Source organism: Pseudomonas lalucatii, assembly GCF_018398425.1.
GTDB classification, from domain to species: Bacteria; Pseudomonadota; Gammaproteobacteria; order Pseudomonadales; family Pseudomonadaceae; genus Aquipseudomonas; species Aquipseudomonas lalucatii.
The window spans coordinates 628173-683655 of record NZ_JADPMV010000001.1; the positions used below are offsets into that span (position 1 = coordinate 628173).

General features: G+C 69.3%; 51 protein-coding genes and 1 pseudogene (2 of these 52 only partly in view). 23 read left to right on the forward strand and 29 right to left on the reverse strand.

The genetic code is table 11. From position 1 onward, the window contains the following. From I0D00_RS02770 to I0D00_RS02795, 6 genes are all read right to left on the reverse strand, one after another. Window positions 1-30: the 5' end (the start) of an ABC transporter ATP-binding protein gene (locus tag I0D00_RS02770; protein ID WP_213638235.1), read on the reverse strand. 1128 nt of this gene lie to the left of the window's left edge; 30 of the gene's 1158 nt are visible here — the first part of the coding sequence; it begins with the start codon at window positions 28-30; its stop codon lies beyond the left edge, outside the window. A 10-nt stretch (window positions 31-40) separates the two neighbouring features. Next, window positions 41-874, reverse strand: coding sequence for a carbohydrate ABC transporter permease (locus I0D00_RS02775; RefSeq protein WP_213638236.1), 834 nt, complete (start codon window positions 872-874; stop codon window positions 41-43). Next, entirely contained in the window at window positions 867-1775 is a 909-nt protein-coding gene (locus I0D00_RS02780; protein WP_213638237.1) for a carbohydrate ABC transporter permease, read from the reverse strand. Before I0D00_RS02780 ends, I0D00_RS02775 begins: the two co-directional genes overlap by 8 nt. A gap of 127 nt (window positions 1776-1902) precedes the next feature. Next, complete coding sequence (locus tag I0D00_RS02785; protein ID WP_213638238.1) at window positions 1903-3156, reverse strand: ABC transporter substrate-binding protein; 1254 nt, start codon at window positions 3154-3156, stop codon at window positions 1903-1905. Between the two features lie 288 nt (window positions 3157-3444). Then, window positions 3445-4062, reverse strand: a complete 618-nt coding sequence (locus I0D00_RS02790; RefSeq protein ID WP_213638239.1) for a nitroreductase family protein — start codon at window positions 4060-4062, stop codon at window positions 3445-3447. A gap of 65 nt (window positions 4063-4127) precedes the next feature. After that, window positions 4128-5039 carry an EamA family transporter gene (locus I0D00_RS02795; RefSeq protein ID WP_213638240.1) on the reverse strand — a complete coding sequence of 304 codons (912 nt, stop codon included), beginning with the start codon at window positions 5037-5039 and terminating at the stop codon, window positions 4128-4130. A 78-nt stretch (window positions 5040-5117) separates the two neighbouring features. On the opposite strand from I0D00_RS02795, the gene I0D00_RS02800 reads away from it, so the two are divergent. After that, a complete protein-coding gene (locus I0D00_RS02800) occupies window positions 5118-5630 on the forward strand; it encodes a MarR family winged helix-turn-helix transcriptional regulator (protein ID WP_213638241.1) in 513 nt (170 codons plus the stop codon). Window positions 5631-5639: 9 nt separating this feature from the next. On the opposite strand, the gene I0D00_RS02805 is transcribed toward I0D00_RS02800, so the two are convergent. The 4 genes from I0D00_RS02805 to edd all read right to left on the reverse strand — a co-directional run bounded on the left by I0D00_RS02805 (window position 5640) and on the right by edd (window position 10674). Next, entirely contained in the window at window positions 5640-7067 is a 1428-nt protein-coding gene (locus I0D00_RS02805; protein ID WP_213640201.1) for an ATP-binding protein, read from the reverse strand. Window positions 7068-7086: 19 nt separating this feature from the next. Continuing rightward, window positions 7087-7821 carry a response regulator gene (locus I0D00_RS02810; RefSeq protein ID WP_213638242.1) on the reverse strand — a complete coding sequence of 245 codons (735 nt, stop codon included), beginning with the start codon at window positions 7819-7821 and terminating at the stop codon, window positions 7087-7089. Window positions 7822-7882: 61 nt separating this feature from the next. After that, window positions 7883-8851, reverse strand: a complete 969-nt coding sequence (locus I0D00_RS02815) for a glucokinase (RefSeq protein ID WP_213638243.1) — start codon at window positions 8849-8851, stop codon at window positions 7883-7885. Next, window positions 8848-10674, reverse strand: a complete 1827-nt coding sequence (edd, locus tag I0D00_RS02820; RefSeq protein ID WP_213638244.1) for a phosphogluconate dehydratase — start codon at window positions 10672-10674, stop codon at window positions 8848-8850. The genes I0D00_RS02815 and edd overlap by 4 nt, the downstream gene beginning before the upstream one ends. Window positions 10675-10806: 132 nt before the next feature. Here edd and gap point away from each other — a divergent pair, with 132 nt between their 5' ends. The 9 genes from gap to I0D00_RS02865 all read left to right on the forward strand — a co-directional run bounded on the left by gap (window position 10807) and on the right by I0D00_RS02865 (window position 20926). After that, window positions 10807-11811 carry a type I glyceraldehyde-3-phosphate dehydrogenase gene (gap, locus tag I0D00_RS02825; RefSeq protein WP_213638245.1) on the forward strand — a complete coding sequence of 335 codons (1005 nt, stop codon included), beginning with the start codon at window positions 10807-10809 and terminating at the stop codon, window positions 11809-11811. Window positions 11812-12048: 237 nt separating this feature from the next. Beyond that, window positions 12049-12357, forward strand: a complete 309-nt coding sequence (locus I0D00_RS02830; protein ID WP_213638246.1) for a BufA1 family periplasmic bufferin-type metallophore — start codon at window positions 12049-12051, stop codon at window positions 12355-12357. 22 nt (window positions 12358-12379) lie between these two features. Continuing rightward, on the forward strand, window positions 12380-13282 hold the full coding sequence (gene bufB, locus I0D00_RS02835) for an MNIO family bufferin maturase (protein WP_213638247.1): 903 nt from the start codon (window positions 12380-12382) through the stop codon (window positions 13280-13282). Beyond that, entirely contained in the window at window positions 13279-14058 is a 780-nt protein-coding gene (locus I0D00_RS02840; protein WP_213638248.1) for an HvfC/BufC N-terminal domain-containing protein, read from the forward strand. The genes bufB and I0D00_RS02840 overlap by 4 nt, the downstream gene beginning before the upstream one ends. Continuing rightward, entirely contained in the window at window positions 14055-14573 is a 519-nt protein-coding gene (locus I0D00_RS02845) for a DoxX family protein (RefSeq protein ID WP_213638249.1), read from the forward strand. Before I0D00_RS02840 ends, I0D00_RS02845 begins: the two co-directional genes overlap by 4 nt. Before the next feature lie 28 nt (window positions 14574-14601). Beyond that, window positions 14602-14937: a hypothetical protein gene (locus tag I0D00_RS02850; RefSeq protein WP_213638250.1), complete on the forward strand. Its 336-nt coding sequence runs from the start codon at window positions 14602-14604 to the stop codon at window positions 14935-14937. Window positions 14938-15036: 99 nt separating this feature from the next. After that, a complete protein-coding gene (locus I0D00_RS02855) occupies window positions 15037-16287 on the forward strand; it encodes a TolC family protein (protein WP_213638251.1) in 1251 nt (416 codons plus the stop codon). Beyond that, window positions 16287-17762, forward strand: coding sequence for an efflux RND transporter periplasmic adaptor subunit (locus I0D00_RS02860; RefSeq protein ID WP_213638252.1), 1476 nt, complete (start codon window positions 16287-16289; stop codon window positions 17760-17762). Before I0D00_RS02855 ends, I0D00_RS02860 begins: the two co-directional genes overlap by 1 nt. Further along, on the forward strand, window positions 17759-20926 hold the full coding sequence (locus I0D00_RS02865; RefSeq protein WP_213638253.1) for an efflux RND transporter permease subunit: 3168 nt from the start codon (window positions 17759-17761) through the stop codon (window positions 20924-20926). The genes I0D00_RS02860 and I0D00_RS02865 overlap by 4 nt, the downstream gene beginning before the upstream one ends. Here the strand turns inward: I0D00_RS02865 and I0D00_RS02870 are convergent. Then, window positions 20923-21816 (reverse strand): LysR substrate-binding domain-containing protein, encoded by an 894-nt coding sequence (locus I0D00_RS02870; protein WP_213638254.1) that lies wholly within the window; start codon window positions 21814-21816, stop codon window positions 20923-20925. The genes I0D00_RS02865 and I0D00_RS02870 overlap by 4 nt on opposite strands. Window positions 21817-21917: 101 nt before the next feature. Between I0D00_RS02870 and I0D00_RS02875 the strand changes: the two genes are divergently transcribed. After that, on the forward strand, window positions 21918-23120 hold the full coding sequence (locus I0D00_RS02875; protein WP_213638255.1) for an MFS transporter: 1203 nt from the start codon (window positions 21918-21920) through the stop codon (window positions 23118-23120). A 21-nt stretch (window positions 23121-23141) separates the two neighbouring features. Here the strand turns inward: I0D00_RS02875 and arfB are convergent, their stop codons facing one another. Further along, window positions 23142-23555: an alternative ribosome rescue aminoacyl-tRNA hydrolase ArfB gene (gene arfB, locus I0D00_RS02880; RefSeq protein WP_213638256.1), complete on the reverse strand. Its 414-nt coding sequence runs from the start codon at window positions 23553-23555 to the stop codon at window positions 23142-23144. Window positions 23556-23595: 40 nt separating this feature from the next. Beyond that, entirely contained in the window at window positions 23596-24150 is a 555-nt protein-coding gene (locus I0D00_RS02885) for a VOC family protein (RefSeq protein ID WP_213638257.1), read from the reverse strand. A 435-nt stretch (window positions 24151-24585) separates the two neighbouring features. Here I0D00_RS02885 and ccoG point away from each other — a divergent pair, with 435 nt between their 5' ends. The 3 genes from ccoG (at window position 24586) to I0D00_RS02900 (ending at window position 28658) form a co-directional block, all read left to right on the forward strand. Beyond that, complete coding sequence (gene ccoG, locus I0D00_RS02890; RefSeq protein ID WP_213638258.1) at window positions 24586-26001, forward strand: cytochrome c oxidase accessory protein CcoG; 1416 nt, start codon at window positions 24586-24588, stop codon at window positions 25999-26001. 73 nt (window positions 26002-26074) lie between these two features. Next, window positions 26075-27484, forward strand: a complete 1410-nt coding sequence (gene mapR / locus I0D00_RS02895) for a GntR family transcriptional regulator MpaR (RefSeq protein ID WP_213638259.1) — start codon at window positions 26075-26077, stop codon at window positions 27482-27484. A 106-nt stretch (window positions 27485-27590) separates the two neighbouring features. Further along, window positions 27591-28658: a metal-dependent hydrolase gene (locus tag I0D00_RS02900; RefSeq protein WP_213638260.1), complete on the forward strand. Its 1068-nt coding sequence runs from the start codon at window positions 27591-27593 to the stop codon at window positions 28656-28658. 19 nt (window positions 28659-28677) lie between these two features. Here the strand turns inward: I0D00_RS02900 and I0D00_RS21800 are convergent, their stop codons facing one another. The 11 genes and pseudogenes from I0D00_RS21800 to I0D00_RS02950 form a co-directional block, all read right to left on the reverse strand. Further along, entirely contained in the window at window positions 28678-29559 is an 882-nt protein-coding gene (locus tag I0D00_RS21800; protein WP_420850793.1) for a methyl-accepting chemotaxis protein, read from the reverse strand. Further along, window positions 29536-30873, reverse strand: a pseudogene (locus I0D00_RS21805) (HAMP domain-containing protein); the annotation flags it as partial. The pseudogene I0D00_RS21805 and the gene I0D00_RS21800, both read right to left, overlap by 24 nt. 136 nt (window positions 30874-31009) lie before the next feature. Then, a complete protein-coding gene (gene maiA / locus I0D00_RS02910) occupies window positions 31010-31660 on the reverse strand; it encodes a maleylacetoacetate isomerase (RefSeq protein ID WP_213638262.1) in 651 nt (216 codons plus the stop codon). A gap of 23 nt (window positions 31661-31683) precedes the next feature. Next, window positions 31684-32667, reverse strand: a complete 984-nt coding sequence (locus I0D00_RS02915) for a fumarylacetoacetate hydrolase family protein (RefSeq protein ID WP_213638263.1) — start codon at window positions 32665-32667, stop codon at window positions 31684-31686. A 74-nt stretch (window positions 32668-32741) separates the two neighbouring features. Beyond that, window positions 32742-33881 (reverse strand): homogentisate 1,2-dioxygenase, encoded by a 1140-nt coding sequence (locus tag I0D00_RS02920; protein ID WP_213638264.1) that lies wholly within the window; start codon window positions 33879-33881, stop codon window positions 32742-32744. 101 nt (window positions 33882-33982) lie between these two features. Then, window positions 33983-35065 (reverse strand): 4-hydroxyphenylpyruvate dioxygenase, encoded by a 1083-nt coding sequence (hppD, locus tag I0D00_RS02925; protein ID WP_213638265.1) that lies wholly within the window; start codon window positions 35063-35065, stop codon window positions 33983-33985. A 314-nt stretch (window positions 35066-35379) separates the two neighbouring features. Further along, window positions 35380-37158: an ABC transporter ATP-binding protein gene (locus tag I0D00_RS02930; protein WP_213638266.1), complete on the reverse strand. Its 1779-nt coding sequence runs from the start codon at window positions 37156-37158 to the stop codon at window positions 35380-35382. Next, window positions 37151-37783: a DsbA family protein gene (locus tag I0D00_RS02935; RefSeq protein ID WP_213638267.1), complete on the reverse strand. Its 633-nt coding sequence runs from the start codon at window positions 37781-37783 to the stop codon at window positions 37151-37153. The genes I0D00_RS02930 and I0D00_RS02935 overlap by 8 nt, the downstream gene beginning before the upstream one ends. A gap of 2 nt (window positions 37784-37785) precedes the next feature. Further along, on the reverse strand, window positions 37786-38724 hold the full coding sequence (gene trhO, locus I0D00_RS02940; protein WP_213638268.1) for an oxygen-dependent tRNA uridine(34) hydroxylase TrhO: 939 nt from the start codon (window positions 38722-38724) through the stop codon (window positions 37786-37788). Between the two features lie 157 nt (window positions 38725-38881). After that, the gene (locus I0D00_RS02945; RefSeq protein WP_213638269.1) at window positions 38882-39187 is read right to left on the reverse strand and encodes a BolA family protein; all 306 of its coding nucleotides are present in this window, start codon (window positions 39185-39187) and stop codon (window positions 38882-38884) included. A gap of 12 nt (window positions 39188-39199) precedes the next feature. Then, the gene (locus I0D00_RS02950; RefSeq protein ID WP_213638270.1) at window positions 39200-39700 is read right to left on the reverse strand and encodes a DUF2059 domain-containing protein; all 501 of its coding nucleotides are present in this window, start codon (window positions 39698-39700) and stop codon (window positions 39200-39202) included. A gap of 250 nt (window positions 39701-39950) precedes the next feature. On the opposite strand from I0D00_RS02950, the gene I0D00_RS02955 reads away from it, so the two are divergent. The 3 genes from I0D00_RS02955 to I0D00_RS02965 all read left to right on the forward strand — a co-directional run bounded on the left by I0D00_RS02955 (window position 39951) and on the right by I0D00_RS02965 (window position 43036). Then, on the forward strand, window positions 39951-40961 hold the full coding sequence (locus I0D00_RS02955; protein WP_213638271.1) for a DUF2804 domain-containing protein: 1011 nt from the start codon (window positions 39951-39953) through the stop codon (window positions 40959-40961). A gap of 70 nt (window positions 40962-41031) precedes the next feature. After that, window positions 41032-42426, forward strand: coding sequence for a class II fumarate hydratase (locus I0D00_RS02960; protein WP_213638272.1), 1395 nt, complete (start codon window positions 41032-41034; stop codon window positions 42424-42426). Next, complete coding sequence (locus tag I0D00_RS02965; protein WP_213638273.1) at window positions 42419-43036, forward strand: NAD(P)H-dependent oxidoreductase; 618 nt, start codon at window positions 42419-42421, stop codon at window positions 43034-43036. Before I0D00_RS02960 ends, I0D00_RS02965 begins: the two co-directional genes overlap by 8 nt. Before the next feature lie 28 nt (window positions 43037-43064). Here I0D00_RS02965 and I0D00_RS02970 read toward each other — a convergent pair whose 3' ends face one another. Then, window positions 43065-44030 (reverse strand): DMT family transporter, encoded by a 966-nt coding sequence (locus I0D00_RS02970; RefSeq protein ID WP_213638274.1) that lies wholly within the window; start codon window positions 44028-44030, stop codon window positions 43065-43067. 294 nt (window positions 44031-44324) lie between these two features. On the opposite strand from I0D00_RS02970, the gene I0D00_RS02975 reads away from it, so the two are divergent. Next, on the forward strand, window positions 44325-44534 hold the full coding sequence (locus tag I0D00_RS02975; protein ID WP_213638275.1) for a DUF6316 family protein: 210 nt from the start codon (window positions 44325-44327) through the stop codon (window positions 44532-44534). Between the two features lie 78 nt (window positions 44535-44612). Here I0D00_RS02975 and I0D00_RS02980 read toward each other — a convergent pair whose 3' ends face one another. Then, window positions 44613-45797 (reverse strand): thiolase family protein, encoded by a 1185-nt coding sequence (locus I0D00_RS02980; RefSeq protein ID WP_213638276.1) that lies wholly within the window; start codon window positions 45795-45797, stop codon window positions 44613-44615. A gap of 108 nt (window positions 45798-45905) precedes the next feature. After that, window positions 45906-47393 (reverse strand): polyphosphate:AMP phosphotransferase, encoded by a 1488-nt coding sequence (pap, locus tag I0D00_RS02985; protein WP_213638277.1) that lies wholly within the window; start codon window positions 47391-47393, stop codon window positions 45906-45908. Window positions 47394-47516: 123 nt separating this feature from the next. Here pap and mnmC point away from each other — a divergent pair, with 123 nt between their 5' ends. Continuing rightward, entirely contained in the window at window positions 47517-49529 is a 2013-nt protein-coding gene (gene mnmC, locus I0D00_RS02990; RefSeq protein ID WP_213638278.1) for a bifunctional tRNA (5-methylaminomethyl-2-thiouridine)(34)-methyltransferase MnmC2/FAD-dependent 5-carboxymethylaminomethyl-2-thiouridine(34) oxidoreductase MnmC1, read from the forward strand. Window positions 49530-49550: 21 nt separating this feature from the next. On the opposite strand, the gene I0D00_RS02995 is transcribed toward mnmC, so the two are convergent. Then, on the reverse strand, window positions 49551-50024 hold the full coding sequence (locus I0D00_RS02995) for a MarR family winged helix-turn-helix transcriptional regulator (protein ID WP_213638279.1): 474 nt from the start codon (window positions 50022-50024) through the stop codon (window positions 49551-49553). Between the two features lie 114 nt (window positions 50025-50138). On the opposite strand from I0D00_RS02995, the gene I0D00_RS03000 reads away from it, so the two are divergent. From I0D00_RS03000 to I0D00_RS03015, 4 genes are all read left to right on the forward strand, one after another. Next, window positions 50139-51908: an N-acetylglutaminylglutamine amidotransferase gene (locus I0D00_RS03000; protein WP_213638280.1), complete on the forward strand. Its 1770-nt coding sequence runs from the start codon at window positions 50139-50141 to the stop codon at window positions 51906-51908. Window positions 51909-52040: 132 nt separating this feature from the next. Next, window positions 52041-53780 carry an N-acetylglutaminylglutamine synthetase gene (gene ngg, locus I0D00_RS03005; RefSeq protein WP_213638281.1) on the forward strand — a complete coding sequence of 580 codons (1740 nt, stop codon included), beginning with the start codon at window positions 52041-52043 and terminating at the stop codon, window positions 53778-53780. Window positions 53781-53848: 68 nt separating this feature from the next. Then, entirely contained in the window at window positions 53849-55039 is a 1191-nt protein-coding gene (locus I0D00_RS03010) for an osmoprotectant NAGGN system M42 family peptidase (protein ID WP_213638282.1), read from the forward strand. 107 nt (window positions 55040-55146) lie between these two features. After that, window positions 55147-55386 (forward strand): YheU family protein, encoded by a 240-nt coding sequence (locus I0D00_RS03015; protein WP_213638283.1) that lies wholly within the window; start codon window positions 55147-55149, stop codon window positions 55384-55386. Window positions 55387-55410: 24 nt separating this feature from the next. Here I0D00_RS03015 and I0D00_RS03020 read toward each other — a convergent pair whose 3' ends face one another. Then, window positions 55411-55483: the final stretch of a hypothetical protein gene (locus I0D00_RS03020; RefSeq protein ID WP_213638284.1), read on the reverse strand. It continues 356 nt past the right edge of the window; only the last 73 of its 429 coding nucleotides appear in the window; the start codon falls outside the window, past its right edge; it ends in the stop codon at window positions 55411-55413.

Here is a 55483-nt window from a genome sequence, read left to right on the forward strand (position 1 = left end):
GTTGACGTTGCGCAGTTCGAGGGTTGCCATTTCGTTTCTCCTAACCTTTAACCGCGCCGGCGGTGAGCCCACGCAGGAAATACTTGCCGGCCAGCACGTAGACCACCAGGGTGGGCAGGCCGGCGATCATCGCCGCGGCCATGTCGACGTTGTATTCCTTGACCCCGGTGCTGGTGTTGACCAGGTTGTTCAGCGCCACGGTGATGGGCTGGGTGTCGCCGCTGGCGAACACCACGCCGAACAGGAAGTCGTTCCAGATCTGGGTGAACTGCCAGATCAGGCAGACCATGATGATCGGCACCGACATCGGCAGCAGGATCTTGCCGAAGATGGTGAAGAAGCCCGCGCCGTCCAGGCGCGCCGCGCGCACCAGGGCATCGGGGATGCTCACGTAGTAGTTGCGGAAGAACAGCGTGGTGAAGGCCAGGCCGTAGACCACGTGGATCAGCACCAGACCGCCGGTGGTGTTGGCCAGGCCGAGCTGGCCGAGGGTGAAGGAGGCCGGCAGCAGCACCACCTGGAACGGCAGGAAGCAGCCGAACAGCAGCAGGCCGAAGAACAGCTGCGAGCCGCGGAAGCGCCACATCGCCAGGACGTAGCCGTTGAGGGCACCGAGCAGGGTCGAGATCAGTACCGCCGGCACGGTGATCTTCACCGAGTTCCAGAAGAAGCCGCCGACACTGTCCCAGGCCTTCAGCCAGCCGATGGCGGTGAACAGCTCGGGCCAGGACAGCAGGTTGCCGGTGCGGATGTCGTCCGGGGTCTTGAAGCTGGTGAGCAGCATGATCAGCAGCGGGATCAGGTAGACCGCGCAGGCCACCAGCAGGGTCGCGTAGATCGCCACGCGGCCCGGGGTCAGAGCACGCTTAGTCATGGCGCTTGTTCCTCAGTTCGGAGTACAGGTACGGCACCAGGATCGCCAGCACCGCGCCGAGCATCAGGATCGCGCTGGCGGCGCCGAGGCCCATCTGGCCGCGGGTGAAGGTGTGGGCGTACATGAACATCGCCGGCAGGTCGGAGGAGTAGCCCGGGCCGCCGGCGGTCATCGAGGCGACCAGATCGAAACTCTTGATTGCGATGTGGGCGAGGATCATCAGGGCGCTGAAGAACACCGGCCCCAGGCTCGGCAGGACGATGCGCAGGTAGATGGCCGGCAGGCTGGCGCCGTCCACCTGGGCGGCGCGGATGATCGACTGGTCGACGCCGCGCAGGCCGGCGAGGAACAGCGCCATGACGAAGCCGGAGGCCTGCCACACGGCGGCCATCACCAGGCAGTACACCACGTACTGCGGGTCCACCAGCCAGTCGAAACGAACGCCTTCCCAGCCCCAGTCGCGCAGCAGCTTGTCCAGGCCCAGGCCGGGATTGAGCAGCCACTTCCAGGCGGTGCCGGTGACGATCATCGACAGCGCCATGGGGTAGAGGAAGATGGTGCGGATGAACCCTTCGCGGCGGATGCGCTGATCCAGCAGCACCGCCAGCAGCACGCCCAGCACTAGGCTGATGGTGATGAACAGGCCGCCGAAAACCATCAGGTTCTTGCTCGCCACCCACCAGCGGTCGTTGTCCAGCAGGCGCTGGTACTGCTCCAGGCCGACCCACTTGTAGCTGGGCATGAAGCGCGAGTTGGTGAACGACAGCAGCAGGGTCCACAGGATGTAGCCGTAGAAGCCGACCGTAATGATCAGCATGCTCGGCGACAGCACCAGCTTCGGCAGCCAGCGCTGCACTGCGTCCTGCCTTGATGCCTTGGTAAAGACTGCGATTGAGCTCATAACACAGGTCCATCACGTCGAGGGGAACGAATTCGGGGCGCACCTATCCACGGCGCGGTTTGCACCGCACCGGGATAGCCGGGTCACCTGAAGAGAGCCGCCGGGCTGGCCGGCGGCCAGGATTGGCCTACTGCACAGCCTTGATCGCGGCGGCCAGTTGCTGCGCGGCGCGCTGCGGATCGCCTTGCGGGTCGTTGAAGAAGTTGGTCACCACGTCGAACACCGCGCCCTGCACGTAGCTGGAAGCGGCCATGCCGTGGGCCAGGCTCGGCTGCAGGCCGCCGTTGCCGGCCGCCTCCTTGAAGTCGGCCATGGAGGCCTGGGCGCAGGCGTCGAAGCCGCTCATGTCCTGGTCCAGGCGCACCGGGATCGAGCCCTTGTTGAGGTTGAAGAACTCCTGGAACTGCGGCGACATGACGGTCTCGGCCAGATCGGCCTGCGCCTTGCGGTTGTCGGCGTCGCCGAGCTTGAACATGGCCAGCGAATCGATGTTGTAGGCGAAGCTGCCCTGGGTGCCAGGGAACGGCAGGCACTGATAGTCCTTGCCCGCCACCTTGCCGGCGGCGCTCCACTCGCTCTTGGCCCAGTCGCCCATCACCTGCATGCCGGCCTTGCCGTTGATCACCAGGCCGGTGGCGGCGTTCCAGTCGCGGCCGGCGGCGTTGGCGTCGATGTAGCCGCGTAGCCGCTTCAGGGCGGCGAAGGCCTCGACCATCTTCGGCCCGGTGAGGGTCGCCTCGTCCTGCTCGACGAAGGCCTTGTGGAAGCCCTCGGCGCCCAGGACGCTGAACACCAGGTCCTCGAACACGGTGCTGTCCTGCCAGGGCTGGCCGCCGTGGGCCAGGGGAATGAAGCCGGCGGCCTTGAGCTTCTCAGCGGCGGCGAAGAACTCCTCGAGGGTGGTCGGCGGCGTGGCACCGGCCTGGGCGAAGACTTCGGGGTTGATCCACAGCCAGTTGACCCGGTGCACGTTGACCGGCACGGCCACGTAATCGCCCTCGTACTTCATCACGTTGGCCACCTGCGCCGGCAGCAGCCGATCCCAGCCCTGCCGCTCGGCGACGCCGTTGAGCTCGGTCAGCAGGCCCAGCTCGCCCCACTCCTGGATGTCCGGCCCCTTGATCTGCGCGGCGGCCGGCGGGTTGCCGGAGACGGCGCGGGTCTTCAGCACGGTCATGGCCGCCTCGCCACCGCCGCCGGCGACGGCGAAGTCCTTCCAGCTGTGGCCTTTTTCCTCGACCAGTTTCTGCAGGGTATCGGCAGCGCGCTTCTCGCCGCCGGAGGTCCACCAGTGCAGCACTTCGACTTCACCGGCATGGGCCGCCAGCGGCAGCAGGTAGGCGAGGGAAACGGCAGTTGTCAGGCGGGAGAACGCATTCATGAACGGTACCTTCTTGTTGTTATCCACGGGATTGATGTGATCCACGGGCAAGTCTGGTGCTTGCGCTGCAGTGGATTCTATCCAGGGGCCTGGCTCTCGAGGGTAACGAAGGGATGCGCAAAGGTCACAGGCTCGTTACAAAGGCGCGCCCCTGCAACACTCCGGCCATTCGAGTGCCTGGCTGCACAGGCAGGAAGGCCCGGGCGACCTGCTCGGATCGTTCCGGGCCAACCGGAGCGCCGGGGGCGGCGCGCGCCTGTTTGGACGCATCGGCGCCCAGACAGGGGCTCAGGCGAACGCCATGACCTCGGGCAACGGTTTGCGCGGCTTCTGCGGCCAGTTGCCCCGGGCCGGGTAGCCGGCGGTGACCAGGATCACCGGAAGCTCATTGGCCGCCAGGTCGAACTCGCGCGCCACCGCCGCGGCATCGAAGCCGCTCATGGGCCCGGTTGCCAGACCCATGCCCTCGGCGGCCAACATCAGGGTCATGGCCGCCAGGGAGGCCGAACGCAACGCCTCGTCACGCTGCAGCTGCGGGTTGCCCCGGTGCGAGCCGGTGGCCGCGGCGACCCAGCCCTCGACCAGCGCCTGATCCAGGATGCCGGCCGCGACCGAGGGCTGCAGCGCCCGCGCGAGCCCCTCATGGGCCTCCAGGGTGCCGCAGACGATGTAGGTGACCGGGGCATCGAGCACCTGCTGCTGGCCGTAGGCCGCCCCGTGCAGGCGCGCCTTGGCCTCGGCGCTGCGCACGGCGATGAACTTCCAGTTCTGCAGGTTGTAGGCCGATGGTGCGCGGGCGGCCAGGCGCACCAGCTCGCTGACCTGTTCGTCCGACAGGTCGCGACTGGTGTCGTAGCGACCGGTCGATACGCGGGACTCGATGATCTGCTTGATGAAGTCGGACATGGGATTCTCCTCTGACGATGAATGATGAAGACCGCAGCGCGTGCCACGCTCGGCCAGGTTGCCGATCAGCGCTGCAGTTGTGCGGCCGGCGCCGCGGGCGGTAGCGGAGCCGGCGCCGCTGAAGCCCACTGCACCGCCAGGATGCTGCCGAGCACCGCCAGCAGGCCCAGCAGCGACAGGCCGGTCAGGCTCTGGCCGAGCAGCGCCCAGCCGAGGACCACCGCGGTCAGGGGGCTGAGCAGGCCCAGCGAGGACACCGCGACCGGCGTCAGCCGGGCGATGCCGCGAAACCACAGGGCATAGGCCAGCAGCGCGCCGAACAACGACAGGTAGGCATAGGCCAGACACTGGCTGAGGCTCAAGCTCGGCAACGGCGGGTCGAGACGCCAGGCCACCGGCGCCAGCAGCAGCCCGCCGAGCAGCAACTGCCAGCCGGTGAAGGCCAGCAGCGGCACCTGCGGGCGCCAGCGCCGCGCCAGGTAGGTCCCGGCCGCCATGCAGGCGGTGCCGACGAAGGCCGCGGCAATGCCGAGCGAATCCCACACGGCCCCCGGCGCCAGTAGCAGCGCGGCCATGCCGGCCACCCCCAGCGCGCCAGCGCCCAGGGCCAGGTTGGCCGGCCGGCGACTGTCCAGCCCCCACACCAGGCCCATCACCAGCAGCGGCTGCAAAGCACCGACTACGGCCGCCAGGCCGCCGGGCAGGCGGTAGGCGGCGACGAACAGCAGGGCCTGGAAGAAGCCGATGTTCAGCGCCGCGAGCACGGCCAGGCGAAACCAGGCCGCACGGCCGGGCCAGTGCCGGCTGTACAGCACCAGCAACAAGCCGGCAGGCAGGCAGCGCAGCAGCGCGGCGGTGAAGGGCCGGTCCGGCGGCAACAACTCGGTGGTGACGATATAGGTCGAGCCCCAGATGGCCGGTGCCAGGGCGGTGATCAGCACATCGACCCAGGGCAGGGGTGCTTGCTTGCTGCTCATGCAATTACCTTCAATTCAAGATAAAATCAGAGCCTCGCACAGAATAATCTTGATATCAAGATAGATAAGGGGTATCCGATGAGCACAGATCGACGAGCGGATGCGGTAGACGCCATCCTCGCGCAATGGCGCCGCGAGCGCCCGGACCTGCAACTCGGCCCCATGGGCAGCATCGGCCGGCTCAAGCGCTGCGCCACCCTGCTCGGCCGGCGCCTGGACGAAACCTTCGCCACCTTCGGCCTGAGCGCCTGGGAGTTCGACGTGCTGGCGACCCTGCGCCGCTCCGGTGCGCCCTACTGCCTGGCGCCGACCGAGCTGTTCGCCACCCTGATGGTCACCTCCGGCACCATGACCCACCGCCTGAAGAGCCTGGAGGCCAGCGGCTGGGTGCAGCGCGAGGCCAACCCGGCGGACGCGCGCAGCCTGCTGGTGCGCCTGACCGACGACGGCAAGGCGCTGATCGACCGCGCGGTGACGGCCCACGTGGACAACGAGCAGCGGATCATGGCGCCGCTGGACGCCGCCGAACTGGCAGCACTGGACGCCGGCCTGAGGCGCCTGCTGGCGATGCTGGAGGCGGCGGACGGCTGATGCGCGCCCTCACTCGGCCTGGCGCGGCAGCATCAGGGTCACCCGCAGGCCGCCTTCGCGCAGGTTCTGCAGGCTCAGCTCGCCGCCGTGGCTGTGGGCGATGTTGCGCGCGATGCCCAGGCCCAGGCCGTAGCCCTGCTGCTGGCCGGCCAGGCGGAAATGCGGCTCGAACACCTGCTCCAGGCGCTGTTCGGGCACCCCCGGCCCCTCGTCGTCGACGTGCAGGACGAAGGCCTTGCCGTCGTCCTCGATCCGCAGGTGGGCGCGCTCGCCGTACTTCAGGGCGTTGTCCACCAGGTTGCCGATGCAGCGCTTGAGCGCCAGCGGCTTTCCCGGGTAACTGGCCAGGGCCTGGCCCTCGAGGGTCACCCGGCCGTTGCCGGCCGGCGCCAGGTAGGGCTCGATCACGCAGTTGAGCAGATGGTTGAGGTCGACCGGCTCGATGTTCTCGTGGATGTCGGTGTCCTTGACGCACTGCAGCGCGCCCTTGACCAGCATCTCCAGCTCGTCCAGGTCGCGGCCGAACTTGGCCTGCAACGCCTCGTCGTCGAGCAATTCGACGCGCAGGCGCAGGCGGGTGATGGGCGTGCGCAGGTCGTGGGAGATCGCGCTGAACAGCTGGCTGCGCTCGCGCAGGTAGCGGCCGATGCGTTCGCGCATGTTGTTGAAGGCGCGGCTGACCTCCACCACCTCGCTGCCGCCAGCCTCGGCCAGCGGCTCCACCTCGCTGCCCAGGGACATCTCCCGCGCCGCCACCGCCAGGCGCTTGAGCGGCCGGCTCTGCCAGTGCACCAGCAGGCCGATGAACAGCAGCAGGAAGCTGCTGGTGAGGATGATGAACCACAGCTGCTGGGCCGGCAGCCCCTGTTGCTCCAGGCTGACATAGGGTTCGGGCATCAGCGAGGCGAGGTACAGCCATTCGTTCGGCGCGATCCGGATCTGCGTCACCAGCACCGGCGGATTCAGCGGCTCCAGGCTCAGGGCGTAGTGCGCCCAGGAACGGGGCAGCTGGTCGAGCTTCAGGGCGCTGTTGAAGATCAGCAGGTCATCCGGGCTGACGAACTGCACGGAAAGGTCCAGGTCCTTGCCCAGGCGCTCGCGCAGCGTCGCATCCACGGCATCGAGCACCGCGCGCTTGCGCGGGGTCTGCGGCAGCACCTGCATGTCCAGCGGCTTGTCGTTGAGCGAGACGAAGAACCGCGTGCCGCCCATGTTGCGCAACTGGTCGAGCACCAGCGGCCGGTAGCCCAGGGGCAGGGAGCGGAAGTAGCCGACGCTGGCGGCCATCGACTGGGCCAGGCTGCGCGCGCTGGTGAGCAGCCCCTCCATCTGGCTGGCGCGCAACTGCGAGACCCAGATGAAACTCGACAGGGCCTGGGCCAGCAGCACCACCAGCAGGGTCAGCAGCAGCATGCGCGCCAGCAGCGAGCGCGGCACCGGCAGCAGCCGGCGCAGGTTAATGGCCATCGCCCAGGTACGGCGTGACGCTGGCCGCCAGCAGGTAGCCGCTGCCGCGCACCGTGCGGATCAGCCGCGACGGCTTGTCGGTGTCGCGCAGGCGCTGGCGCAGGCGGCTGACCGCCATGTCGACGATGCGCTCCAGCGGCATCACCTCGCGGCCACGGGTGGCGTTGCCGATGGTGTCGCGGTCGAGGATCTGCTGCGGATGGTCGAGAAACAGCTTGAGCAGGGCGAAGTCGGCGCCGGAGAGGATCACCTCCTCGCCGTCGGCGTGGAACAGCCGGTGGCTGACCATGTCCAGGCGCCAGTCATCGAAGGCCAGCACCTCGCTGCCGCGCTCATGGCTGAAATGGGCGCGGCGCAGCAGGGCCTTGATCCGCGCCAACAGCTCGCGGGGGCTGAACGGCTTGCCCAGGTAGTCGTCGGCGCCCAGCTCCAGGCCGATGACCCGGTCGGCCTCGTCGGAACTGGCGGTGAGCATGATGATCGGCACCTGGGCGAAACGCTGGTGCTCGCGCACCCAGCGGCACAGGCTGAAGCCGTCCTCGTCGGGCAGCATCACATCGAGGATCAGCAGATCCGCCGGCTCGGCGCACAGTCCCTGGCGCAAACCCGCGCCATCGCCGACCGTGCGCACCTGGAAGCCGGCGCGGCTCAGGTAGGTGTGCAGCAGCTCGCGAATTTCCTGGTCGTCATCGACCAGCAATATCGACTTTCCGGGCAGGCTCATGCTCCGCCATCCTTATTGTTAGATCATCGGCCGCAGGCGGCGCGAACGGGCGCGCGCCAGCCTACACCCGGGCCGTGGCAAATACTTGCTGCAAAGCGACACCCGCGCCCATCAGCCCCGGGTACTCGGCCGTCACCAGCCACGCCGGCACCCCGTCGAAATACGGGCTCATGACGCCCTTGTCGCGCAGGCAGCGGGCGAAGCCGCTGGCCAGGAACAGCTCGGCGAAACGCGGCACCACGCCGCCGACTATGTAGACGCCGCCGCGGCCTCCCAGGCTCAGCACCAGGTTGCCGGCCGCACGGCCGAGCCAGCAGCAGAACTGCTCGACCACCGCCTGCGCCGGGGCGTCGCCGGCCAGCGCCGCCGCGGTGACCTCGGCCGGCGAGCCCAGGTGCGGCTCATGGCCATCCAGGGCACAGAGGGCGCGGTACAGCGCCAGCAGGCCGCCGCCACTGAGCACGTCCTCGGCGCGCACATGGCCGAGCTGGCGATACAGCTGCTGCCACAACGCGGCCTCGCGCGGACTGCCGATCGGCAGGTCGACGTGGCCGCCCTCACCCGGCAGCGCCAGCCAACTGCCGTCGGCCGACTGCAGCAGGGTGCCGACGCCCAGGCCGGTGCCGGGGCCGATCACCACGCAGGGGCGGTGCGCCTCCGGCGCGCCGGGACAGACCTGCAGGCGCTCGTCCTCGCGCAGGCGGGTCATGCCCAGGGCCATGGCGGAGAAGTCGTTGACCAGCAGCAACTCGCGTACCTGCAGTTCGCGGCAGAAGGCCGCGCGGCTGATGCGCCAGTGGTTGTTGGTGAAGCGGAACAGGTCGCCGCCCACCGGCCCGGCGCAGGCCAGGCACACCGCGTCCACCGCGCCGAGCGGCAGCCCGAGCTCACCCAGATAGGCGCGGATCGCCGCCTCCGGCCCCGGGTAGTCGGCGGTGGCCAGCACCCGCACCGACTCCAGCTGCGCGTCGCGCCACAGGGCGAAACGCGCATTGGTGCCGCCGATGTCGCCGACCAGCGCCAGCTTCACTTGAGCGATTCCAGGCTGGCGGTGAAGGCGCTGGCGCCCTGCTCGGCCGAGCTGAAGGCCTGGCGCATGAAGGCGAACAGCTCGCGGCCGCACCCCTCGGCGTCGACCAGGTCGTCGACCGCGGGCTCCCGTGCCGCCAGCTCGGCGGCGTCCACCAGCAGCCGCAGCTCGCCGCTGGCGCCGTCGACGCGGATCAGGTCGCCGTCGCGCACCCGCGCCAGCGGGCCGCCATCGTAGGCCTCGGGACAGACATGGATGGCCGCGGGGATCTTGCCCGAGGCGCCGGACATGCGCCCGTCGGTGACCAGCGCCACCTTGAAGCCGCGATCCTGCAGCACGCCGAGGAAGGGGGTCATCTTGTGCAGTTCGGGCATGCCGTTGCTGCGCGGGCCCTGGAAGCGCATCACCGCGACGAAATCGCGCTCCAGTTCGCCGGCCTTGAAGGCATCGGCCAGTGCCTGCTGATCGTGGAACACCCGCGCCGGCGCCTCGACCACCTGGTGCTCGGGCGCCACCGCGGAGACCTTCATCACCCCGCGCCCGAGGTTGCCCTGCATCAGGCGCAGGCCACCCTCGGCGGAGAACGGGTTGGCCACCGGGCGCAGCACGCTTTCGTCGTGGCTCTTGCTCGGGCCGTCGCGCCAGACCAGCTCGCCGTCCTCGAGGAAGGGCTCGCGGCAGTAGCGGGACAGGCCGTGGCCGGCCACGGTGTTGACGTCCTCGTGCAGCAGGCCGGCCTCGAGCAGCTGGCGAATGAGGAAGGCCATGCCGCCGGCGGCCTGGAAGTGGTTGATGTCGGACTTGCCGTTGGGATAGACGTGGGCCAGGGTCGGGGTCACCGCGGAGAGGTCGGCCATGTCCTGCCAGGTCAGCTGGATGCCGGCGGCGCGGGCGATGGCCGGCATGTGCAGGGTGTGGTTGGTCGAGCCGCCGGTGGCATTCAGCGCGACGATGGAGTTGACCAGGCAGCGCTCGTCGACGATCCGCCCCAGCGGCATGAACTGGCCGCTCTGCCGGGTCAGGCGGGTGATCTGCCGGGCCGCCTCGGTGGTCAGGGCGTCGCGCAGCGGTGTGCCCGGGTTGACGAAGGAGGCGCCCGGCAGGTGCAGGCCCATCACCTCCATCAGCAGCTGGTTGGTGTTGGCGGTGCCGTAGAAGGTGCAGGTGCCGGGGCTGTGGTAGGCGGCCATCTCGGCGGCCAGCAGCTCGTCGCGGCTGGCCTTGCCCTCGGCGTAGCGCTGGCGCACGTCGGCCTTCTCCTTGTTCGACAGGCCGGAGGGCATGGGCCCGGCCGGCACGAACAGGCTCGGCAGGTGGCCGAAACGCAGCGCGCCCATCAGCAGGCCTGGGACGATCTTGTCGCAGATGCCCAGGTACACCGCCGCATCGAACATGTTGTGCGACAGCGCCACGGCGGTGGACATGGCGATCACCTCGCGGCTGGCGATGCCCAGCTCCATGCCCGGCTCGCCCTGGGTCACGCCGTCGCACATGGCCGGCACGCCACCGGCGAACTGGCCGACCGAGCCGACCTCGCGCAGGGCCTGTTTGATCCGCTCCGGATAGTCCTGGTAGGGCTGGTGCGCCGAGAGCATGTCGTTATAAGCAGAAACTATGGCGACGTTGGCCGCATCCATCAGGCGCAGGGTCTGCTTGTCCTGGCTGCCGCAGCCGGCCACCCCATGGGCGAAGTTGGCGCATTGCAGCTTGCCGCGCTGCGGGCCCTCGCTGGCGGCCGCATCGATCATCGCCAGGTAGCGCGCGCGCGTGGCGCGGCTACGGTCAATCAGGCGGTCGGTTACCTCAAGGACGCGGGGATGCATGTTGTCGACTCCAGGCTGGCGAATGACGATATTTTGTACTTACTACGAGAATATTGCCAGTCAAACGGCTTGATTTCTACACCTTTGAATATAATCTTGTAATTCCAACAACAAAATCACGAGACCTCCACCATGACCCTACGAATCGCCATCAATGGCTTCGGCCGCATCGGCCGCAACGTCCTGCGCGCCCTCTACAGCCAGGACTACCGCCAACAACTGCAGGTCGTGGCGATCAACGACCTGGGCGACAGCGCGATGAACGCGCACCTGTTCAAATACGACAGCGTGCACGGCATCTTCGAAGGCCAGGTGCAGGCCGACGGCGAGCATCTGACGGTCAATGGCGACCGCATCGCCGTCAGCGCCATTCGCAATCCGGCCGAGCTGCCGTGGCGGGCCCTGCAGGTCGACCTGGTGCTCGAGTGCACCGGGCTGTTCACCGAACGCGACAAGGCCGCCGCCCACCTGCGTGCCGGCGCCCACAAGGTACTGATCTCGGCACCGGCCAAGGGCGCCGACGCCACCCTGGTGTTTGGCGTCAACCAGGACGTGCTGCGCCAGTCCATGCAGATCATCTCCAACGCCTCCTGCACCACCAACTGCCTGGCGCCGGTGGCCCAGGTGCTGCAGCGCGAGCTGGGCATCGAGCAGGGCCTGATGACCACCATCCACGCCTACACCAACGACCAGAACCTCTCCGACGTCTATCACGGCGACCCCTACCGCGCCCGCTCGGCGACCCAGTCGATGATCCCGACCAAGACCGGCGCCGCCGAGGCAGTGGGCCTGGTGCTCCCGGAACTGGCCGGCAAGCTGACCGGCATGGCCGTACGGGTGCCGGTGATCAACGTCTCGCTGGTCGACCTGACCCTGCAGGTCAAGCGCGAGACCACGGCCGAGGAGATCAACGCCCTGCTCAAGGCGGCCAGCGAGCAATCGCCGGTGCTCGGCTACAACAGCCTGCCCCTGGTGTCCTGCGACTTCAACCACAACCCGCTGTCGTCGATCTTCGACGCCAACCACACCAAGGTCAGCGGCAAGCTGGTCAAGGTCATGGCCTGGTACGACAACGAATGGGGCTTCTCCAACCGCATGCTCGACAGCGCCCTGGCGCTGTGCCACGCCCCCGCATGAGGCACGGCCGGGCAAGGGCCGGGCAAGGGCCGGGGCCAGGCGGCGGGTGCGCGCCGGCTCGCAAAGTTTTCTGCGGGGGCCTGTAACAAAAGTCCATACCGCCCGTCAGATTGGGTAAGAACGGCACGCGCGATTGCCGGGCGCCGGCATCCGGCGCCGGCGAACCGGGCTGTCACTGCTGCTGTTCTATGCTGAATGCGCATGCATCACCCCCTCAGACATATGGAGATACCCAAGATGAAAACCACTGCTTCCCATGCTGTTTCGGCCGCCGGTCTCGCCCTTGCCCTGGGGGCAGCCCTGGCAATCTCCAGCGCTCCGCTCACCGCCCAGGCGGCGGAGAACGAGAAGTGCTACGGCGTATCCATGAAGGGCAAGAACGACTGCGCCGCCGGCCCCGGCACCACCTGCGCCGGTACCGCCAAGACCGACTACCAGGGCAACGCCTGGAAATTCGTCCCGGAGGGCACCTGCAAGGAAATCGCCTCGCCGACCTCGCCGACCGGCTTCGGCCAGCTCGAGGCCTTCGAGGAAGTGAAGTCCTGATCGGCCAGCAGGAGCGCTGTTGATGATCCCCACCCCCAATCCCCCTGTCAGCAGCGCCCCTGCGCTTCGGCCCGCGCTTCCCAGCCGGGCCGGCATCAGCCTTAAATCGCAGCACTTCGAGGAGATTCTCGATAACCCGCCAGCCGTTGGCTTCTTCGAGGTCCATGCGGAGAACTACATGGTCGCCGGCGGCCCCTTCCACCACTACCTGGGGCTGATCCGCGAGCGCTATCCCCTGTCGATTCACGGCGTCGGATTGTCCATAGGCGGCCAGCAGGCCCTCGACAGCGAACACCTGCAGCGCCTGGCCAGGCTGCTCGAACGCTATCAACCCGAATCATTTTCCGAGCACCTGGCCTGGTCGAGCCATGGCGAGGTGTTCCTCAACGACTTGCTGCCGATCTGCTACGACGCACAGACCCTCGAGCGGGTCTGCGCCCACGTCGATCAGGTCCAGCAGCACCTGCAGCGGCAGATGCTGCTGGAGAATCCGGCAACCTACCTGCAGTTCGCCGGCTCCACCCTGGACGAGGCCCACTTCATCAACGAAGTGGTGCGTCGCACCGGCTGCGGCCTGGTGCTCGACGTCAACAACATCTATGTCTCCTGCATCAACCACCACTGGGACGCCCAGGCCTACCTGCGCGCCCTGCCGCTGGACGCGGTGGGCGAGATCCACCTGGCCGGCTTCACCGAGGACCGCGATGCGGCCGGCGACCGCCTGCTGATCGACAGCCACGGCGCGCCGGTCGACAACGCGGTGTGGCGGCTCTTCGAGGACGCCCTGGGGCTGATCGGGCCGACCCCCACCCTGCTCGAGCGGGACAACGCGGTGCCGCCGCTGGATGCACTGGTGCGCGAAGCGCAGCAGGCCCAGGCGCTGCTCGATGCCTGTGAGCCGCGTCGACAGCAGGCCCGGGCATGAGCATGCAGCAGCAATTCGCCGCCGCCCTGCTCGATCCACAGCTGGATTGCCCGGCACAGCTGCGCGCCTGGAACGGCTCCGACCCGGCACAGCGTTTCGCCGTCTACCGCAACAACGTACTCAGCTCCCTGGTCGATGCCCTGGCCGCCAGCTTCCCGGTGGCCCAGCAGTTGGTGGGCGAGGCCTTCTTCCGCGCCATGGCGGCCGAGTTCGTGCGTGGCGCGCCGCCACGCTCGCGCATCCTGGCCTACTACGGGGCCGGCTTCCCGGCCTTCATCGAAGGCTTCGCGCCGGCCGCCGGCCTGCCCTACCTGGCGGACGTGGCGCGCCTGGAACTGCTGCGCATCGAGGCCTACCACGCCGCCGACGCCGCCCCCGTCGCCCATGATGCGCTGGCCGCCGCCCTGGCCACTCCCGAGCGCGTCGGCGCCCTGCACTTCCAGCTGCACCCGGCACTCGGCGTGCTCGCGTCGGCCTTCGCGGTGGTCTCGCTGTGGGCCGCCCATCAGGGCGAACGACGGCTCACCGGCCTGGACCCCGGCCTGGGCGAATGCGCCCTGGTCCAGCGCCGGGCGCTGGAGGTCGAGGTACTCGGCATCCGCCCGGGCGCCGCGCGCTTCATCCAGGCCCTGCAGCAGGGACGCCCCCTGGGGCAGGCCGCAGCAGACGCCCTGGCGCACGACGCCGAATTCGACCTCGGCCACTGCCTGGCCCAGCTGCTCGGCAGCGGCGCCATCATCCGCTTCGCCTACGCCAACCAAGGACAACAGCCATGAGCAATTCCGCCGACCTGGCCCGCGCCGCCGCCCCCGTCCGCCTGATCGCCTGGGCGATCGACCTGTGCAAGCTGATTCCCTACAGCCTGGTGGCCCTGCTCGGTCGCTTCTCGATCGCCGCGGTGTTCTGGAAGTCCGGCCAGACCAAGATCGAGGGCCTGGCCATCGACATCGTCGAGGGCACCTTCGAGCTCGGCCTGCCCAGGCTCTCGGCTTCGGCCGTGCCGCTGTTCGAGCACGAGTACCAGGTGCCGCTGCTGCCCGCGGAACTGGCCGCGCAGCTGGCGGCCTTCGCCGAGCACCTGTTTCCCATCCTCATCCTCCTCGGCCTGGCCACCCGTTTCTCCGCCCTGGCGCTGCTCGGCATGACCCTGGTGATCCAGCTGTTCGTCTACCCTGGCGCCTACCCGACCCACGGCGTCTGGGCGGCCGTGCTGCTGCTGCTGGCGGCCAAGGGCCCCGGTGTTCTTGCCCTGGATCAACTCATCGCCAGGCACTATGGTTATAATCGCTGACCCGTCACAGCCGAATCATCACGCCACCATGACCGCCCGCCTGCTCCTGTGCCTGCTGCTCTGCCTCGCGCTGCCCCTCAACGGGCTGGCGGCGCTGGCCGTGCAGGCCGAGCCCTGCCCGATGCCGGCCCAGGCCCATGAGACGCCGATGCCGGCCGGGAGCGATTGCTGCGACGCCCAGAAAAGCGCGCAGCTCGGCAGCAAGGTGTGCAAGAACGGCCAGCAATGCCAGAGCGCCGGCCTGCCCCAACTGGCCACGGCCAGGACGCAGTTCCCCGCCGCGGCCACCCCCGCCCCGACGGGCTACGGCGACTTCCTCCCCTCGCAGGCCCCCGAAGACCTCTGGCGCCCACCCCGCGGCTGATTCCCGTCCTGTCCTGAACGTCGCTGCGCGCTCCCTGGTGCACAGCGACACGTGCGCCTGCGCGTGTGCCGGCGCTGGATCATCAGCGGAACTCCTGCCATGAGAACACCTGAAACCCGCAGCGGGCGCACCGGCGCGCTGCTGGCCGCCTGCCTGCTGGCCCTGCCCGCCTGGGCGGCCGCCCTGACCCTGGACGAAGCCCTGCAGCTGGCCGAGCGACAGGCGCCCTCGCTGGCCGCCCAGGCAGCCGGCGTCGACGCCGCCCGCAACGCGGCCATTCCCGCCGGCGAACTGCCGGACCCCAAGCTGCTGCTCGGCCTGCAGAACGTCCCCGCCGAAGGCCCCGACCGCGGCAGCCTCAACAGCGACTTCATGACCATGCAGATGGTCGGCGTCATGCAGGAGGTGCCCAATCGCGCCAAGCGCCGGGCACGGGTAGAGGTGGCCCAGGCCGGTATCCGGCGGGCCGACGCCGAGCAGCGGATCGAGCGGCTCAGGGTCAGACGGGAAACCGCCATGGCCTGGATCTCGACCCTGGCCGTCGAGCAGAAGCTCGACCTGTTCGCCAACCTCTACGAGGAGAACCGCCTGCTCGCCAAGGCCGTGCAGGCGCGCATCGCCGGTGCTCGCGGCCAGGTCGCCGACAGCGTGGTGCCCAAGCAGGAGGCGGCCCTGCTGGCCGAGGAGGAAGATCGGCTGATCGCCGCACGCACCCGGCAGCAGGCCGCACTGCGGCGCTGGATCGGCGAGACGGCCACGCAGGCACCGGTCGGCCGCCAGCCCCAGTGGCCGGTCGACGCCCAGCACTACCGCAGCCAGCTGCAGCGACACCCGGAGCTGAGCGCCTTCGCGCCCATGACCGAGGAGGCCGAGGCCAGGGTGCGCGAGGCGCTGGCGGACAAGCGCCCGGACTGGAGCTGGGAGCTGGACTACCAGCGCCGCGGCCGCGCGTTCGGCGACATGCTGAGCCTGCAGTTCAGCGTCGACCTGCCGCTGTTTCCGGGCGCCAGGCAGAACCCCAGGATCGCCGCGCGCCACGCCGAGCTGGACCGTGTACAGGCCGAACGCGAAGCGCTGGAACGCGAACATGCCGCGCAGCTGGCCGAGGACCTGGCCGAATACCAGCGCCTGGACCGCGCCGTGCAACGCAGCCAGGACAGCCTGCTGCCGCTGGCCGAGGAAAAGCGCGCCCTGACGATGGCCGGCTACCGCGCCGGCAGCGCCGAGCTCGGCGAGCTGGTGGCCGCCCGCCGCGAACTGATCGAAGCCCGCCTGCGCCATATCGACCTCGAGGAACAGCGCGCCCTGAGCAACGCCCGCCTGTACTTCGCCTATGGAGAATCCCCTTGATGAGCACTCGAATCATGCAAGGCGCCGTGCTTGCCGGCCTGGCGCTCGCCATCGGCGCCCTCGGCGGCTACGGCCTCGCCAGACAGGCCGGCGCCCCCGCCGCCGACACCGCGGCAGCGGCGCCCGCCCCGCAAGGCGAGGTGCTGTACTGGTACGACCCCATGTACCCGCAACAGAAGTTCGACCAACCCGGCAAGTCGCCCTTCATGGACATGCAGCTGGTGCCCCGCTATGCCGACGGCGCCGGCGACAGCGCCGCGGTCAGCATCGATGCCAGCGTCGCCCAGAATCTCGGCATGCGCCTGGCCCCGGTCACCCGCGAGGCCATGAGCGGCAGCCTGGAGGTGGTCGGCAGCCTGACCTTCAACAGCCGCGATGTCGCCGTGGTGCAGGCGCGCAGCGGCGGTTTCGTCGAGCGGGTCTACCCGCTGGCGCCGGACGACCTGCTGGCCGCCGGCGCGCCCCTGGCCGAGCTGCTGGTGCCCGCCTGGGCCCAGGCCCAGGAGGAGTTCCTCGCCCTGCGCGCCACGGCCGAGCCCGAGCTGCTGGCCGCCGCGCGCCAGGGCATGCGCCTGGCCGGCATGCCGGCCGCACTGATCGAGCAGGTGGCGCGCAGCGGCAGGGTGCAGACGCTGTGGACGGCCACCAGCCCCATCGCCGGGGTACTGCAGACCCTCGAGGTGCGCGCCGGCATGACCCTGGCTGCAGGCGAGCCGCTGGCGACCATCAACGGCCTGGCCAGCGTGTGGCTGGACGCCGCGGTGCCCGAGGCCCAGGCCCAGGGCCTGGCGCCCGGCCAGAGGGTCGAGGTGCGCCTGCCGGCCTTGCCCGGCGAGGTGCTGGAAGGACGCATCGAGCGCATCCTGCCCGAGGCCAACCTGGACAGCCGCACCCTGCGGGTCAGGGTCGCACTGGCCAACCCCGATGGCCGCCTGCGGCCGGGGCTGACCGCCCAGGTGCGCCTGGCCCGCCCGGCCGAGCGGGCCGCGCTGTGGGTGCCGAGCGAGGCGGTGATCCGCACCGGCCGCCGTGCCCTGGTGATGCTCGCCGAGGATGGCGGACGCTACCGCCCGGCCGAGGTCCGCCTGGGCCGCGAGACCGGCGACAAGACCCAGGTCCTCGAAGGCCTGCAGGAAGGCCAGCGGGTGGTCGCCTCCGGGCAGTTCCTGCTCGACTCCGAGGCCAGCCTGCGCGGCATCCTCGCCCGGGGCCTGGACGGTCCCCAGACGCCCGCCGCCCAGCCGGCCCTGCACGAGGCCGAAGGCCGGGTCATCGCCATCGACGGCGACTCGCTGCGTCTCGCCCACGGCCCGTTCAAGACCCTCGGCATGCCGGGCATGACCATGAGCTTCCCGCTGGCCGATCCGGCCTTGGCCCAGGGCATCCAGACCGGCGAGCGGGTGCGCGTCGGCGTACGCCAGAGCGATGAGGGCCTGCTGATCGAGCGCCTGGAGAAGCTCGAGGTGCAGCCATGATCGCCGCCCTGATCCGCTGGTCGGTGGGCAACCGCCTGCTGGTGCTGCTGGCCACCCTGTTCGCCACCGCCTGGGGCGTCTGGTCGCTGCAGAACACCCCCATCGATGCGCTGCCCGACCTGTCCGACGTGCAGGTGATCATCCGCACCCCCTACCCCGGCCAGGCCCCGCAGATCGTCGAGAATCAGGTCACCTACCCCCTGGCCACCACCATGCTCGCGGTGCCGGGGGCGAAGACGGTGCGCGCCTATTCGTTCTTCGGCGACAGCTTCGTCTATGTGCTGTTCGAGGACGGCACCGACCTGTACTGGGCGCGCTCGCGGGTGCTGGAATACCTCAGCCAGGTGCAGAGCCGCCTGCCGGCCGGCGCCAAACCGGCCCTGGGGCCGGACGCCACCGGGGTCGGCTGGATCTACCAGTACGCCCTGGTCGATCGCAGCGGGCGGCATGACCTGGCCCAGCTGCGCGCCCTGCAGGACTGGTTTCTCAAGTTCGAACTGAAGACCCTGGCCAACGTCGCCGAGGTGGCGACCATCGGCGGCATGGTCAAGCAGTACCAGGTACAGCTCGACCCGCTCAAGCTGGCCAGCCTGGGCATCACCCAGGCCGAGGTGACGGCGGCCATCGGCCGCGCCAACCAGGAAACCGGCGGTGCGCTGCTGGAGCTGGCGGAGACCGAGTTCATGGTGCGCGCCTCCGGCTACCTGCAGACGCTGGCGGACTTCCGCGCCATTCCCCTGCGCCTGGATCGCGGCGGCGTGCCGGTGACCCTCGGCGACGTGGCGCACATCCAGCTCGGCCCGGAGATGCGCCGCGGCATCGCCGAGCTGGACGGCGAGGGCGAAGTGGTCGGCGGCGTGGTGATCCTGCGCAGCGGCAAGAACGCCCGCGCCACCATCGCCGCGGTCAAGACCAAGCTCGAGGCGCTCGAGGCCAGCCTGCCGGAGGGGGTGGAGATCGTCACCACCTATGACCGCAGCCAGCTGATCGACCGCGCGGTACGCAACCTGGGCGAAAAGCTGGTGGAGGAGTTCATCGTCGTCGCCCTGGTCTGCGCCCTGTTCCTCTGGCACCTGCGCTCCTCCCTGGTGGCCATCGTCTCCCTGCCGGTCGGCGTGCTGATCGCCTTCGCGGTCATGCAGCAGCAGGGCATCAACGCCAACATCATGTCCCTCGGCGGCATCGCCATCGCCATCGGCGCGATGGTCGACGCCGCGGTGGTGATGATCGAGAACGCCCACAAGAAGGTCGAGGCCTGGCGCGAGGCCCATCCCGGCGAGGAGCTCAAGGGCGAGCAGCACTGGCAGGTGATGACCGCGGCGGCGGTGGAGGTCGGCCCGGCGCTGTTCTTCTGCCTGCTGATCATCACCCTGTCGTTCGTCCCGGTGTTCACCCTGCAGGCCCAGGAGGGCCGTCTGTTCGGCCCCCTGGCCTTCACCAAGACCTACGCCATGGCCGCCGCCGCCGGCCTGTCGGTGACCCTGGTGCCGGTGCTGATGGGCTACTGGATTCGCGGGCGGATTCCCTCCGAGGCGCGCAACCCGCTGAACCGCGGGCTGATCCGCCTCTACCAGCCGGCCCTGGAAGGGGTGCTGCGCTGGCCCAGGACCACGCTGCTGGTGGCCGTGCTGGTGTTCCTCAGCGCCCTGTGGCCCCTGTCACGCCTGGGCGGCGAGTTCCTGCCGCCGCTGGACGAGGGCGACCTGCTGTACATGCCCTCGGCCCTGCCCGGGCTGTCGGCGCAGCAAGCCGCGCAGCTGCTGCAGCAGACCGACCGGCTGATCAAGACGGTGCCGGAAGTCGCCCACGTGTTCGGCAAGGCCGGCCGCGCCGAGACCGCCACCGACCCGGCGCCGCTGGAGATGTTCGAGACCACCATCGCTTTCAAGCCCCAGGAGCAATGGCGCGCCGGCATGACGCCGGACAGGCTGGTGGAGGAGCTGGACCGGGTGGTGCAGGTGCCGGGGCTGACCAATATCTGGATTCCGCCGATCCGCAACCGCATCGACATGCTCGCCACCGGTATCAAGAGCCCGATCGGGGTTAAGGTCGCCGGCAGCGACCTGGCGCAGATCGACGAGACCACCCAGGCCATCGAGCAGGTGGCCAAGCAGGTGCCGGGGGTCAGCTCGGCGCTGGCCGAGCGCCTCACCGGCGGCCGCTACATCGACGTCGACATCGACCGCCAGGCCGCGGCGCGCTATGGCCTGAACATCGCCGATGTACAGGCCATAGTCGCCGGCGCCATCGGTGGCGAGAATATCGGCGAGACCATCGAGGGTCTGGCGCGTTTCCCCATCAGCCTGCGCTATCCGCGGGAATGGCGCGACTCCCTGGGCGGCCTGGAACAACTGCCGATCTACACCCCCCAGGGCAGCCAGATCACCCTCGGCACGGTGGCGCGCATCGCGGTCAGCGACGGCCCGCCGATGCTCAAGAGCGAGAACGCGCGGCCCTCGGGCTGGGTCTACGTGGACGTGCGCGGCCGTGACCTGGCCTCGGTGGTGGCCGACCTGCGCGGCGCCATCGAGCAGCAGGTGCGCCTGCAGCCGGGCGTCAGCCTGAGCTACTCGGGGCAGTTCGAGTTCCTCGAGCGGGCCAACGCACGGCTCAAGCTGGTGGTGCCGGCCACCCTGCTGATCATCTTCGTGCTGCTCTACCTGTGCTTCGCCCGCTTCAGCGAGGCGGCGCTGATCATGCTCACCCTGCCCTTCGCCCTGGTCGGTGGAGTCTGGTTCCTCTACCTGCTGGGCTACAACCTGTCGGTGGCCACCGGGGTCGGTTTCATCGCCCTGGCCGGGGTCGCCGCCGAGTTCGGCGTGATCATGCTGCTGTACCTGAAGAACGCCTGGGAGGCGAGCCAGGCGGCTGGCCATCACGGCGAGAACGCGCTGCTCGAGGCGATTCGCGAGGGCGCCGTGCAGCGCGTACGGCCCAAGGCCATGACCGTGGCGGTGATCATCGCCGGCCTGTTGCCGATCCTGCTCGGCAGCGGCACCGGCAGCGAGGTGATGAGCCGCATCGCCGCGCCCATGGTCGGCGGCATGCTCAGCGCGCCGCTGCTGTCGCTGTTCGTGCTGCCGGCGGCCTACCGCCTGATGCACGGCCGCGGCGTGGCGCGGGCCGGTGCCACAGGCGCCCTGCCGGCGGCCGCGAGCGACTAGCCGCTCGGGCCGAGGCGGCCGGCGAGGTAGTCGAGGAAGCAGCCGATGCGCGAGGCCAGCGCGGTGTTGCGGTAGTACACCGCGTGGATCGCCTGGCGCACCTCGACGGTGGCCTGTGGCAGCAGCTGTACCAGCTCGCCGCGGGCGCGGTCGCCACGGGTCATGAAATCGGCCAGGCAGACGATGCCGGCGCCGGCCAGGGCCAGTTGGCGCAGGGTCTCGCCGCTGGAGGCCACAAGGCTGGGGCTGATCGCCAGGCTGTCGCCCAGCGCGTGGCGCAGCGGCCAGTGGTTGAGGCTGTCCGGCTGGGTGAAGCCGAGCAGGCTGTGACCGGCCAGCGCCTCGACGCTCTGCGGCGTGCCATGGGCCGCCAGATAGGCCGGGCTGGCGAGCACGCGCAGACGGTTGCTGCCCAGCGGGCGGGCATGCAGGCTCGAGTCGCGCAGCGCACCGATGCGGATGGCGACATCGGTGCGCTGCTCGAGCAGGTCGATGATGCGCTCGCTGCTGTGCAGCTCCAGCTGGATCTGCGGGTACTGCCGGCGAAAATCCTCGATCAGCGGCACCACCACATGCAGCATGAAAGGCGCCGCGGCATTCACCCGCAGGCGCCCTGCCGGCTGCTGGCGGCGCAGAGCCATCTGCTCTTCGGCCTCGTCCACCGCAGCGACGATCCGCCGCGCCTGGACGAGGAACACCTGGCCCTCCTCGGTCAGCTCCAGGCGGCGGGTGGTACGGCGCAGCAGGGTGGTCTCGAGCTTGGTTTCCAGGCGGCCCAGGGCACGACTGATGCCCGAGGTGGTCTGCGCCAATTGCTCGGCCGCAGCGGTGATGGAGCCGCTGTCGACCACATGGATAAAGGCTTGCAGCTCGTCCAGGGTGCTTTTCATTGTTGAATATTAATCAAATATCTTCTGCCTGAAACCCGGTTTTTCTGCATGAGTCCGCGTCGGACACTGCGCGCCATTCATCCAGAACCGGAGTTTTTGCCATGCCCATTGCCCTCCTGGCGCTGACCCTCAGCGCCTTCGCCATCGGTACGACTGAGTTCGTTATCGTTGGTCTGATTCCCACTATTGCCGCCGATCTCGGTGTAAGCCTGCCTTCCGCCGGCCTGCTGGTCAGCCTCTACGCCCTCGGCGTGGCGATCGGCGCGCCGCTGCTCACCGCGCTGACCGGCAAGCTGCCGCGCAAGCGCCTGCTGCTGGGGCTGATGGTGTTGTTCACCGGCGGCAACCTGCTGGCCTGGCAGGCACCTGGCTACGAATCGCTGATCGTCGCGCGCATCGTCACCGGCCTGGCCCATGGGGTGTTCTTCTCCATCGGCTCGACCATCGCCACCAGCCTGGTGGCGAAGGAGAAAGCCGCCAGCGCCATCGCCATCATGTTCACCGGCCTGACCGTGGCCCTGGTCACCGGCGTGCCGCTGGGCACCTTTATCGGCCAGCACTTCGGCTGGCGCGAGACCTTCCTGGCGGTCTCCGCCCTGGGCCTGATCGCCTTCGTCGGCAGCCTGCTGTTCGTGCCGCGCGACATTCCCCAGGGCAAGCCCGCCGCGCTGCTGCAGCAACTGGCGGTGCTCAAGCAGCCGCGGCTGCTGCTGGTGTATGGGATGACGGCGCTGGGCTACGGCGGCACCTTCACCGCCTTCACCTTCCTCGCGCCGATTCTGCAGGACATCGCCGGCTTCAGCGCCGGGGCCGTCAGCCTGGTGTTGCTGGTGTACGGCCTGTCGGTGGCGGTGGGCAATATCTGGGGCGGCAAGCTGGCCGACCGCAAGGGGCCGATAGAGGCCCTGAAACTGATCTTCCTGCTGCTCGCCGGGGTGCTCCTGCTGCTCACCTTCACCGCCAGCAATCCCTGGCTGGCACTCGGCACCGTGCTGCTGTGGGGCGCGCTGGCCTTCGGCAACGTGCCGGGCCTGCAGCTGTATGTGGTGCGCCAGGCCGAGCGCCATGCGCCGCACGCCGTGGACGTGGCCTCGGGCCTGAACATCGCCGCCTTCAACCTCGGCATCGCCGGCGGCGCCTGGGGCGGCGGGCTGATCGTCAGCCAGCTCGGCCTGATCCACACCGCCTGGATCGGCGCCCTGGTGGTGCTGCTGGCCCTGGCCCTGACTGCCTGGAGCGGCCACCTGGATCGCCAGGGCAGCCTCCAGACGACCGCGGACGGCACACTGGCCGCCGATCACTAAAGCGCACGGTAAGCGTCGCCCTCAGAAATCCACCTTGCCCCGCCCCGCCTTGATCGCCCCGCGCTTGGTTTTACCTTCCAGCCGGCGTTTCTTCGAGCCCAGGGTCGGCTTGGTCGGGCGGCGGGCCTTCTCGGTCTTGCCGGCGCTGCGGATCAGCTCGGCCAGGCGCTCCAGGGCATCGGCGCGGTTCTGCTCCTGGGTGCGGTACTGCTGGGCCTTGATGACGATCACGCCGCCGGCGGTGATGCGGCTGTCGCGCAGGGCCAGCAGGCGCTCCTTGTAGAACGGCGGCAGCGACGAGGCCTGGCTGTCGAAGCGCAGGTGCACGGCGCTGGACACCTTGTTGACGTTCTGCCCGCCGGCGCCCTGGGCACGGATGGCAGTCAGCTCGACTTCATCGTCGGGCAGGTGGACGCTGTTGGAGATCACCAGCATGGCGGGGTCTTGGCGAGGAAGGTGTGCCCAGGATACCCCATCAGCGCTCGCCAAACGCCTCGCCATGCTCCCGGCGCCATTGCGCCACGGGCCGGAAGCCGGGCCGCCCGCGGAGCTGTTGCTCGGTGAAGGCCAGCAGTTGCGCGTCGTCCCGCTCCAGGTCGATGGCGAACCTGCAGGGCTGGTCGACATGCCAGGGCGTGTCGGCGAACACCTCCAGGCGGTTGCCCTCCGGGTCGCGGAAGTAGATCGACCAGGTGCTGCCGTGGGACACCGCGTCCACGGCCACGCCGGCCTCCGCGCGCAGCGCCTGGTAGAAGCGGCGCACTCCGGCGAGGTCCGCGACACGGAAGGAGATGTGATCGAGGGGGCTGTCCGTGGGTCGCCCGGACGGCCGCGGGTTGAGCACCAGCTGGTGGTGCTCGCCGGCATTGCGGCTGAGGAACACCATGGCGTCCGCGCCGGCGCCCCTGTCGGTGACGATGAAGCCGAGGCAGGCGGTGTAGAAGGCCTCCATGCGCGCCGCATCGCGCACATAGAGTTCGAAATGACTCAGGGCCAGATCGGGAAAAGCCGTTGCGTGGGCCTCGCTCATGGTGGCCGGACTCCCTCGTTGCGCAGTGCTGGCAGGCTCGGCCGCTTCGCCAGGCAGGCTGACGCGCGGCTGCTTCCAGCATAGTGCCCTGCTTCGCTCGACACGGCCACGGGGCGCGTGGGCCTGCTCGACGCCGGCCGCCGCGCCTTCGCCGTCATGTGCCGGGCACCATGCGCGGCATTGCTTGCCACCGGGGCCCTGCCGGGATCCTGAATGCGCAGCAGACCGGAGCAGATGCACAAGGCGGCCTCACTGCAGTGCAGTTGTTCCCGCGCGGTTCTGGGCAGAACCCCCTGAAAATCCGGGACGTTAGGCAGCGGCACGCATTCGGCGCGCCATCTGATCCGCTTTTTAAATAAAAACCTGAGTCTGTTACCGAAGACGCCCCGGGTCGATCATGCCCCCGCCTGACCACTGCCAGAGGGGGCGATGCCCATGACCGAACGCATACCCGCGCGCCTCGTCGAGACCCTCGACCCGCGCAGCCCGCTACGCCTGACGCCCGCCCAGGCCGGGGGCGCCATCCACACCCGCAGCTTCACCGGGCTGTTCCGCGACCTGCGCCGCTATGGCGCCGGCGCTCTCTGCCTGCTGTTCTTCGGCACCGCCTGGCTGGACTGGGACGGCCGCCAGGCGGTGCTCTGGGACCTGGGCAACAGCCGCTTCCACATCTTCGGCGCGACCTTCTGGCCGCAGGACTTCATCCTGCTCTCGGCGCTGCTGATCATCTGCGCCTTCGGCCTGTTCTTCATCACCGTGCTGGCCGGCCGCGTCTGGTGCGGCTATGCCTGCCCGCAGAGCGTCTGGACCTGGCTGTTCATGTGGGTCGAGCGGCTCGCCGAGGGCGAGCGCAACCGGCGCATCCAGCTGGACGCCGCGCCCTGGTCGGCCGCCAAGCTGCTGCGCCGTGCCGCCAAGCATGGCCTGTGGCTGGCCATCAGCCTGGCCACCGCGCTGACCTTCGTCGGCTACTTCACGCCGATCCGCGCGCTGAGCGGCGACCTGTTCGGCCTGCAACTGGGCGCGACCAGCGCCTTCTGGCTGGCCTTCTTCACCGTCGCCACCTACCTCAACGCCGGCTGGCTGCGCGAGCAGGTGTGCCTGCACATGTGCCCCTACTCGCGCTTCCAGAGCGCCATGTTCGACGATGACACCCTGCTGGTGAGCTACGACAGCGCCCGCGGCGAGGGCCGCGGCCCGCGCAAGAAGGGCGCCGATCCGCGCGCCGAGGGCCTGGGCGACTGCATCGACTGCACCCTGTGCGTGCAGGTCTGCCCCACCGGCATCGACATCCGCGACGGTCTGCAGCTGGACTGCATCAGCTGCGGCGCCTGCATCGACGCCTGCGACGAGGTGATGGACAAGATGGGCTACGCCCGTGGCCTGGTGCGCTACAGCTCCAGCCGCGCCCTGGCCGGCGGCAGGACCCGCTGGCTGCGGCCGAAGCTGCTGGGCTACGGCGCCATGCTGCTGCTCATGATCGGCGCCTTCGCCTGGGCCCTGCAGGCCCGCCCCCTGCTGTCGCTGGACGTGAGCAAGGATCGCGGCCTGTACCGCTACAACAGCGCCGGCCAGGTGGAGAACAGCTACCGCCTCAAGCTCATCAACAAGAGCCAGCAGGCCCGGCGCTATGCCCTGGTCCTGGTCGACGCTCCCGGCCTGAGGCTGCAGGGCCCGGGCGAACTGAACCTGGCGCCCGGGGAAATCCGCGACCTGCCGGTCAGCGTGGCGCGCATCGGCACCCCGGCTGGAGGGGCGACACAATCGCTGCGCTTCGAGGTGCGCGAGCTGGACGAACCCGGCACCCGGGTCGGCACCGCCAGCACCTTCATCGCCCCCCGCGCGCCCTGAGCCCCCTCGCATGGGCAGCCGTCAGCCAGTACAGTGGTGCGCTGAATCTGCAGCCACCGCGGGCCCCGACCGGATGAAGCGATACGAGAGGCTGGCCGACCAGATCGCCGCGCTGATCCGCAGCGGCGTGCTGGCGCCCGGGGCACGGGTGCCCTCGGTGCGCCACGCCAGCCGCAGCCACGGGGTCAGCCCGTCGACCGTGTTCCAGGCCTACTACCTGCTGGAGGACCGAGGGCTGATCCAGGCCCGCCCGCGCTCCGGCTACTTCGTCCGCGAGCACGCCCGCCAGCTGCTGCCCGAACCGGAGATCGGCAGCGCCCAGGCCCAGCCCGCCGAGGTCGACGTCAGCGAGCTGGTGTTCTCCGTGCTCGGCTCGCTCAAGGACCCGGACACCGTGCCGTTCGGCTCGGCCTTCCCCAGCCCGGCGCTGTTCCCCCTGGCGCGCCTGGCCCGCAGCATGGCCCACGGCCTGCGCGACCTGGCGCCGCAGGCGGTGATTGCCGACATGACCGCCGGCAACCCCGAACTGCGCCGGCAGATCGCCCTGCGCTACATGGCCTGCGGCGTACGCCTGCCGCCCGCGGAGCTGGTGATCAGCAACGGCGCCCTGGAGGCGCTCAACCTGTGCCTGCAGTGCGTCACCCAGCCGGGCGACCTGGTGGCCATCGAGGCACCGGCCTTCTACGCCACCCTGCAGGTGCTCGAACGGCTCAAGCTCAAGGCCGTGGAGATCCCCGTGCATCCGCGCGAGGGCATCGACCTGGAGCGCCTGGCCAGCAGCCTGACCCGGCTGCCGGTCAAGGCCTGCTGGTTCATGAGCAGCCTGCAGAATCCCCTGGGCGCGAGCATGAGCGAGGCCAAGAAGGCCGCGCTGTACGAACTGCTGCAGCGGCATCAGGTGCCGCTGATCGAGGACGACGTCTACGCCGAGCTGTACTTCGGCGCCCAGTCGCCCCGACCGGTGAAGAGCTTCGACCGCGACGGCCTGGTGATGCACTGCGGCTCCTTCTCCAAGTGCCTGGCGCCGGGCTACCGGGTCGGCTGGGTCGCCGGCGGCCGCTACGCCGAACAGATCGGTCGGCTCAGGCTGATGACCACCATCTCGCCTTCGGTGCCGGCCCAGGCAGCCCTGGCCGACTACCTGCAGCACGGCGGCTACGACCGCCACCTGCGCAGGCTGCGCCATGCCCTGGAGGCCCAGCAGGGCGCCATGCTGGCCGCCGCCGCGCGGCACTTCCCGGCCGACACCCGGGTCAGCCAGCCGAGCGGCGGCTACTTCCTCTGGTTCGAGTTCCCCGAACGGGTCGACTCCCTGCAGCTGTTCCAACTGGCCCTGGCCCAGGGCATCAGCCTCGCCCCGGGACCGATCTTCTCCGCCACCCGGCGCTTCGGCAACTGCGCCCGGCTCAACTACGGCCACCCCTGGGATGCCCGCAGCGAGCAGGCCATGGCCACCCTCGGGCGCATCCTCGCGGCCTTCTGAGCAGCCCCTGGCGCGGGCGCTTCGTAACCTTTGCTTGAAATTTAGCGGCAGCCGCGGCGCGGCGCCTCGGTTAACTTAGGGCATTGCCCGCAACCGAGGTCCACCCATGGATTCGCTTACCCAGGCCCTGCTCGGCGCCACCCTCCAGGGCGCCCTGCTCGGCCGCTGGCAGGGGCGCAAGGCACTGCTGTATGGCGCCGCCCTCGGCACCCTGCCCGACCTCGACGTGGTGATCAACTACGGCGACGCGGTGGCGAACATGACCTACCACCGCGGCTTCACTCACTCGCTGTTCGTCCTCTCCGGCCTGGCCCTGCTGCTGACCTGGCTGATCCGCCGCTTTCGCCCGCACCCCGGCTATTCGGCCCGACGCCTGCTGGCCACGGTCGCCCTGGTGCTGCTGACCCACCCCCTGCTCGACTGCTTCACCAGCTACGGCACGCAGATCTTCTGGCCACTGCCCCAGGTGCCGGTGGCCTGGTCGAGCATCTTCATCATCGACCCGCTCTACACCGCGCCGCTGCTGGTTGCGGTGCTGTTCGGCGCGTTCTACGACCTGCGCGCCAAGGCACCCAGGGCGGCGCTGCTCGCCCTGGGCCTGTCCAGCCTCTACCTGGCCTCGACCCTGGCCGGCAAGGCCATGGCCGAGCGGCGCGTGGAAGCCGAACTGGCGCGTCAGGGCATCCAGGCCGAGGCGCTGTTCAGCACGCCGACGCCGCTCAACAGCCTGCTATGGCGGGTGATAGTGCTGGACGGCGAGTCCTACCACGAGGCCCTGGTCGGCTGGCTCGACGAGCAGCCGCCGCGCCTCGAACGCATTCCCCGCGGCACCGCCCTGGCCGTACCCCTGGCACAGTCGCCGGCGCACCGCCGCCTGCACTGGTTCACCAACGGTGTGCTGCGCTACGACCGGATCGACGAGCACCTGGTGGTCACCGACCTGCGCCTGGGCATGACCGGCTTCCATCCGTTCCGCTTCGATTTCGCCCACTGGCAGGACGGCGCCTGGCAGGTCAACCCGCAGATCCCGCGCTGGCCCATGGACCGCGGCAACCCGCAGCACCTCGCCCTGTTGTGGGCGCGCATCTGGCAGCCCGAGGTCGAGATACCGCTGGCCGCCTGGGCCGCCGAGCTGGGCAAACCGCTGCTGGCGGCCAAGCCGCGCCACGACTGAGGACCGTCGGCCCGCCGGCTCAGGTGCGGAACTGTCGCACCAGGTCCTGCAGCTCGACGCCCAGGCGCGCCAGCTCGGCGCTGGAGGCGGCCGTCTGCTGACTGGCGCCGGCACTCTGTTCGCCGATGTCGCGCACCCGGGTGATGCTTTCGCCTATGGTCTCCGCCACGGCGCTCTGCTCCTCGGCGGCGGCGGCGATCTGCTGGTTCATCTGCTCGATGGTGCTCACCGCCTGGGTGATCCGCCCCAGGGCCTCACCGGCCTCGCCGGCCAGGGCGACGGTGCGCTGGGTCAGGCTGCGGCTGCTCTCCATCTGCCGCACGGCACCCTGGGCCATGTGCTGCAGGCTGGCGATCAGCGCCTCGATTTCCTCGGTCGAGTCGTGGGTGCGCCGCGCCAGGGCGCGCACCTCGTCGGCGACCACGGCGAAGCCGCGGCCCTGCTCGCCGGCCCGCGCCGCCTCGATGGCGGCATTGAGCGCCAGCAGGTTGGTCTGCTCGGCGACACTGCGGATCACCTCCAGCACGCCGCCGATGCGGGTGCTTTCCTGGTTCAGCGCGGCGATGCCCTCGGCCGACTGCTCCACCGCACCGGCCAGCTCGGCGACCTGGCCGACCGCGTGCTGCACCAGGCGATTGCCCTGCTGCGCCTCGCGGTCGGCTTCGCCCGCGGCCACCGAGGCCTGCTCGGCGTTCTGCGCCACTTCCTGCACGGTCGCCACCATCTGGTGCATGGCGGTGGCGGTCTGTTCGGTTTCCAGCTTCTGCTGCTGCACCCCGGCGCTGGTCTGCGCGGTGACGGCCGAGAGCTGCTCCGCCGCCGCGGCGATCTGCCCGACGCCGGCACCGATGCGCCCGACCAGGTGGCGCAGGCTGTCGGTCATGCCCTGCATGGCGAGCATCAGCTGGCCCAGCTCGTCCCGGCGCTGCAGCGGCAGGTCCTGACTCAGGTCGCCTTCGGCGATGCGCCGGGCAAAGGCCACGCTCTGCCGCAGCGGGCCGACGATCGAACGGGAAATCAGCAACGCGGCGCACATGCCGAGCAGCACCGCCGCCAGCCCCATGACCGCCAGCATCAGCAGCGCCCGGCGACTCTCGCCGGCCATCTCCTGCTCCTCGCGGGCCTGCGCCGCCTGCGCCAGGTCCAGGACCTGCCGCGCCTGCTCGAGCATCGCCGCCTCGCTCAGGCGGTTCTGTGCACGCACCTGCTGGTAGTTGGCGAACGCCTGCTGATACAGCTGCAGGGCCTGCAGGCTGGCCTCGATCGCGGCCTTCTGCCCCTCGTTCAGCCAGACCATCAGGCTGGTGGCCACGCCGTGCAGGTCGTCGCGCACGTACGCCCACTCCTCCAGCGCCTCGGCCGAACCGTCGATGACGTACAGGCTCTCGTACCCGCGCAGGTCGAGCATGCGCTTGCTCAGCCCGGAGGCGGTTTCCGCCAGGGTCAAGGGGTCGCTGCCGCGCAGCTGGTCGCCCTGCAGGCGCAACTCGCGCACGGCGTCATACATGTCCAGTTCGAGGCTGTCGAACTGCTCGCGGGCCTGGCCGGCCGCCAGGTTCATCTGCTCGCGAGCCTGGCGCGCCCTGCTCTGTTGCTGGACGAAATCCTCGAACTGCTGGGCATAGGCCTGGACGGCCTGATCGATGCTCCGCAACTGCACGCTCGGCACGTCGGTCCCCTCGGCCAGGCGCTCGCGCACTATGGCGAGGCCCTCGCGCATCGCGTCGGCGGCCTCTGCGCTGTGGCTCAGGGCGAAATCCCGCTCGAGGCGCCGCGCCTGGAGAATCTGCGCCTCGATGGCCGCCAGGCTGCTGGCCCTGGCATGCCCCTGGAGGACCTCGTCGAGGGCGACAAAACCGGTGGCGACGACGGCAACGGTGAGCAAGAGCACCAGGGCGAAACCGCCGAGCAGCTTCTTGCCCACGGCAAGGTCGGCGAACAGGCGGGTGGCAGACTGCAGCATGGGGGGCTCTCCGTTGTTATTGGCCGCGCCGGCGCGAGCCCGGTCGAAGGCGAAGGGCTCGCTGCGCGTAAGCGGACAGAGGCAATCCCTGTACCAGCTTGGCCGTCGTGGCCTGTGGCGGGCCGGCGACGGGAGCCCGGCGGCACGGGTTCGAACAACTGGAGAAGGAGCGCGCGGCCAGGCACCGCGGCCAAGGGGCGGATTATCGCCACCAGACGCCATCAAGGCGGCGGATTGCCGCCGAGAGTTCATGAGCCGGCAGGCTGCCGGCGACTGCCGCGCCAAGCCACAGGGGCGCCTGGCGCTGCGCCCTTCGCCTGGCCCCACCCACTCGCCCCAGCAGACCGCGCCGGCCCGCGCGGCGCGGCGGCGGCCGGCCAGGTTCAGGCTACTGGGCGTCGGGTTGCGCCTCTGGTGCCGCCTGCTTGAACGCCGCCAGCCCCTCGCAACGCGCCGCCATCGCGAGCAGGCGGGGGTAGTCCTCGAGCGCGCAGTCGAAGCGACGGGCGTTGTACAGCTGGGGAATCAGGCAGGCCTCCAGGTAGCCGGGCCGCTCGCCGAGGGACAGGCGTCCGTCGAACGGCGCCAGGCCCTGCTCCACCGCGGTCAGGCCACGGGCCACCCAATGCCGGTACCAGGTGTTCTTCGCCTCGTCGCTGGCCCCCAGTTCGGCGGACAGGTACTGCAGCACCCGCAGGTTGTTCAGCGGATGCACCTCGCAGGCGATATGCAACGCCAGCGCCCGCACCCGCGCACGCTGGGCCGGGTCGGCCGGCAGCAGCGCCGGCACCGGATAGACCTCCTCCAGGTACTCGAGGATCGCCACCGACTGGGCGATGCGCACGCCGTGATTGCCGGCATCGACCAGCAGCGGCACCAGCTCCTGCGGGTTGAGCGCCTGGTACTCGGGGGCGTGCTGCTGGCCGCCGTCCTTGACCAGGTGCACCGGCACCTGCTTGTAGCCCAGGCCCTTGAGGTTGAGGGCGATGCGCACCCGATAGGCGGCGCTGGAGCGCCAGTAGCTATAGAGCGTCAACATGGCAGAGCCTCCGCCCGCGGCGGTCAGGGTTCATAGCGTTCGACCTGCTGGTCGATGGCGCCGAAGATGCTCCGGCCCTCGGCGTCGAACATCTCGATGCGCACCCGGTCGCCGAACTTGAGGAAGGGCGTGCGGGCCTCGCCCTGTTCGATGATCTCCAGCATGCGCTTCTCGGCCAGGCAGGAAGAACCGGCACTGCGGTCGTAGTTGGACACCGTGCCCGAGCCGATGATGGTGCCGGCGCCCAGGGGCCGGGTCTTGGCGGCGTGGGCCACCAGGGTGGGGAAATTGAAGGTCATGTCGGTGCCGGCGTCCGGCTGGCCGAACAGCGCGCCGTTGATATGCGACACCAGCGGCCGCTGCACCTTGCCGTCCTTCCAGCAGTCGCCCAGCTCGTCCGGGGTCACCGCCACCGGCGAGAAGCTCGACGACGGCTTGCTCTGGTAGAAGCCGAAGCCCTTGGCCAGCTCGCCGGGGATCAGGTTGCGCAGCGACACGTCGTTGACCAGCATCAGCAGCTGGATGTGCGCGGCGGCCTCGGCCGGCGTGGCGCCCATCGGCACGTCGTCGGTGATCACCGCCAGCTCGGCCTCCAGGTCGATGCCCCAGGCCTCATCGGCCAGCTGAATCGGGCTGTGTGGCGGGATGAAGGCGTCGGCGCCGCCCTGGTACATCAGCGGGTCGTGCCAGAAACTCTCCGGCATCTCGGCGCCGCGGGCCTTGCGCACCAGCTCCACATGGTTGACGTAGGCGCTGCCGTCGGCCCAGTGGTAGGCCCGCGGCAAGGGGCTGTGGCAATCGGCCTGATCGAAGACGAAGGCGTCTTCGCACAGGCCGTTGTTCAGGCGCTGGTAGATGGCCTCCAGCTGGGGACGCTTGATCGCCCAGTCGTCCAGAGCGGCCTGCAGGGTGGCGGCAATCTGCGGGACCTTCACCGCCCGGGACAGATCGCGGGAGACCACCAGCAGTTCGCCATCACGGCCTTGATTCAAAGAAGCGAGTTTCATGCTCAATCCTCATAGGGTGCGCGCTGCGCACCTCAGCTGTTCTTCAGGTAGCGGTGCGCGCGGCGCCCCCTACTTCAGTGGTCTTTGCCCGGCGCACGCCAGGAGTTCACGTATTCGGCGACATCCACCGCCGCGGCGGCCTCGCCGACCTCCAGGGCGCGACGGGTGTCGATCATCACCGCCACCTCCTCTACGAAGGTCGCCGGGCTTTCCTGGCTCTTCTTCAGCGCCTTGGGATGGGGGCCGTGGGGGAAGCCGCAGGGGTGCAGGGTGACCATGCCGGCCTCGATATTGTCGCGACTGAAGAAGTTGCCACGGTGGTAGAACAGCACTTCGTCGTAGTCGTCGTTGTTGTGGTAGAACGGCACCTTGAGCGCGCCGGGGTCGCTCTCCACCGGGCGCGGGGTGAAGGTGCAGACCACGAAGCCGTTGGCCACGAAGGTGGTGTGCGCCGACGGCGGCAGGTGGTAGCGGTGGCTCATCAGCGGGCGGATGTCCCGCCAGTTGAGGCGCACCACGGTGTTGTCGCCATGCCAGCCGACCACGTCCAGCGGGTTGTAGGGGTAGGTCACGGTGCTGATCTGGCCGCGCCGCTTGATGCGGATCTGCCAGCTGCTCTCGTCCTGCTGGGCCTTGAAGGCAGCGTCCAGGCGCGGATGGTCGAGCACCGCCGCATCGAAGATCGCCTGCGGGCCGAGCAGGCCCTTGTCCGGCAGCTGGTAGGCACCGTCCGAACTCTCGATCAGCAGCATGAAGGTCGGCTCGCTGGCCTCGATGCGCCAGGCGGTGCCGCGCGGAATCATCAGGTAATCGCCGTCGCGGTACTCCAGGTGGCCGAAGTCGCAGTAGAAGTGCCCCGTCCCTTCGTGGATGAACAGCAGGTCGTCGCCGTCGGCATTGCGCACCAGATGGCCCATGGCGCCGTGGCTCTTCCACACCCGCAGCTTGACGTCGCCGTTGTGCAGGCACAGTGGCGCCAGCAGCGGGCAGTCGCGCTCGCTGGCGATGTCGTTGAAATTGAAGGCATGGGGCCGCAGCGGTCCCTGCCAGTCGATCCAGCCGGTGGGCGGATGCTTGTGGTGCAGGTGCGCGGTGGGGCCGAAGAAGCCCTCGCGACCCATCTCCCGCTCGTAGGTGCCCTCGGGAAAATCGCAGTGCGCCTGGCGTGAACACTCGCCCTCGCGCAGGGGGAAACTGATCCATTTGCGGCTCATGAGAAGACTCCCTCTAGGGTGCGCCACGCGCACCTCATAACTCGGCATTGCGGGTGCGCGGGGCGCACCCTAAGGACTGCCGGGCCTAGGCCCGGCCGGGATCATTCGTCCTTGAGCACACCGCGCTTGATCTGGTCTTCCTCGATGGACTCGAACAGGGCCTTGAAGTTGCCTTCGCCGAAGCCCTGGTTGCCCTTGCGCTGGATGATCTCGAAGAAGATCGGGCCGATCACCGTGTTGGTGAAGATCTGCAGCAGGATGCCGTCGTCGCCCGGGGCGCCGTCGATCAGGATGTTCAGCTCGCGCAGTTGCTCCAGCGGCTCGCCGTGGCCGGCGACGCGGGTGTCGACCTTGGCGTAGTAGGTGTCCGGGGTCTGCATGAAGTCCACGCCGTTGGCGCGCAACTGGCGCACGGTGGCGTAGATGTCCTCGGTGCTCAGGGCGATGTGCTGGATGCCCTCGCCGTGGTACTCGCGGATGAACTCCTCGATCTGCGACTTCTCGTCGGCCGACTCGTTGATCGGGATGCGGATCTTGCCGCAGGGCGCGGTCATGGCCCTTGAGAGCAGGCCGGTGAGCTTGCCCTCGATATCGAAGTAGCGGATCTCGCGGAAGTTGGCGATGCGCTCGTAGAAGCCCGACCAGACGTCCATCTGTCCGCGCTTGACGTTGTGGGTCAGGTGGTCGATCTCCTTGAGACCCACGGCGTTGTCGTTGGCCGAGCGGCCCTCGATGTACTCGAAGTCGACGTCGTAGATGCTCTTGTCGCCGTAGCGATCCACCAGGTACAGCAGGGAGCCGCCGATGCCCTCGACGCAGGGAATGTTCAGCTCGCCGAAGTTGGCGTGGCTGCCGACCAGCTTGGCGCCCTGGGCCTCGACATAGGCGGCGGCCTGGGCCGCGTTCTTCACCCGGAAGGCCATGGCGCAGGCGCTCGGCCCGTGCTTGAGGCCGAACTCGCGGACATGGCCGGTGGGGCTGCCGTTGAGCACGAAGTTGATGTCGTTCTGCTGGAACAGCCAGACTTCCTTGGAGCGGTGCTTGGCCGTCTCGGTGAAGCCCATGGCGGTGAACAGCTCGCGCAGCTGCTGGATGCCTTCTGGGGTCGGGGCGGTGTATTCGACGAACTCGAAGCCGTCGGTGCCGATGGGGTTGTGCTGTTCGATCTTGTTCACGGCGTTCATTGCGCCTCCCGATTGTTGTTGTGGATGCACCGCCACGCGGCGCTGGAATAGCCTCATCACACCCCAACGGCCCAGGCCGGACAAGCACGCCGGGGCGCCCGAGCCCGGCCGCCCAGCGCGCCGCCCGGCAACTTATCGTTACACGGGACGCGACAACCATAGGCATCAGGATAGCCACTCACGAGGCGTAACGTATTGTTGCCAGGGTGGTCTGGCAGCCTGCCAGAAGCATCCCTCGGCCGAGGGATGCGGCCAGGAACAGCGCGCAAGGTTGGATGGTCGCGGACTCGCCGCATGCGGGCAGGGGCGCCGCCTCAGTGCTGCAGGTGGCCGTAGAGCTTGGCGTACAGGCCGCCGACGGCGATCAGCTGCTGGTGGTCGCCGTCCTCGGCGATGCGCCCGCCGTCGAACACCAGCACCCGGTCGGCCTGCTTCACCGCGCTCAGGCGGTGGGCGATGATCAGGGTGGTACGACCGCTGAGGAACTGCGCCAGGGCCTGGTGCAGGGCGTACTCGGTGGCCGCATCCAGGGCCGAGGTGGCCTCGTCGAGGATCACCACCTTGGGCTCGGCCAGGACCATGCGGGCGATGGCCAGGCGCTGGCGCTGGCCGCCGGACAGGCGCACCCCCGAGCGACCGACTATGGTGTCCAGGCCCTGCGGCAGCATGCCGATGGTCGTGCTCAGCTGGGCGATCTCCAGCGCCCGCCAGCAGGCCGCGTCGCTGCGCTCGCGGCCCATGCACAGGTTGGCGCGCACCGTGTCGTTGAACAGCGCCGGGTGCTGCAGCACCACCGCGACCTGGTCGCGGACCTTCTCCAGGCCGATCTCCGCCTGGCTGCTGCCGCCGAAGCTGATGGTCCCGGCCTGGGGGGTGTAGAGGCCGAGCAGCAACTGCACCAGGGTGCTCTTGCCGCCACCGCTGGCGCCGACTATGGCGACCTTCTCGCCGGCGGCGATGCTCAGGTCGAGGCGGTCCAGCACCGGTTCGTCGTTGTAGGCGAAGCTCAGGCCGCGCACCTCGATGCCGACCGTGTCGCGGCCCTTGAACGGGTCGAGGCGCCCCGGGTACTGCGGCTCGTCGGCCCGCGCCAGCAGCTCGTTGATCCGCTGCAGGGCGCCGCCGGCGGCGTAGAAGGCGTACTGCAGGCTGAGCAGCTGCTCGACCGGGCCGATCATGAACCACAGGTAGCTGAACACCGCGAGCATCTGGCCGATCGACAGGTCGGAGAACAGCACGGTGAGCATGGCCGCGGCGCGGAACACGTCGATGCCGAACTGGAACAGCAGGCCGCTGGCGCGGTTGGAGGCATCGCTCTTCCACTGCGAGGCGGTGGCGTAGTCGCGCACTTCCCGGGCGCGACCGCCGAGGCGGCCGAGGAAGTAGCCCTGGCGATTGCTCGCGCGGATCTCCTGGATCGCCTCGAGGGTCTCGGTGAGCGCCTGGGTGAAGCGCGAGGTGCTGTCGTTCTCCAGCTTCTTCAGCTGTTTGACCCGCTTGCCCAGCTGCACCGAGGCGAAGATCACCAGGGGGTTGAACAGCAGGATCAGCAGCGCCAGCTGCCAGTGCATCCACAGCAGGATCGCCGCGGTGCCGGTGAGGGTCAAAGTCGCCACCAGGAAGCGGCTGAGGGTCTCGCCGACGAACTTGTCCAGGGTGTCCAGGTCGGTGACCAGATGAGTGGTCACAGTGCCGCCGCCGAGGCTCTCGTACTCGCCGAGGGAGATGCGCTTGAGCCGCTCGATCAGGCGGATGCGGATGCGGTAGACGATGTCCTTGGACAGACGGGCGAACTGGCGTGCCTGCAGCACGTTGAACACCAGCGCCGCGCCGCGCAGCAGCAGGGTCAGCAGCAGCATCAGGCCGATATAGCCGGCGGCGCTTTCCCAGGCGCCAGGCAGGAAGCGGTCCATCACCCGGAGCGCGGCGTCGCCGTCGCCCAGCAGCACCTCGTCGACCAGCAGCGGCAGCAACAGCGGGATCGGCACGCTGCACAGGGTCGCCAGCAGCGCCACGCCATTGGCCAACAGCAGGGCTTTCTTGTGCTGCAGGGCCAGGCGACGGATTTCCGCCCAGCTCAGGCGGTCAGCCATGGGCGGCCTGCTCCAGCCAGCGGCCGAGCAAGGGCGCCAGCGTCGCCAGCGGCTGGTAGCCGTTGGTCAGCAGCGCCAGCTGGCCGTTGCGCTGGGCCAGCAGGGTGGGGAAACCGGCGATGCCCAGGTCCTGCACCCAGGCGAAATCGGCGGCGGTGGCCGCGTGCATGGCCGGGCTGTCGAAGGCTTCGGCGAACTCGATGCGCGGTATCCCCGCCTGTTCGGCCAGGGCCACCAGGGCCGCCGCCTGGGTGACGTCGACGCCCTCGGTGTAGAACGCCCGCTGGATCAGCTTGGCCAGCGGCCAGGCGCTCTCGGGATCGAGCTGGCGCGCGGTGACCAGGGCCCGGCAGGCCGGCTCGGTATCGTAGACCAGGCCCTCGGGCAGGCCACGGTCGAAGTCGAACAGCTGGCCGGTGCTGGCGTTGACCGCCTGCCAGTAGCCGAGGTAGCGCACCCGCGCCGCCGCATCGACGGCGATGCGCTCGCGGCGCAGGCCGCCGACCACCAGCTGCAGCGGCACGCCGGCCGCGGCCGCCTGCCCGGCGAGGGACTCGAGCACCGGGGCGAAGCCCCAGCACCAGGAACACATCGGGTCCATCACATAGAGCAGGCGTGCGGGCATGGTCAGGCCTCGGAGGATTGGCGGGGGTCGCGGCCCAGAGGGTGCGGCAGGTTGCGCGCCTTGGCCAGTTCGATCTGCTTCTGCCGCTCGCGGGCGCCGGCGCGGGTCTTCTCCGGCAGCGAATCCCAGCAGTGCGGGCAGCTGACGCCCGGGGTGTAGAACTCGGATTCGCGGTCGGCCAGCGACACCGGGGTACGGCAGGCGTGACACTGGTCGTAGTCGCCCTCGGACAGGTCGTGGCGCACCGTGACCCGGTTGTCGAAGACGAAGCAGTCGCCGCGCCAGCGGGTCTGCTCCTGAGGCACCTCCTCGAGGTACTTGAGGATGCCGCCCTTGAGGTGGAACACCTCCTCGAAGCCCTCGCCGAGCATGTAGCTGGAGGCCTTCTCGCAGCGGATGCCGCCGGTGCAGAACATCGCCACCTTCTTGTGCCTGGCCGGGTCGAAGTGGGCCTTGATGTACTCGGGAAATTCGCGGAACGACTGGGTCTTGGGGTCGACCGCGCCCTCGAAGGTGCCGATGGCCACCTCGTAGTCGTTGCGCGTGTCGATCAGCAGCACCTCGGGGTCGCTGATCAGCGCGTTCCAGTCCTTGGGCTCGACGTAGGTACCGACCCGCTGGCTGGGGTCGACGCCCGGCACGCCGAGGGTGACGATTTCCTTCTTCAGCTTGACCTTGGTGCGGTAGAAGGGCTGCTCGTCGCAGTAGGACTCCTTGTGGTCGACATCGGCCAGGCGCGGGTCCAGGCGGAACCAGGCGAGCAGCCCGTCGATGCCTGCGCGGCTGCCGGATACGGTGCCGTTGACGCCCTCCTCGGCCAGCAGCAGGGTGCCTTTGATGCCGTTGTCCAGCAGGGTTTGCAGCAGGGGCTCGCGCAGCGCCTGGTAGTCCGTCAGGGTGACGAACTTGTACAGCGCCGCCACGACGATCTTGTCGGTCATGGAGGTCTTCCTTCAGTAGTCGCCCTCGCAAAGGGCGGACTGGGCCTAAAAATGCAGACGCCGGCGAGGCCGGCGCGGGGTGCAGTTTACGTTTCCCGGCGCCGCTCGTGTAGGGGCAATTGCCCCGGCGGGCCGCTTGGCGCCACCGTCGCGGGCCTCAGTGCTCGTGCTGGCTGCCGCCGCGGCAGGTCGGCGAGTCCGGTGCGGCGCCCTGCTGCGCCCACTCCTCGGGGGTGTAGGTGTGCAGCGCCAGGGCATGCAGCTGGCCCATCAGCTCGCCGAGGCTGGCGTAGACCTTCTGATGACGCTTGACCGCATTCAGGCCGCTGAACTGCGGGCTGACGATGACCGCCTTGTAGTGGGTTTCCAGCCCGCGGCTGTGCATATGGCTTTCATCCAGCACCTCGAGGTGCTGCGGCTGCAACGCGGCAAAGGCCGCCTGCAGCTGTTCCAGTTTCGACATCTAGGCCTCCGGTTAAGGTTTTTTCGCGTCCAGTTTGCCGCTCATTTCCGCCAGCAACTCGTTCACCCGCGGCACCGCCGCCTCCAGCTTGTTCTGGGTCAGGCGCGCCGACTGCGCGGTGAGCATCGGCATCTTCTCCAGCACCTTCTGCCCCAGGGGCGAGCGATAGAAGGCCAACAGCTCCTGCATCTCCCGTTCGTCGAAATGAGTGGTGTAGAGCTCGACCAGCGCCGGCTTGAGCACCGGCCAGCCGACCGCCCGATCCAGTGCCGCATTGGCCTTGGCCTGGTAGCGCTCGAGCAGCGCCTGCTGGCCCGCCGGCGCCCCGCTCTCGGCGAAACGCTGGGCGAACATCTGCTGCACCTGGCCGTACACCGGCACGGTCAGCCGGTCGGCCCGCGCCAGCTGCAGGAAGCGCTCGGCATCGGCGGCGTGGCTGGCGGCATCGGCGAAGGCCTGGACGCTGCCACAGGCCAGCAGCAGCGTGGCACACAAAGCGGTAAGACGAGACATCGAGTACTCCCGGGCAAAAAGGTGGAGCCTGACGCCCCTGAGGCGACATTCTGGGCCCAAGCCTCCCGCACACTCAAGCCTCGGCGACCCGGCGGGCCGCCGAGGCCGTGTGCCGCCCAACCGCGGACAAAATGCCAGCACTTGCCCAACCCGGGGCAGGCTGGGCATGCTGAGCACCTCGCGATCCTCGACTAGGCTCTATACACCACAGCCCGCGCCCCGCCGCACGGCACACACATGGACGTGTCCGATGAACAGCTTCGCCCAGCCCCATGCCCAGACGCCCGTCGCGCTATGCGACGGCCAAGGGCGACTCAACCCGCAGGCCATCGGCTGGTCGCCCCGACCACACCTCGACTGCACCCTGCCCGGCCCCTTCGGACGGCGCAAACGCTGGAATCACTGGTGCATCACCACGCCGCACTGGATGCTCTCGCTGACCCAGGCCGACCTCGATTACCTGGGCTATGGCGCCGCCTACTTCCTCGACCTGGAGAGCGGCGCGGCCCTCGCCCATAGCCGCATGCGCCTGCTGGCGCGCGGCTGCCGGCTGCCGGCGCAGGCGCAACAGGGCCATGAGTTCAACCACCCGCGCCTGCACCTGCGCGTCGCCGAGCAGGCCGGCCGCGTGCGCCTCACGGTCGCCGCCACGCCACTGGGCGGACAACCGCTGCAGGTCGCCCTGGACATCCAGCGCCCCGCCCACCTCGACTCGGTCAACCTGGTCGCGCCCCTGGCCCCGCACGGCTTCCACGCCACCTGCCGGCAACTCGGCCTGCCCGTCAGCGGCAGCGTGCAGCTGGGCAACCGCCACTACAGCTGCAGCGCCGGACAGAGCTTCGCCGCCCTGGACTTCGGCCGGGGCGTCTGGCCGCTGCACAGCCACTGGACCCGCGCCGCCTTCGCCGCGCCGGGCGGCATCGCCGCGAACTTCGGCGCCGGCTGGACCGACCACAGCGGCCTCTCGGAAAACGCCCTGTGGTTCGGCGGCGAACTGCAACACCTGGACAGCCCGGTGCATATCGAGCAGAGCCCCCATAGCGTCCTGGCGCCCTGGTCCCTGAACACCGACGACGGCCGGGTCCAGCTGCGCTTCAGCCCACGCCAGCAACACCGGGCCTGCCCGCGCGTGGGGCCGCTGTTTGCCGACACCCGGCAGTGGTTCGGCCACTTCGACGGCATCCTGCGCGGCCCCGCAGGCGAGCGGGTGCCGGTGAGCGGCGCACTGGGCTGGCTCGGCGCGACCCGGGCGCGCTGGTAATAGCCAGGCCGAGGGAACCTGCACCGGCCGGCGCGGCCTAAACTTGCTAGATCGCCCCCGGAGAACGCCCATGAGCCGCACCGAAACCGATAGCATCGGCCCTATCGAAGTCCCCACCGATGCCTACTGGGGCGCCCAGACCCAGCGCTCGACGCTCAACTTCGCCATCGGCGAGGAGCGCATGCCGCTGGCCGTGGTGCACGCCCTGGCCCTGATCAAGAAGGCCGCCGCGCGGGTCAACGGGCGCGTCGGCAACCTGCCCCAGGACATCGCCCGACTGATCGAGCAGGCCGCCGACGAGGTGATCGCCGGCCAGCACGACGCGCAGTTCCCCCTGGTGGTCTGGCAGACCGGCAGCGGCACGCAGAGCAACATGAACGTCAACGAGGTGATCGCCGGCCGCGCCAACGAGCTGGCCGGCGGCCCCCGGGGCGGCAAGAGCCCGGTGCACCCCAACGACCACGTCAACCAGGCGCAGAGCTCCAACGACAGCTTCCCTACCGCCATGCACATCGCCGCCGCCCGCGCCGTCCAGCACGACCTGCTGCCGGCCCTGGCCGAGCTGTCCGGCGGCCTGGCCGAGCAGGCCGCGCGCCACGCCAAGCTGGTCAAGACCGGGCGCACCCACCTGATGGACGCCACGCCCATCACCTTCGGCCAGGAACTCTCGGCCTTCGTCGCCCAACTGCGCTACGCCGAGCAGGCGCTTCGCGGCGCCCTGCCGGCGGTCTGCGAGCTGGCCCAGGGCGGCACCGCCGTCGGCACCGGGCTCAACGCCCCCACCGGCTTCGCCGCGGCCATGGCCGCGGAACTGGCCGCCCTCAGCGGCCTGCCGCTGGTCAGCGCACCCAACAAGTTCGCCGCCCTGGCCGGCCACGAGCCCCTGACCCACCTGTCCGGCGCCCTGAAGACCCTCGCCGTGGCCCTGATGAAGATCGCCAACGACCTGCGCCTGCTCGGCTCCGGCCCCCGCGGCGGGCTGGCCGAGGTGCGCCTGCCGGCCAACGAGCCGGGCAGTTCGATCATGCCCGGCAAGGTCAACCCGACCCAGTGCGAGGCGCTGTCGATGCTCGCCTGCCAGGTAATGGGCAACGACGTGACCATAGGCTTCGCCGCCAGCCAAGGCCATCTGCAGCTGAACGTGTTCAAGCCGGTGATCGTCCACAACCTGCTGCAGTCGATCCGCCTGCTGGCCGACGGCTGCCGCAACTTTCAGCTGCACTGCGTCGCCGGCCTGCAGGCGGACGCCGCACAGATGGCCGCCCACCTGGAACGCGGCCTGATGCTGGTCACCGCGCTCAACCCGCACATCGGCTACGACCAGGCCGCGCAGATCGCCAAGAAAGCCTATGCCGAGGGCACCACCCTGCGCGCCGCGGCGCTGGAGCTGGGCCTGCTGACCGACGAACAGTTCGACGCCTGGGTCCGCCCCGAGGACATGCTGGGAAGCGACAAGCATGAATGAGACGAAGAGCGGCGCGACGCCGCTGGAAGGCGATGGCAAGCGCATCCTGATGATCCTGGGCACGCCGAAAACCGCGGGGCTGTGCCATGCCCTCGGCGACGCCTACGCCCAGGGCGCGCGCGGCAAAGGCCACGTGGTGCGGCAGCTGAAGCTGGGGGAACTGCAGTTCGATCCGGTGCTGCGCGACGGCTACGACCAGGGCCAGCACCTGGAGCCGGACCTGCTCGAGGCGCAGCGGCAGATCCACTGGGCCGAGCACCTGGTGTTCGTCTACCCGGTCTGGTGGGGCGGCCTGCCGGCGCTGCTCAAGGGCTTCTTCGACCGGGTGTTCCTGCCGGGATTCGCCTTTAAGTACCGTGGCCGCTCGCAGGCCTGGGACAAGCTGCTGCACGGCCGCACCGCCGACCTGCTGGTGACCCTGGACACGCCGCCCTGGTACTTCCGCTGGATCTACGGCGCGCCGGCGCACCGCCAGATGACCCGCACCATCCTCGGCTTCAGCGGCATCAGGACCCGCCGCCTGGCCGAATTCGCCCCGGTTCGACCCTCCTCCGAAGCACAGCGGCAGAACTGGCTGCTGCGCGCCGAGAAACTGGGGATAGATGCCTGAGCGCCGGCCCGCCACCGGCCGGCAGGCGCTACAGCGGCGTCGCCAGCTTGCGCACCCGACGTGCGCGCAGGCCGGCCAGCAGCGACGGCGCCAGGGCGGTCAGCGCCGAACCCAACACCACCAGCACGGCGCCGCCATAGGCGATCCAGTTGAGCTGCTCGGGGCGCACATGCTCCGGCCACCAGGTGGCGGCCAGGGCCACCGAGGCGAAGGTCACCAGCGGCGTGATCGCCAGGGTCGCGCTGACCCTGGAAGCCTCCCAGTGGGCCAAGGCCTCGGCGAACGCACCATAGGCCACCAGGGTGTTCAGGCAGCAGGCCAGCAGCAGCCAGCCCTGTACCGGGTTCAGCTGCAGCACTTGCAGCGGCTGCGCCCAGGGCGTGAGCAACAGAGCGCAGGCCAGGTAGATCACCATCATCACCTGCAGCGAGTTCCACACCGTCAGCAGCTGCTTCTGCGCCAGGCCGTAGAAGGCCCAGACGAACGCCGCCAGCAGCACGATCAGCACGCCGGTGGTGTAGGCGCTCAACGAACTCAGCAGCTCGTCCAGGCGCTGGTTGAAGAACAGCGCGAAGCCCGTCAGCAGCAGGGCCAGGCCAATGCCCTGGCCGACGCCGAAACGCTCGCGAAAGACCAGCACGCTGCCGACCAGCAGCAGAATCGGCGCCACCTGGATCACCAGCTGGGTGGTACCGGGCGAAAGCCGGTTGAGGCCCATCAGGTACAGCACGTAGTTGCCGCTCAGCCCCGCGATGGCCAGCACCAGCAACCAGCCGCCACTGCGCCCCAGCGGACGGAAGCGTGGCAGGCGCCGCGCCGCAGCCAGGTAGGCGAGCAGGATGGAGCCGGCCACCAGCAGGCGGTACCAGGTCACGGTTACCGGGTCCATCACCTGCAAGACTTCTTTGAGTTTGATCGGCAGCACGCCCCAGAGCAGCGCCGTGCCCAACGCCAGGAACATGCCGTATAGCCACCGGCCGGAAGAGATATGCATGACTGCCTCTGCTGCACGACGCCCGCAAGCGCCTGAAATAGAGCGGGCGGAGGCCGTAAACGGGCATTCTAGGCGGGCACCGGCGAGTGGCACAGCTACAGTTCAACGCCGTTCGCTGCGCAATCTGTTCTGCTGGCCTTTTGGAATCGTCATGTTATTGGCGCCATATTAACGTAGGAATACGGCAAAAACCCCGAACGCGCGGAAAACAACAACCATTGGTCGCTAACTCCGGCGCCCGCATGAGCCGGGGTTAGACTCTCAGAATTAGGCTTACAGCGTGAGGTCCTACCCATGTTCGGTCAGCGGCAAATCGATCCCGGCCCCGGTACGCACTATCGCAGCGAACGCGTCAGTGCGGTCAACGGACAATATTTTTTCGCCACCCGCGAAGGCACCCTGGAAGGCCCCTACTTCACCCGCGTCGATGCCGAGCGGGAAATCGCCCTGTACGTCCGCCGCATGATCCAGGCCAACGACATCGTCGAGAGCCGGGCGTTCTAGCGGCCCGAATCCCCCAGCGGAAGACCGCGCCTCGGCGCAGCCTTCCGCTGGGGCCTGCCGCCAAGGCGGTTCCGCCGCTCAGTGCAGCGCCTCGAACAGACCGCTGGCGCCCATGCCGCCGCCCACGCACATGCTGACGACGCCGTAGCGCAGGTTGCGCCGCTGCAACTCGCGCACCAGATGGCCGACCTGACGCGAGCCGGTCATGCCGAAGGGATGGCCGATGGCGATGGAACCGCCATTGACGTTGTATTGCTGATTATCGATCTCGAGCCGATCGCGGGCGTACAGGCACTGCGAAGCGAAGGCCTCGTTCAGTTCCCACAGGTCGATGTCGGCCACGCTCAGGCCCTTGGCCTTGAGCAGCTTGGGCACCGAGAACACCGGCCCTATGCCCATCTCGTCCGGCGCGCAACCGGCGACGCTGAAGCCGCGGAACAGGGCCTTGGGCTTGAGGCCCAGAGCCAATGCCCTGTCCAGGCTCATCACCAGGGTCATGGAGGCGCCATCGGACAGCTGCGAGGCATTGCCGGCGGTGACCGAGCCATCCTCGGCGAAGGCCGGCTTGAGCGCCGCCAGGCTCTGCAGGGTGGTGTCGGCACGGTTGCAGTCGTCGCGATCGACGATCCCCTCGAGGACCCGGCGCTCGCCGCTGGCCTTGTCATCGACCAGGTAGCGCACGCTCATCGGCACTATCTCGTCGTCGAACAGGCCCTCGGCCTGGGCCCGCGCGGTGCGCTGCTGGCTCTGCAGGGCATAGGCGTCCTGGGCCTCGCGGCTGACGCCGTAGCGCCTGGCGACCACCTCCGCGGTCTGCCCCATGGGGTAGTAGATGCCCGGCACATCCCGCTGCAGGATAGGGTTGAACAGGTGATCGCCGTTCAGGCTCTTGAGCGTCAGGCTGATCGACTCCACGCCGCCGGCCACTATCGCCTCGGAACAGCCGGAGGCGATCTGGTTGGCGGCGATGGCGATGGCCTGCAGGCCCGAGGAACAGAAGCGGTTGAGGGTCATGCCGGCGACATGGATGCCCAGCCCCGACAGCACCGCGACATTGCGACCGATGTTCATGCCCTGGGCGCCCTCGTTGGAGCCGGCGCCGACGATGCAATCGTCGACCAGCGCCGGGTCCAGGTCGTTGCGCGCCAGCAGCGCATCGACACAGTGGGCCGCCATGTCGTCGGGGCGGGTCTGGTTGAACTTGCCGCGGAAGGACTTGGCCAGGCCGGTCCGGACGCTGTCGACTATCACCACTTCACGCATGACGCACCTCGATCGTTGCCGTTGCAGGAGGCCCGAGCATAGATCCCGGAAATCTCCTGGGGCGACGATCATTCACCGAGCATATGCGCAGCCATCGGCAGCGCCCCGTCAATCCCGGGCGAAGGCCGCCTCCAGCGCCCGGTTGAGGGTACGCAGCACCTTGACCCGGGCGTAGCGCTTGTCGTTGGCCTCGACCAGGGTCCAGGGCGCGATCTCGGTGCTGGTACGGTCGACCATGTCCTCCACCGCCTCGCAATAGAGCGGCCATTTCTCGCGATTGCGCCAGTCGTCCTCGGTGATCTTGAAGCGCTTGAAGGGGATCTTCTCGCGCGCCTGAAAACGCGCCAGCTGGGTGCCCGAATCGATGGCCAGCCAGAACTTGACCAGGACCACGCCGGCCTCCGTCAGCTGCTCCTCGAAGTCGTTGATCTCGCCATAGGCGCGCAGCCAGTCGGCGGGCGTACAGAACCCCTCGACCCGCTCGACCAGCACCCGGCCGTACCAGGAGCGGTCGAACAGGGTAAAGCCGCCACGCGCCGGCACATGTCGCCAGAATCGCCAGAGATAAGGCTGGGCGCGCTCCTCCTCGGTGGGCGCCGCCACCGGCACGATGCGGTACTGGCGCGGGTCCAGGGCCCCGGTCACGCGGCGAATGGCGCCGCCCTTGCCGGCGGCGTCGTTACCCTCGAACACGGCGACCAGCGCGTGGCGGCGCATGCGCTTGTCGCGCATCAGACCGGCGAAGCGCGCCTGCTCGGTGGCCAGTTGTTCCTTGTAGTCCGCCTTGTCCAGCGCCAGGCTCATGTCCAGGCTGTCGAGCAGCCCCCGCTCGTCCAGACTCGAGGTCAGCGGCGCCGCATGGGGTTGCGGCACGCGCGCAGCCTTGGCCTGCAGCGCCGCCTGCAGGCCGTCGAGCAGGATGCGCCCGACCGTCAGGCTGCGGTAATACTCGTCGACGCCCTCCACCACATACCAGGGCGCATGCTCGCGACTGGTGCGGCGCAACACCCGCTCGCCGAAGCGCACGAACTTGTCGTAGGTCTTGGACTGCTGCCAATCCAGCGGGCTGATCCGCCAGTTGTGCAGCGGGTCGTCCTGCAGCGCCTTGAGGCGTGCCTTCATCTGTGGCTTGGACAGGTGGAACCAGAACTTGAAGATCAGCGCCCCCTCGTCGCAGAGCATCTGCTCCAGGCTCAGGGCGCCGCCGATGGCCCGCTCCAGTCCGGCGTTCTTGATCTCGCCGCGCACCCGCCCCTGGAGCATCTGGCTGTACCAGTTGCCGAAGAAGATGCCGATGCGCCCCCTGGGGGGCAGTTGCCGCCAGTAGCGCCAGGCCGGCGGCCGGGCCAGCTCCTCGTCGCTCTGCTGGTCGAAGGTGCTGACCTGGATCAGGCGCGGGTCCATCCACTCGTTGAGCAGCTTGACCATCTCGCCCTTGCCGGCGCCCTCGATGCCGTTGAGCAGGATGATCACCGCGAAGCGCCCCTGCTGGCGCAGCTCGTACTGCGCCTCCAGCAGCGCCTCGCGCAGCAGCGGCTCCTCGGCCTCGAACACGGCCTTGTCGATGGCGTGACCAATCTCGGCGGATTCGAACATGGGCGGCTCCCGCAATTGAATGCCTGCAGCCTAGCGGAGAGTCGTGCCCTTTGTCCGCGCCGAACCTGCAATAGAGCCGGGGGGATCGGCTAGAATGCGCGCCTGCCCAACCCGGTGGCCACCATGTCCGAGCTCCCCGCCAACCACCCCGACTGCCAGCCAGCCCAGCTCGACTGGGATGCCAAGGGCCAGCCGCTGTCGCGCCGCTACGGCGACGTGTACTTCTCCCAGGACAACGGCCTGGAGGAGAGCCGCTACGTCTTCCTCGCCAACAACCGCCTGGCCGAGCGTTTCGCCGCCCTGAACGCGGACGAGCACCTGGCGATAGGCGAGACCGGCTTCGGCACCGGACTGAACTTTCTCTGCGCCTGGCAGCTGTTCGACCAGCACGCGCCCGCCGGAGCCCGCCTGCACTTCGTCAGCGTCGAGAAGTATCCGCTGAGCCGTGCCGACCTGCGGCGCGCCCTGGCCCTGTGGCCGCAACTGGCGAACTTCGCCGAACCGCTGCTGACGCAGTACGTCGCCCTGCACCCGGGCTTTCAGCGCCTGGTATTCGACGGCGGGCGCGTCGTGCTGACCCTGCTGATCGGCGACGCCCTGGAGCTGCTGGCGCAGCTCGACGCGCGCATCGACGCCTGGTTCCTCGACGGCTTCGCGCCGGCGAAGAATCCGGAGCTGTGGAGCGCCGAGCTGTTCGCCGAACTGGCCCGGCTGTCCGCGCCGGACGCCACCTTCGGCACCTTCACCAGCGCCGGCGTGGTGCGTCGCGGCCTCAAGGCGGTCGGTTTCGAGGTCAAGCGGATGCCGGGCCAGGGCAAGAAGTGGGAGGTGCTCAAGGGACGCTTCACCGGCGCACCGGCGGCGGCGGGCAAACCCTGGTTCGCCCGCCCACCCAGGCACCTCGGCGAGCGTCACGCCCTGGTGATAGGCGCCGGCCTGGCCGGCTGCGCCACGGCCGCCAGCCTGGCCGCCCGCGGCTGGAAGGTCAGCCTGCTGGAGCGCCACGCCGAGATCGCCCAGGAAGCCTCCGGCAACCCCCAGGGCGTGCTCTACCTCAAGCTCTCGGCCCACCACACGGCGCTGTCGCGGTTGATCGTCAGCGGTTTCGGCCACAGCCGTCGCCTGCTCGAACGCCTGCCCAGGGGACAGGACTGGGACGCCTGCGGCGTGCTGCAGCTGGCCTTCGACGCCAAGGAAGGCCAACGCCAGGCGCAGCTGGCCGCCGCCTTTCCCGCCGACCTGCTGCGGCCGCTGCCCCGGGAAGAGGCCGAACGCCTGGCCGGCGTGCGGCTGCCCAGCGGCGGCCTGTTCTATCCCCAGGCCGGCTGGGTGCACCCGCCGGCGCTCTGCCGCCTGCTCAGCGAACACCCGAACATCCGCCTGCTGACGCACCACGAAGCCCTCGACCTGCGCCGCGACGGCGAGCAGTGGCAGGCCTGCAACGGCGACCGGCTGCTCGCCGCCGCGCCGCTGGTGGTGCTGGCCGGCGCCGCGGAGATCAAGCGCTTCCCCTGCAGCGCCGCGCTGCCGCTCAAGCGCATCCGCGGGCAGATCAGCTGCCTGGCGCAGACCCGGGACAGCCGCGCCCTGTCGACCGTGGTATGCGCCGAGGGCTACGTCGCCCCGGCGCGCCTGGGCGAGCACACCCTGGGCGCCAGCTTCGACTTCAACAGCGACGACCTGAGGCCGAACAGCGCCGATCACGCGGGCAACCTGCGGCTACTCGAGGAGATTTCCCCGGACCTGAGCCAGCGCCTGCACGCCAGCGAGCTGGACCCGGCGCGGCTGGCGGGGCGCGCCGCCTTTCGCTGCACCAGCCCCGACTACCTGCCGATCGTCGGCCCCCTGGCCGAGCACGCCGCCTTCGCCGCCGCCTACGCCGCGCTGGGCAAGGACGCCCGCCAGGTGCCGGACACGCCCTGCCCCTGGCTCGCGGGCCTGTACATCAACAGCGGCCACGGCTCCCGCGGCCTGATCAGCGCACCGCTGTCCGGCGAGCTGCTGGCCGCCTGGCTGGACGACGAACCCCTGCCCGTGCCACGCGAGGTGGCCGAGGCCTGCCACCCCAACCGCTTCGCCCTGCGCCAGCTGATCCGCCACGGCGGCCCCGGCAAGACTTCCACCAAAAGGTCCTAGCGCCTCTCAAAGGCGCACGCCTCACTCCATCTCGCCGCATAGCTCCGCGGCGCGCAGCAGCGCCGCGGTCAGGCCATGCCGCTCCCAGTCGGCCAACGCGGCGAAGCGCTGGCGGAACCCCGGCGGCAGCAGGCTCGGCGCCTGCTGCACCAGCTCGCGGCCGGCATCGCTGAGCAGCAGCCACTGGCGGCGCCGATCCTGGTCGTCGCGCTGGCGCTGCAGCAGGCCGCGCTCCTCCAGACGGTCGAGCATGCCCGACAGGGTCGCCGCCGTCAGGCTCACCCGCCCACTCAGGTCACTGGCGGTCAACCGCGCCTCGCCGGCCAGCACCTGCAGGATCATCAGCTGCATGGGCGTCAGCCCACCGAAGCGTGCCAGCCGCTTGGCGTGCACCTCGCCGGCCTGCTGCAGCCGCCGCAGGGACTGGAAGATCGGCAGTTCGAACGCCATCACAGATGACAAATCTATTTCAGTCGAAACTATTTTTTCGCCCATACACACCTTTAAAGCCCGGATTAAAGCTTTGACATAAAAGCATTTTTTTGTTCCCATGTAAAAGGTTCGGCGAGCCCGGACGACTCCCCAACGGCAATACCGGTAAGGAAATTTATGTGCGGAATAGCTGGAGAACTACGTTTTGATCAACGACCGGCCGACCTGGCCGCGGTCGAGCGAATCACCCATCATTTAGCGCCGCGCGGTCCTGACGCGCACGGCTTCCACAGCCAGGGGCCGATTGCCCTTGGCCATCGTCGGCTGAAGATCATGGATCTCGCCGAGGCGTCCGGCCAGCCGATGATCGACAGCGATCTCGGCCTGTCCATGGTGTTCAACGGCGCCATCTACAACTACCCGGAACTGCGCAGCGAGCTGGAGAATCTCGGCTACCGCTTCTTCTCCGGCGGCGACACCGAGGTGCTGCTCAAGGGCTACCACGCCTGGGGCAAGGACCTGCTGCCCAGGCTCAACGGCATGTTCGCCTTCGCCGTGTGGGAACGCGACAGCCAGGAGCTGTTCATTGCCCGCGACCGCCTCGGCGTCAAGCCGCTGTACCTGTCGCGTACCGGCCAACGCCTGCGCTTCGCCTCCAGCCTGCCGGCGCTGCTACAAGGCGGCGACATCGGCAAGGCGCTGGACCCGATCGCCCTGAACCACTACCTGAACTTCCACGCCGTGGTGCCGGCGCCGCGCACCATCCTCGCCGGCGTCGAGAAACTGCCGCCGGCCACCTGGATGCGCATCGACGCCCAAGGCAACTGCCAGCAGCAGAGCTGGTGGCAGCTGGACTACGGCCCCAAGCGCGAGGAGATCGCCTTCGAGCTGGAGGACTGGCGCGACAAGGTACTCGACGGCATGCGCGAGGCGGTGTCGATCCGCCAGCGCGCGGCGGTGGACGTCGGCGTGCTGCTGTCCGGCGGCGTCGACTCGAGCATGCTGGTCGGCCTGCTGCGCGAGGCCGGGGTGGAGAACCTGTCGACCTTCTCCATCGGCTTCCAGGATGCCGGCGGCGAGCGCGGCGACGAGTTCCAGTACTCGGACCTGATCGCCGAGCGCTTCAGTACCCGCCACCACCAGCTGCGCATCGGCGAGAACGAGATCCTCGAGCAGTTGCCGGCGGCCTTCCGCGCCATGAGCGAGCCGATGGTCAGCCACGACTGCATCGCCTTCTACCTGCTGTCCCGGGAAGTGGCCAAGCACTGCAAGGTGGTGCAGAGCGGCCAGGGTGCCGACGAGCTGTTCGCCGGCTACCACTGGTACCCGCTGGTGGATGGCGCCGAGGACGCCTTCGCCGCGTACCGCAAGGCCTTCTTCGACCGCGAGCACGAGGAATACGCCCAGTGCGTGCAGCCCGAGTGGCTGACCGACGACCATGCCGGCGAGTTCGTCCGCCAGCATTTCGCCCAGCCCGGCGCGCTGGCCGCGGTGGACAAGGCGCTGCGCCTGGACAGCACGGTGATGCTGGTCGACGACCCGGTCAAGCGGGTCGACAACATGACCATGGCCTGGGGCCTGGAGGCGCGCACGCCGTTCCTCGACTATCGCCTGGCCGAGCTGTCGGCGCGCATCCCCGGACGTTTCAAGCTGCCCGATGGCGGCAAGCACGTGCTCAAGGAGGCCGCCCGCCAGGTCATCCCGGCCGAGGTCATCGACCGCAAGAAGGGCTACTTCCCGGTGCCGGGCCTCAAGCATCTGGAGGGGGCTACACTGGGCTGGGTCCGCGACCTGCTGGTCGACCCGAGCCAGGACCGCGGCCTGTTCAACCCGGCCATGCTCGACCGCCTGCTGACCGATCCACAGGGGCAACTCACCCCGTTGCGCGGCTCGAAACTCTGGCAGATGGCGGCGCTCAACCTGTGGTTGAGCGAGCAAGGCCTGTAACTACAGCGCAGGGCGGGAGCTGCCCGCCCTGCTGCATGACACACGCCGTAGCCGGAAGTAATCCGGAGCAGTCACGACTGAACTCAGCGCCCGGCCCAACCGGGTGATGCGGACAGCTAAGGAATTCCCCCCATGCGAGCCACTGCCTACAACCAACGCCTCCTGCGCGGCCAGGCGCCCTCCTACGAGCGCCTGCAGGCGCGCTTCGCCGAAGAACGCGGGGTCAAACCCAGCGAGTCACTGGCCGTGCACTGCGGCTGGGGCCGCCTGCTGATCGGCCACACCTACCCCGACCCGGCCGTATTGGCCGACGAGCTGCTGAGCGAACGTCCCGGCGAACGCGACATCGCCCTGTATGTCGCCGCGCCGCAGCAGGTGCTGGCCCAGGCACCGCAGCAGCTGTTCCTCGACCCCTCGGACACCCTGCGCCTGTGGTTCAGCGACTACCGCCCGGCGCGCCGCGGCTTCCGCGGCTACCGCATACGCCGGGCGCAGAACGCCGCGGACTGGCAGGCGATCAACTGCCTGTACCAGATGCGCGGCATGCTGCCGCTCGACCCGGCCAAGCTGACCCCGCGCCACCAGGGCGGGCCGGTGTACTGGCTGGCGGAGGACGAGGACAGCGGCGCGGTGATCGGCAGCGTCATGGGCCTCAACCACCACAAGGCGTTCAAGGACCCGGAGAACGGCAGCAGCCTCTGGTGCCTGGCGGTCGACCCGCGCTGCAGCCGCCCCGGGGTCGGCGAGGTGCTGGTGCGCCACCTGATCGAGCACTTTATGAGCCGCGGGCTCAGTTATCTTGATCTTTCCGTATTGCACGACAACCGCCAGGCCAAGGGCCTGTACGCCAAGCTGGGCTTTCGCGAGCTGCAGACCTTCAGCATCAAGCGCAAGAACAGCATCAACCAGCCGCTGTTCCTCGGCCCCGGTCCCGAGGCCGAACTCAACCCCTATGCCCGGATCATCGTCGACGAGGCGTTGCGCCGCGGCATCGAGGTGCAGGTCGATGACGCCGAGGCCGGCCTGTTCACCCTCAGCCACGGTGGCCGGCGCATCCGCTGCCGCGAGTCGCTGACCGACCTGACCAGCGCCGTGAGCATGACCCTGTGCCAGGACAAGCGCCTGACCCACCGCGCCCTCGAACGTGCCGGCCTGCGCCTGCCGGCCCAGCGCCTGGCCGGCAGCGCCGAGGAGAACGCGGCCTTCCTCGCCGAACACGGCAGCCTGGTGGTCAAGCCGGTGGACGGCGAGCAGGGCCAGGGTGTGGCGGTGGATCTGCGCAGCCCGGGTGAAGTCCAGGAAGCCATCGAACGGGCCCGGGTCTTCGACGGCCGGGTGCTGCTGGAGAGCTATCACGAGGGCTTCGACCTGCGCATCCTGGTGATCGGCTACGAGGTGGTCGCCGCGGCCATTCGCCGCCCGGCCGAGGTCGTCGGCGACGGCCGCCACAGCATCGGCGACCTGATCGACGCCCAGAGCCGTCGACGCCAGGCCGCCACCGGTGGCGAGAGCCGCATCCCCAAGGACGCGGAAACCCTGCGCACCCTGCACGCCGCAGGCGTCGACTACGACAGCATCCTGCCGGCCGGCAAGCGCCTGGCCGTGCGCAAGACCGCCAACCTGCACACCGGAGGCAGCCTCGAGGACGTCACCGAGATCCTCCATCCGGCCCTGGCCGAAGCGGCGGTCAAGGCGGCCCGGGCCCTGGACATCCCGGTGGTCGGCCTCGACCTGCTGGTACCGGCGGCCGACCGCCCCGAACACGTGTTCATCGAGGCCAACGAGCGCGCCGGCCTGGCCAACCATGAGCCGCAGCCGACCGCGGAGCGCTTCGTCGACCTGCTGTTCCCCCTCAGCCAGGTGACCGGCTAGCCCATCCCGCGCGCGCCCGGCGTCCGCCACGGACGCCGGGCCAGGACCATTTCGCGAAGGAGCCTGCAATGCAGCAACTGCCCGAACCCGACCTCGAATACCTGCGCAAGGTCCTGCTGGAGATGCTCGCCATCCCCAGCCCGACCGGCTTCACCGACACCATCGTGCGCTATGTCGCCGAGCGCCTGGAGGAGATCGGCATCCCCTTCGAGCTGACCCGCCGCGGCACCATCCGCGCCACCCTCAAGGGCAAGCAGAGCAGCCCGGACCGCGCCGTGTCGACCCACCTCGACACCATCGGCGCCATCGTCCGCACCGTGCAGGACAATGGCCGCCTGGGCCTGGCCCCGGTCGGCACCTGGTCCAGCCGCTTCGCCGAAGGCAGCCGGGTCAGCCTGTTCACCGAGACCAGCGTGATCCGCGGCAGCGTGCTGCCGCTGCTGGCCTCCGGCCACGCCTTCAATACCGAGGTGGATCAGCTGCCGATCAGCTGGGACCATGTCGAGCTGCGCCTGGACGCCTACTGCGCGACCCGCGCCGACTGCGAGTCCCTGGGCATCGCGGTGGGCGACTTCGTCGCCTTCGACCCGCTGCCGGAATTCACCGAGAGCGGCCACATCAGCGCCCGTCACCTCGACGACAAGGCCGGTGTCGCCGCCCTGCTCGCCTCGCTCAAGGGCATCGTCGAGAGCGGCGCCGAGCTGGAGATCGACTGCCACCCGCTGTTCACCGTGACCGAGGAAGTCGGCTCAGGTGCAGCCGCGGCGTTGCACTGGGACGTCAGCGAGTTCGTCGGCGTCGACATCGCCCCGGTCGCCCAGGGCCAGGCCTCCAGCGAACACACGGTCAGCGTGGCCATGCAGGACTCCGGCGGCCCCCACGACTATCACCTGTCGCGCCAGCTGCTGCGCCTGGCCCGCGAGCATGAGATCCCGGTGCGCCGCGACCTGTTCCGCTACTACCACAGCGACGCGCAGTCGGCGGTCGGCGCCGGCCACGACGTGCGCACCGCCCTGCTGGCCTTCGGCTGCGACGCCACCCACGGCTACGAGCGCACCCATATCGACAGCCTGATCGCCCTCAGCCGGCTGCTCAGCGCCTATATGCTCAGCCCGCCGGTGTTCGCCAGCGATGCCCAGCCGGCGCAGGGCTCGCTGGACCGCTTCAGCCACCAACTGGAACACGACGCGCAGATGGCCAGCGATACCCAGGTGCCCGCGGTCGACAGCCTGCTCGGCCCCCGCGGCGGACAGCGCTGAGGCGGACCCCACGCTCGGCGCCATGGACGACGCCGGGCGCCGGCAATGGGCTGACAGCCGGCATGGCCAGCGGTTAGCATCGCCGCCGTCCCCTGGAGAGCCGAGCCGTGTTGATCCCCCCGCACCTGCTGCAAGCCGAGACCCTGACCCACCTGATCGAGGACTTCGTCACCCGCGAGGGCACCGACAACGGCGACGAAACCCCGCTGGAAACCCGCGTGCAGCGGGTACGCCGCGCCCTGGACAAGGGCGAGGCGGTGATCGTCTTCGATCCGGAAAGCCAGCAGTGCCAGCTGGCGCTCAAGCGCGACGTGCCCAAGGAGTGGCTGCAGGCACTCGACGACTAGACCGCGCCGCGGCGCTGCCACCGGCTAGCCGCGCAAGCCGCCCTCGCGCTCCCAGGCGCAACGCACCCGCAGCTCGCCTTCGTGGGGGCTGTGGCCG

Excerpts from the sequence above, each read along its gene's own strand:
- trhO (WP_213638268.1), bottom strand. The coding sequence starts at position 38,724 with ATGACCGACAAGATCGTCGTGGCGGCGCTGTACAAGTTCGTCACCCTG.
- gap (WP_213638245.1), top strand. The coding sequence starts at position 10,807 with ATGACCCTACGAATCGCCATCAATGGCTTCGGCCGCATCGGCCGCAAC.
- I0D00_RS02785 (WP_213638238.1), bottom strand. The coding sequence starts at position 3,156 with ATGAATGCGTTCTCCCGCCTGACAACTGCCGTTTCCCTCGCCTACCTG.
- mnmC (WP_213638278.1), top strand. The coding sequence starts at position 47,517 with ATGTCCGAGCTCCCCGCCAACCACCCCGACTGCCAGCCAGCCCAGCTC.
- I0D00_RS02950 (WP_213638270.1), bottom strand. The coding sequence starts at position 39,700 with ATGTCTCGTCTTACCGCTTTGTGTGCCACGCTGCTGCTGGCCTGTGGC.
- I0D00_RS02965 (WP_213638273.1), top strand. The coding sequence starts at position 42,419 with ATGAATGAGACGAAGAGCGGCGCGACGCCGCTGGAAGGCGATGGCAAG.
- I0D00_RS02850 (WP_213638250.1), top strand. The coding sequence starts at position 14,602 with ATGACCGCCCGCCTGCTCCTGTGCCTGCTGCTCTGCCTCGCGCTGCCC.
- ccoG (WP_213638258.1), top strand. The coding sequence starts at position 24,586 with ATGACCGAACGCATACCCGCGCGCCTCGTCGAGACCCTCGACCCGCGC.
- I0D00_RS02935 (WP_213638267.1), bottom strand. The coding sequence starts at position 37,783 with ATGCCCGCACGCCTGCTCTATGTGATGGACCCGATGTGTTCCTGGTGC.
- I0D00_RS02885 (WP_213638257.1), bottom strand. The coding sequence starts at position 24,150 with ATGAGCGAGGCCCACGCAACGGCTTTTCCCGATCTGGCCCTGAGTCAT.
- I0D00_RS02945 (WP_213638269.1), bottom strand. The coding sequence starts at position 39,187 with ATGTCGAAACTGGAACAGCTGCAGGCGGCCTTTGCCGCGTTGCAGCCG.
- I0D00_RS02810 (WP_213638242.1), bottom strand. The coding sequence starts at position 7,821 with ATGAGCCTGCCCGGAAAGTCGATATTGCTGGTCGATGACGACCAGGAA.
- edd (WP_213638244.1), bottom strand. The coding sequence starts at position 10,674 with ATGCATCCCCGCGTCCTTGAGGTAACCGACCGCCTGATTGACCGTAGC.
- I0D00_RS02780 (WP_213638237.1), bottom strand. The coding sequence starts at position 1,775 with ATGAGCTCAATCGCAGTCTTTACCAAGGCATCAAGGCAGGACGCAGTG.
- pap (WP_213638277.1), bottom strand. The coding sequence starts at position 47,393 with ATGTTCGAATCCGCCGAGATTGGTCACGCCATCGACAAGGCCGTGTTC.
- I0D00_RS02930 (WP_213638266.1), bottom strand. The coding sequence starts at position 37,158 with ATGGCTGACCGCCTGAGCTGGGCGGAAATCCGTCGCCTGGCCCTGCAG.
- ngg (WP_213638281.1), top strand. The coding sequence starts at position 52,041 with ATGCGAGCCACTGCCTACAACCAACGCCTCCTGCGCGGCCAGGCGCCC.
- I0D00_RS02855 (WP_213638251.1), top strand. The coding sequence starts at position 15,037 with ATGAGAACACCTGAAACCCGCAGCGGGCGCACCGGCGCGCTGCTGGCC.
- I0D00_RS02845 (WP_213638249.1), top strand. The coding sequence starts at position 14,055 with ATGAGCAATTCCGCCGACCTGGCCCGCGCCGCCGCCCCCGTCCGCCTG.
- I0D00_RS02795 (WP_213638240.1), bottom strand. The coding sequence starts at position 5,039 with ATGAGCAGCAAGCAAGCACCCCTGCCCTGGGTCGATGTGCTGATCACC.
- I0D00_RS02790 (WP_213638239.1), bottom strand. The coding sequence starts at position 4,062 with ATGTCCGACTTCATCAAGCAGATCATCGAGTCCCGCGTATCGACCGGT.
- I0D00_RS21800 (WP_420850793.1), bottom strand. The coding sequence starts at position 29,559 with ATGCTCGCCATGCAGGGCATGACCGACAGCCTGCGCCACCTGGTCGGG.
- I0D00_RS02960 (WP_213638272.1), top strand. The coding sequence starts at position 41,032 with ATGAGCCGCACCGAAACCGATAGCATCGGCCCTATCGAAGTCCCCACC.
- I0D00_RS02840 (WP_213638248.1), top strand. The coding sequence starts at position 13,279 with ATGAGCATGCAGCAGCAATTCGCCGCCGCCCTGCTCGATCCACAGCTG.
- arfB (WP_213638256.1), bottom strand. The coding sequence starts at position 23,555 with ATGCTGGTGATCTCCAACAGCGTCCACCTGCCCGACGATGAAGTCGAG.
- I0D00_RS02975 (WP_213638275.1), top strand. The coding sequence starts at position 44,325 with ATGTTCGGTCAGCGGCAAATCGATCCCGGCCCCGGTACGCACTATCGC.
- I0D00_RS02870 (WP_213638254.1), bottom strand. The coding sequence starts at position 21,816 with ATGAAAAGCACCCTGGACGAGCTGCAAGCCTTTATCCATGTGGTCGAC.
- I0D00_RS02800 (WP_213638241.1), top strand. The coding sequence starts at position 5,118 with ATGAGCACAGATCGACGAGCGGATGCGGTAGACGCCATCCTCGCGCAA.
- maiA (WP_213638262.1), bottom strand. The coding sequence starts at position 31,660 with ATGTTGACGCTCTATAGCTACTGGCGCTCCAGCGCCGCCTATCGGGTG.
- I0D00_RS02970 (WP_213638274.1), bottom strand. The coding sequence starts at position 44,030 with ATGCATATCTCTTCCGGCCGGTGGCTATACGGCATGTTCCTGGCGTTG.
- I0D00_RS02915 (WP_213638263.1), bottom strand. The coding sequence starts at position 32,667 with ATGAAACTCGCTTCTTTGAATCAAGGCCGTGATGGCGAACTGCTGGTG.
- hppD (WP_213638265.1), bottom strand. The coding sequence starts at position 35,065 with ATGAACGCCGTGAACAAGATCGAACAGCACAACCCCATCGGCACCGAC.
- I0D00_RS02920 (WP_213638264.1), bottom strand. The coding sequence starts at position 33,881 with ATGAGCCGCAAATGGATCAGTTTCCCCCTGCGCGAGGGCGAGTGTTCA.
- I0D00_RS02860 (WP_213638252.1), top strand. The coding sequence starts at position 16,287 with ATGAGCACTCGAATCATGCAAGGCGCCGTGCTTGCCGGCCTGGCGCTC.
- I0D00_RS02955 (WP_213638271.1), top strand. The coding sequence starts at position 39,951 with ATGAACAGCTTCGCCCAGCCCCATGCCCAGACGCCCGTCGCGCTATGC.
- I0D00_RS02995 (WP_213638279.1), bottom strand. The coding sequence starts at position 50,024 with ATGGGCGAAAAAATAGTTTCGACTGAAATAGATTTGTCATCTGTGATG.
- I0D00_RS02830 (WP_213638246.1), top strand. The coding sequence starts at position 12,049 with ATGAAAACCACTGCTTCCCATGCTGTTTCGGCCGCCGGTCTCGCCCTT.
- I0D00_RS03000 (WP_213638280.1), top strand. The coding sequence starts at position 50,139 with ATGTGCGGAATAGCTGGAGAACTACGTTTTGATCAACGACCGGCCGAC.
- I0D00_RS02980 (WP_213638276.1), bottom strand. The coding sequence starts at position 45,797 with ATGCGTGAAGTGGTGATAGTCGACAGCGTCCGGACCGGCCTGGCCAAG.
- I0D00_RS02775 (WP_213638236.1), bottom strand. The coding sequence starts at position 874 with ATGACTAAGCGTGCTCTGACCCCGGGCCGCGTGGCGATCTACGCGACC.
- mapR (WP_213638259.1), top strand. The coding sequence starts at position 26,075 with ATGAAGCGATACGAGAGGCTGGCCGACCAGATCGCCGCGCTGATCCGC.
- bufB (WP_213638247.1), top strand. The coding sequence starts at position 12,380 with ATGATCCCCACCCCCAATCCCCCTGTCAGCAGCGCCCCTGCGCTTCGG.
- I0D00_RS02900 (WP_213638260.1), top strand. The coding sequence starts at position 27,591 with ATGGATTCGCTTACCCAGGCCCTGCTCGGCGCCACCCTCCAGGGCGCC.
- I0D00_RS02865 (WP_213638253.1), top strand. The coding sequence starts at position 17,759 with ATGATCGCCGCCCTGATCCGCTGGTCGGTGGGCAACCGCCTGCTGGTG.
- I0D00_RS02875 (WP_213638255.1), top strand. The coding sequence starts at position 21,918 with ATGCCCATTGCCCTCCTGGCGCTGACCCTCAGCGCCTTCGCCATCGGT.
- I0D00_RS03010 (WP_213638282.1), top strand. The coding sequence starts at position 53,849 with ATGCAGCAACTGCCCGAACCCGACCTCGAATACCTGCGCAAGGTCCTG.